Here is a 57,671-nt window from a genome sequence, read left to right on the forward strand (position 1 = left end):
GGCCGTAGCGGCGGCGGAAGCGCAGCTCGCGGGGTCGGAAGCTGCGATCAGCGCCGCCGAAGCACAGGTGGTCGATGCAGAAGCCGCCGTCGAGGCAGCGAAGGCCGCGATCGAGAGCATCAAGGCCGACATCAACGACTCGACGCTGCGTGCGCCGCGTGATGGACGCGTCCAGTTCCGCGTGGCCCAGCCGGGAGAAGTCCTGACCGCTGGCGGACGCGTGCTCAACCTCGTCGATCTCGGCGACGTCTACATGACCTTCTTCCTGCCGACGGCGCAGGCCGGCCGCGTCGCCATTGGTTCGGAAGTCCGCCTCGTACTCGATGCCGCTCCGCAATGGGTCATTCCCGCCAAGGCGACGTTCGTCGCCAATGTCGCGCAGTTCACACCCAAGACGGTCGAGACCGAAGAGGAGCGTCAAAAGCTGATGTTCCGCATCAGGGCACATATTTCACCAGAGCTGCTGCGGAGAAACATCGAACAGGTCAAGACCGGCCTACCCGGCCGCGCCTTCATCCGCCTTGATCCGAATGCTGAGTGGCCGGCTCAACTGACGGAACATCTGGTCAAATGAGCATCCCGTCGAACGGAGAGCGCCCCCTTCCTTCGGCGCCCGTGATAAGCCTTGCGGCGGTCGGGCTGTCCTACGGCACGACGCGCGCGCTCGACGGCATCACGCTCGATATTCCTTCAGGGCGCATGGTCGGCTTGATCGGACCCGACGGCGTGGGCAAGTCCAGTCTGCTTGCCCTGATCGCTGGCGCGCGCACGATCACGGAGGGACGGGTTCACGTGCTCGGCGGCGATATGGCCGACGCGGTACACCGACGGCGGACCTGTCCCCAGATCGCCTACATGCCGCAGGGCCTGGGCAAGAATCTCTATCCGACCCTGTCCGTGTTCGAGAATGTCGATTTCTTCGGCCGCCTGTTCGGCCACGACAGGCGCGAACGCGAGCAGAGAATCCGACAGCTCCTGAAGGACACGGGCCTTTCCCCCTTCACGGATCGGCCCGCCGGCAAGTTATCCGGCGGCATGAAGCAAAAACTCGGCCTCTGCTGTGCACTGATCCACGATCCCGACCTGTTGATCCTCGACGAGCCGACCACCGGTGTCGACCCGCTCTCGCGCCGGCAGTTCTGGGAGCTGATCGAGGGTATTCGCGAAGGCCGTCCCGGCATGAGCGTGATCGTCGCCACCGCCTATATGGAGGAGGCAGCGCGCTTCGATCTCCTGGTTGCCATGGACGACGGGCGCGTGCTGGCGACCGGCACGCCCGCCGAGCTGCTGCGGCAGACCGGGACGGGTAATCTCGATGCGGCCTTCATCGCCCTGCTCCCCGAGGAGCAACGGCGGGACCACAAGGAGGTGGTGATCCCGCCTCGCGTGGGCGATCAGCACGACGAGATCGCCATCGAGGCCGAGCAGTTGACGGTGAGGTTCGGCGATTTCACCGCCGTTGACCGTGTGAGCTTTCGCATTGCCCGTGGCGAGATCTTCGGCTTCCTCGGCTCGAACGGTTGCGGCAAGACCACGACCATGAAGGTTTTGACCGGTCTGCTGCCGGCCAGCGAAGGCGAAGCCAAGCTGTTGGGGCACGAGGTCGATCCCAATGACATGGAGATTCGCCGTCGTGTCGGTTACATGTCGCAGGCCTTCTCGCTCTATTCCGAGCTGACGATCCGGCAGAACCTGGAGCTGCATGCCCGCCTGTTCCGGCTTGCGCCCGACAGCATCGACGGCCGGATCCGCGACATGGTCGAGCGCTTCGACCTGACCAAGGTGATCGACGCCCTGCCCGACGCGCTGCCGCTCGGCGTCCGCCAGCGTCTGTCGCTTGCGGTCGCCATGATCCATGCGCCCGACATCCTGATCCTGGATGAGCCGACCTCCGGCGTCGACCCGGTGGCGCGCGACGGCTTCTGGCAGATCCTGTCCGATCTGTCGCGGCAGGACAACGTCACGATTTTCGTCTCGACCCACTTCATGAACGAAGCGGAGCGCTGCGACCGCATCTCGCTGATGCATGCCGGCAAGGTGATGATCAGCGATACGCCGGGACGGATTGCGGAGCGGCGCGGCGGCGGCAGCCTCGAAGAGGCCTTTGTTGCCTATCTCACGGATGCGATCGGCGCACCCGAAACCGCCGAGGCTGACACCGCACCGCATCCCGCGATAAAAGCTGCAGCCGCCCAGGCGCCCGGCACGACGCACGGCGCGTCGAGCTTCTTCGATCCGCGACGCATGTTTGCCTACACGCAACGCGAGGCGCTCGAACTCAAGCGCGATCCGATTCGCGCAACCCTTGCCATCGTCGGCAGCCTGATCCTGATGTTCGTGATGGGCTACGGCATCAACATGGACGTGGAGAATCTCTCCTTCGCCGCCATGGATCGCGACGACACTACGATCAGCCGCGACTACGTCCTGCAAATCGCGGGCTCGCGCTATTTCACCGAACTTCCGCCAATCACCGACTATGACGATCTCGATCGCCGCATGCGTAGCGGCGAACTCAGCCTCGCGCTCGAAATTCCGCCTGGCTTCGGACGCGACGTGGCGCGCGGCAGCGACGTCCAGATCGGCGCGTGGGTCGACGGCGCGATGCCCTCGCGCGCCGAGACCGTGCGAAGCTACGTGCAGGCGATGCACACAACCTGGCTGACGCAGCGTGCCCGCCAGTTCTACGGCAATGCCGCCACGAGCGGCGATTTCGGGATCGAGGTCCGCTTCCTCTACAACCCCGACATCAAGAGCATCGTAGCGATGGCGCCCGCCGTGATCCCGATCCTGCTTCTGATCATCCCGGCGATCCTGTCGACACTGAGCGTCGTGCGCGAGAAGGAGTTGGGATCGATCATCAACTTCTACGTCACGCCGGTCACCCGCCTGGAGTTTCTCGTCGGCAAGCAGATTCCGTACGTCGCGCTCGCCATGCTGAATTTCTTCCTGCTGACGGCGTTTGCCGTGTTCATCTTCCGTGTTCCCTTCACCGGCAGCTTCGCAGCCTTCGCCAGCGCAGCGCTTCTCTACACTATCGTCACCACCGCGATGGGCCTCGTGATCTCGGCGTTCATGACGAGCCAGATCGCAGCCATCTTTGCGACCGCGCTGCTCACCATGATCCCGGCGACGCAATATTCGGGGCTGGTCGACCCGGTGTCATCGCTCCAGGGCGCGGGCGCCGTCATCGGACGGATCTACCCGACCGCCCATTTCGTCACGATCACCAGGGGCACCTTCTCGAAGGGGCTCGAGTTCGGCGATCTGTCCGGACCGTTCATTGCGCTGCTGATCACCATCCCGGTGCTGCTCGGCCTCGGCGTCGCACTCTTGAGGAAACAGGCGAACTAGTCATGCGGACAGGCAATATCGTCGAGCTCGGCATCAAGGAGTTGCGGGGACTGTTCCGCGATCCGATGATGCTGGGGCTGATCGTCTATGCCTTCACGGTCTCGATCTACACCGCCTCCAGGGCACAGCCGGAGACGCTCAACCAGGCCGCGCTTGCCGTCGTCGACGAGGACAAGTCGCCGGCCGCCACGCGCGTCATCACGGCGTTCAACCCGCCTTTCTTTACGGTCCCGCGGCTCATTCCGCAGTCGGAGATGATGGCCCGCATGGACGCGGGCCTCGACACCTTCGCGCTCAACATCCCGCCGAACTTCCAGCGTGACCTGCTGGCGCGAAGGTCGCCTGCCATCCAGCTCAATGTGGATGCGACCCGCATGTCGCAGGCATTCACGGGAAGCGGATATATCCAGTCGATCCTCACCGCCGAGGTCGGGGAGTTCCTGTCCCGCTACCGTTCAGCCGCACCCCTCCCGATCGATCTGGCATTGCGGGCGCGCTTCAACCCCGAGCTCAACAAGGGCTGGTTCGGCGCCATTAACAACGTCATTTCCTCGGTCACCATGCTGTCGATCATTCTGACCGGGGCGGCGCTGATCCGCGAGCGCGAACACGGCACGATCGAGCATCTTCTGGTCATGCCGGTGACGCCATTCGAGGTCATGGCGAGCAAGATCTGGTCGATGGGCCTTGTCGTCCTCGTGGCCGCGAGCGTGTCGCTCATCTTCATCGTGCAGGGATTGCTCGCGGTCCGAATCAGCGGCTCGATTCCGCTATTCCTGTTCGGCACCGCGCTCTATCTTTTCGCCACCACCAGCATGGGCATCTTCCTGGCGACCGCCGCCGGCAGCATGCCGCAGTTCGGTCTGCTCCTGATGCTCGTCCTGATGCCGCTTCAAATGCTGTCGGGCGCGACAACGCCGCGGGAGAGCATGCCCGAGATCATCCAGAACATCATGCTCGCCGCCCCCAACACCCACTTCGTCATCCTCGCGCAGGCCGTGCTGTTCCGCGGCGCCGGGATAGCCGTGGTCTGGCCGCAGATTGCCGCCCTGCTGGCGATCGGAGCGATCCTGTTCTTCTTCTCTTTACAACGATTCAGAGAATTCTTGCGATAACGGACTCACGCGCCACATACGGTCACCCGACCATCTGTATCGATCAGGCGCGCCTGGACATTCGGACGGCTGGCGACGATGTCCAGAATGCGAGGAATGGCCATCAGGCTAAACGCGGTCGAGAGAGCGTCGGCTTCGGTTGCACTTGGCGCCACCACGCTGACCGTTCGATAGAGGGACGGACTGCATCCCGTTTTGGGGTCGAAGAGGTGCGTGAACAGGCCGGCGGCGTCGAAACGGAATCCAGCGCCGGCCGTTGTCGCGACGGCGCGGTCGACGAGATCGATCGTCTCGGTGAGCGCACCGGGTCGATCCGGATCCGCAAGACCGACACGCCACGGCCCACCCTCGGGCCTCGGTCCGATTGCGCGTATCTCTCCCATATTGACGAGGGTCGTCGACAAGCCCGCCTCTCGCAGTTTCTCGACGACCTTGTCGGTTGCGAACCCCTGCGCAATGCCGTTCAGAGTAATTGCAGCGCCGCGATGCGCCAGAGCAATGCGATCCCGCCTCACCAGCAGCCCGCGCCAGCCGACCCTCGTCAGCACTTCAACGACTTGCTCCCGCGGCGGCCCGTTCGGATCCGGACGCTCTGATGAGAAGTGGTCGGCATAGAGCCGCCACAACGGCTGAACGGTCGGATCGAATGCGCCGTCGGTCAGGTCGGCAAAGGCCAGCGAGGCCTCCAGCAGAGCCACCATGTCCGGATCCGGCGCAACGAGGACGCCCGTGCGGTTGAGCGTGCTTATCGCGGAGTCCTGACGATACAGGCTGAATTGCTGCTCCAGCCTCCGCACGTCGAGAAGACAGCTATCGACCAATCGCGCTGCCTCGGCACGCTCCGGGTGATAGATATCAATCGAGACCTGTGCCCCAAGCGCCGATCCGTGCCAGCGGACAGCTTCTCCCGCTCGAGCGATGCGGGCGCCGCCCACGAAAGCGGAACCTGCTGCCGCCGCCGTGATTGCAATCATCCGCCGCCGCGTGAGATTGGGATTCTGCATCATCGAGATCCTCAGTTGAGCCTGACATCCCCACGATCATGTTCGACAGACCCGCCTGCCGTATCACTCCCCAGCACGTAGGCGCCGGGAATTTCCGCAAGCGTCACCACGCGCCCGCCATTGTCAGCCGCGAACCCATCGGCTGCCGCCCGGTCGCCGAACGGCACCGCCTCCGCCGCGCCCATGCCGCCCTGCCTGCGGCTTTCGATCACGAAAAACGCTTTCCGCGCGTCGATCCAGTTCGTTGCGCCAGGCTCCTCCCAACTCGCCGCGCGGGACATGTCCGAGACGTAGATCGCCCGGATGTCACGCGGCTGATCCGGCATCAAGGTGAACGCCACGGTATCCCGGACCGAGGAGAACCAGAACGGATCGATGCGGCCCACCGTGATGATCTGCCCCTTGGGTCCGGGATGCTCGGTCAGGTTCATGCCGCAAAAGACGCCCATCGCATCGCGGGTCAGCGGAAATGGCGGCGGCATGTTGGTATTGCCCGTGTCCGCATTGCAGCCAACGAGAAGCAACGCCGCGAAGATGATCGCACCGATGGATCTTGGGGTCATAGTTCCCTCCGCGCGAAGAAGGTTGTCGCAAGCCCGAGCGGCGCCACGATCCAAACCAGCAGCCCCAGCAATAGCGCAGCAATGCCGGTGGTCGCGGTTCCCGACAGCCCGGCCATGCCGGAAAACTGGCTCACATTGAAACCGGTGAGATTCGCCAGGCGGTAAAGATCCGTGGGATTGAGAAACAGAAGCCATTCGAGGACCGTTGCCGAGACGATCTGTCCCTGGTCGACCACCAGGATACCAAGCAACGCCATATCGAACACCAACACCATCAAGAGCCAGATGCCGACCGACACGCCTGCCGCGGTGCCGCGGTCGCGAACCAGACTGCTGATCAAGTATCCTATCGCCACGAACACAGCCCCAAGCATGATCGACGTCCCAAGCATGGAAGCGAAGGCGTACCAGCTTGCCGCCAGTACGGAGGCGCCGGTGATCGCGAGCGCGGCGGCCGCCGCGCCGTAACCGAGGATCGTCGCGAAGGCGAGGATCAGGACGTGACCGCAGAATTTGCCGAGGATGACCTGGCCGCGACCTACCGGGTAGCTCAACAGCAGGATCATCGTCCCCCGCTCCATTTCACCGACCACAGCATCATGCGAAATCAGAAGCGCGATCAGCGGCAACAGAAAGATCGTCAGGCTGGACAGGCTGACGACCACCACGTCGAGGGCGCCGGCACCCACATTGCCTGTCGGCGCGCTGCCGAGGAACGTCAGCGACAAGGCAAGAGCGGCCAGCAGCAGCGTGGTGGCCAGCACCCACCGATTCCGCAGGCCTTCCTGGATCTCCTTGAAGGCGATAATTGCAACTGTCCTCACGCGGCCTTCTCCTGCGTGTTGAGGAAATGTGCGTAGAGATCGTCTAGGGTCGGCGCCGCAATTTCGATATTCTTGACCCGGGGATCGTTCGTCACCGCGCGCAACAGATCCATTTTTCCCTTTTCATCAGCTACCAGCACAGTTCTTCGCCCCGCGGCCGAAATAGTCTCGTCCACGATCGGGCCGGCAATTGCGTCATCGGCGCCGGCCTCCAGATCGAGCGAGACCCGGATCGGCAACTGCGAGATCGAACGCAGCTCCGCCAACGTGCCTTGCGCGACCAACCGGCCGCGGTTCATGATCAGCACGTGCTCCGCGCGATCTTCGAGTTCGTTGAGCGCGTGGGACGAAATCAGGACGGTGGCGCCATCGTCCCGCAATTCGTTCAGAATCTCGTAAAACGTTTGCCGCAGCGCCGGATCGAGTCCCGTGGTCGGCTCATCCAGCAACAGCACGCGCGGCTGGCCGAGCAGCGCCTGGGCCAGCCCCAATCGCTGCCGCATGCCCTTGGAATAGGTCCCGACGCGACGATCGGCGGCATCGCTCAATCCGACGCGGTCGAGCAGCGCCCATGCCGAGGCCGGTTTGATGTGCTTCAGACGCGCGTAGAACGCCAGTGTTTCGCGCCCCGTGAGGGCCGCGTTGAAGGCGACGTTTTCGGGAAGATAGCCAAGGAGCCGGCGTGCCGAAAACTCCCCCGCCGCCGGATCCTGCCCCATCACGCGAATTTCGCCGCGGTCGGAGCGGATCAACCCCAGCATCAATTTGATCAGCGTGGTCTTGCCGGCGCCATTATGGCCCACCAGCGCGCTCAGCCGCCCGGGGACGAGAGAGAACGAGACATCGCGCAGCGCACGCACCTTGCGATAGCTCTTGTCGACACCGGTCACGGACACGGTAGCGGTCATCTATGGCTCCACGCGAACGAGGGCTTCGGCGGCGGTGCCACCAGCGGATGGCTGTCAACGACGCCGCCGGGATAGAGAGCCGGAAACTGCGCCTGCGCCCAGCGCAAAACCTGCACCGCCGGACTGTTGATCAAGACCTTGGCGGACGGCGCCGTCCACAGCACGCGATCGACCAGATCGTTGGGCCGATAAGCGGTGTCGGCAATGCCGTCTCCGTTCAGGTCGAACGCCGGGTTGTCGCTCCAGTAATTGCCGCGTCCGCCCTTCGACCAGTCGAGATCGCGCGTGCCGACGTATTTCACCTGGTTTCGGTTGCCGATAAAGGCATTGCCGGAAATTTCGTTGCCTTCCGAGCCGGCCGTGAAGTGAACGCCGATGCCGCACCGTTCGAACCAGTTGTTTCGGAACTTGTTGTGGTTGGTGTTGTAGATGAACACGCATTTTTCCGGCCCGCTGCGCACATCCCGCGCCGGCCTTATATCGGGCACCATGTCCTTCTCGTCGCTCGGACCTTCGCGGTCGACCGCAACATTGGCCAACGGACCGCCAACGACCCGGTTGCCGTCAATCTCGGCGTAGTTGGCGTAGTTGAACAGTATCCCGTAGTCCCGGTCGCGGTCCGAGACGTTGTTGCGGATCACAAGTCGGTTCGAATACATGATGGCGTAGCCGACGGTATTGCGCACGGAAAAATTGCCGCTGACTTCGCTGTCGTTGGTGTACATGTAGTGAACCGCGAAGCGCACCTGTTCGAAACGGTTGTTGATGAAGCGGTCCTTGCGGCTGGTAATCGTGAAGATGCCGTCTCGGCCGTAGCGGAAGGTGTTTTCCGCGATGGTGACGTCGGGCGCGTTCCAGAGTGACACACCATTCCCGCTCTCGCTGCGGCGGCCCTCACGCAATCCTTCGATGACGTTGCGTTCGACGCGGGAGCCCGCCGCGCCGTGAACGTAGATGCCGAACAGGTTTCCTTCCAGGCGGTTGTTTTCGATCACCGCACGCTCTGCGGTCTTCTCGAGAAAGATCCCTGAATTCATGGCCTGGAGATCGCGGCCGGATTCCCTGATGGTGATACCCCGGATGGTGACCTCCGGCGCGACCACGGTGATGACATTGCCGGACCCGCCGCCACTGAGCACGGCACCGGGTGATCCGTTCAAAACGAGGCGACGGTCAATCCTGATCCCACCCTTGTAAACGCCGGGCGCCAGCTTGACGACATCGCCTTCCTGCGCGCGGTCCAGCACCGCTTGAAGCGGCTGGTCCGCGACGGCTTTCAGCTCCGCCGCGCTGGTGGGACCGACAACCCCGGCGACGAAGATCGCCGCCGGGATGAGACGTTGCAGGAGACGCACGATCTGTCCTCGTTTCAGGCCATCTTGGGCTCGACAAACATGCGGCCCTTCATCTCCATGTGCATGGCATGACAGAACCACGAGCAGTAGTACCAGTAGACGCCGGGCTTATCGGCCGCGAACGACACCGAGGCCGTCGCCATCGGCGCCACCTCCATCTGGATGCCATAGTTCACGATGCAGAAGCCGTGTGTCAGGTCCTCCACGGCGTCGATGTTGGTGACATAGACGGTCACCTGGTCGCCCTGCTTGACCTGGAAGGTCTCGAGGCCGAACGCCGGCGCCGTCGAGGTCATGTAGACACGGACCTTGTTGCCGTCGCGGATGACCTTGGAGTCGGCTTCGAGATTGATCCCGTCGGCCTTCGCCTGCTTCACCGCATCCGCGAACATCGGGTCGGCTCGATCCCAGATCGAGATCGGGTTGATTTTTGACCGATGGACGATCGTTGCATCGTGCGGCTCGGCGAAGCTCGGACCGTCATGGACCAGAGTCATCTTGTCGCCCGATATGTCGATCAACTGATCGTTCTCCGGCTTCAGCGGACCGACATTGAGGAAGCGGTCCTTGGAGAACTTGTTCAGGGAGATCAGCCACTTTCCATCGGCCTCCTTGGTCTGGCCCATGGAGGAGTGGTTGTGACCGGGTTGGTAGTGAACGTCGAGCTTCTGGATGATGGGATCGACCTTCTCGCCCTTGAACGCGCGTTTTGCGAGATCGATGCTCCACTTGCAGACCTGGCTGTCGAGGAACAGCGTCGTGTAGGCGTTGCCTTTGCCGTCATAGGCGGTATGCAGCGGCCCAAGTCCAAGTTCCGGTTCGGCCACGACGACGTCGCGCGGCTTGATCTTGTCATCGAACAACTGGTCGAACAGCCGAACGTCCATCACCGTGACGGTCGGCGACAGCTTTCCGGCCGCGACGATATGGATGCCGTCGGGCGCGGTGTTCATGCCGTGCGGGTTGTTCGAGACCGGGACGTAACGCGTGTAGGGGGAGCCCTTGCGGCCATCGAGCACCGGCACGCCGTTCAGTTCCTTGAAGTCGCCCTTCTTCACACCCTCTTCGATTCGCTTGAGGTTGAAGATCACGACCCAATCCTGCTCGTTGGCCGTCATCTCGGCCAGGGTGACGCCTCCTTCCGCATTGTAGCAAGTCGAGAACGCATATTTGCCTTGGTAGTCGGCATCGACGTTGTCGAGATTGCCGTCGACGATCACCTGCCACGCGACCTTCATGGTATCGGCATCCAGCGCCGTGAAGATCGCCTGGTATTCCTTCGGCTTGTCCAGCACCTTGCCGTCGTTCGGAAGCGGCACGCCATCCTCGCCATTGCAGAACACATATCCGGTGCGGGGATATTTTTGCAGCCGGAGACCGTGGACCGTATGCTGGTTGGGCAACTCGATGATCTTGTCGCACTTCATGACGTCGAGGCGCACGCGCGCGACCCGGGTATTGGCCTTGTCGTTCATGAACGCATAGCGGCCGTCATAGGTGCCGTCGGTGAACGTGATGTGCGGGTGATGCAGGTCGCCGTTCATGAACGTGCCGCCGCGGTTCTTGAGCAATTCGCGCGTGGCCGGCTGCATCCCTTCGGTCAGCACCTTCAGGCTCTCATTGGTCTGTCCCCATCCCGTGGCGCTGCAGCGGTTGAACACGGGAACGCGCATCAGTTCGCGCATTGAGGGCAGGCCGACAATGCGCATTTCGCCGGACTGGCCGCTGGAGAAGAACACGTAATATTCGTCGAGTTCGCCCGGTGCCACCTCGGTCTTCTGCACCGCCGGGCGCGCAGCTGGCGCCTTTGGTGCTGCCTTGGTCTGCGCGTCCGCAGTCGTAACGAGGCCGCGACCGTCGCTCGACAGGCCGACCCCGCCCGCAAGGCCTACACCGGCCGCCGCAGCCGTGGTCCCCAACAAGGTACGCCGGCTGACGGATTTTCCATTTTCGTTCTCACTCATGTTGGCCTCCTGGGCTTCAAGTTGACGGTGGGGTGATGGCTTCTGCGCGCGGTAGCGCAACTGGCTTGCCGGACGCCGTGATGATCGTGCCAGGTCCTTTGCCGCCGCTGCGCATCGACGACGACGACAGCGCTTCGCGCTTCTCGCGCTTCAGCCGGACCTGGATCATGTGCGGACAGCGATGGTCGTCGAAGTAGAGTTCCTGACAATGCATGCAGTAAATGCATTCATTGACATTGATGTGCCCTTCGGGATGGATCGCCTGCACGGGGCACTCGTTAGCACAGCGCTGACAGGGCGAGCCGCATTCAGGCCAGCGGCGCAGCCATTCGAACATGCGGATGCGACCCGGAATCGCCAGCGCCGCGCCAAGCGGGCACATGTAACGGCAGAAAAAGCGCTCGACGAACAATCCCGCGGATAGAAGCGTCAGCGCGTAGATGACGAACGGCCATTCGCGCGCGAACTTCAGGACGATCGTCGTCTTGAAGGGCTCGACTTCCGCGAGTTGCTCCGCAAACGCCGTCGAGTACAACGACATCCCGAAAAGGCCGAGGAAGATGATGTACTTGAGCGGCCACAGCCGCTCATGAAGACCCCATGGCAATCGATATTGCGGAATCTTCACCGCCTGCGCGACGTTGTTGAGCAGCTCCTGCAACGCGCCGAACGGACAGAGCCAGCCACAGAACGGGCCGCGTCCCCAGAACAACAGCCCGGCGGCGATCGAGCACCACAGCAGGAAGATCAGCGGCGCCGAGAGGAAGTATTCCCAACTGAAGCCGGTCAATAGTGAATTGGCGAACGTCAGGACGTTGACCACCGACAATTGTGCATTCGCATACCAGCCGAGCCATACCAGGATGAACGCGAGGTAAGCCCGGCGCACCCAGGTGTAGACCTGCGGGCGGCGCACGAGTTGATTCTGGAAAAAGAAGATCAGCGTGAGCGCGCCAAGCGCAAGCACCGTCGTGCCGATCTTGACGATGTTGCCTCGCCAGATCTTCGTCCACAGCGGCTCGTCCTCGGCTGCAGGGGTCGCCGCGGCACCGTGCTGCTCTGCCGTCGATACGGGCGCCCCGCCCGGCGTCTTGGCCGGCTGGGCGGCTGACTGTTGCGCCGCGGGCTTGACCGGCTCGCGCTTCACGTAGGCATCGGGCAGCGCATATCCCAGTTCGAAGGTCACCCATGCCTTGTCGCGCGCGCCCACGACGCGCTGCACGAGCAGTTGCAGCGTCCACGGTTCAGTCGGATCGAAGTTGAACTCAGCCGGCACGACAAAAAGTGCGATCTCGGGAAAGTCGGGCGCACCCTCGGCTTCGAGGCTCCCCAGCCGGGTGTGGTCGCGATCGCGGAAACGGATGCTGTTGGTCTCCTGGATCAGTTCGATCCGGTCGAAGATCCCGCCGCGAACGTAAGCCGCCCCCTTGAAGGAGTAGCGGCCCGCCCCCGCAACGACGAGAGCCTGCTGGCCCGGCTTGAGCCTCGCGGCCAGGCGATCGTACCCATCGTTGCCAAGCAGGCTGCGGCCGATCGTCGGCACCGCAACGTCGGCGACATACAGGTCGATGAAGGTGTCGCCGGGTTCTCCTTCCTCCGGACGGGCTGCCGCTGCCGCATTGCCGGATTTCTCGAAAGCCTGGTTGACATCGGCAAGGGAGAGGGTCAGGCGGCGAACGGAGCCGTCACCGACCAGGCTTTGCCAATCGCGGATCGCACTCTTGCCGGGATCAATAGCCTTGGCGGCTTGAGGCGCAACGCCGGCAGGCGCATTGCCCGGAGCACCGAGACGACCGCTCCTGATGAGCTTGGTCGCGGACCGGACGATGCTGTCCCCCATAACGAGAACGGTCACCGTCGCGCCGCTGACAATATCGACCTGCGGCGCCGGCACCGTTCCGCGCACGACGGGATCCATGTCGGTGCCGATCAGCTTGTTGACGGCTTCCAGGATCCGTTTTTCCGGAATACCCACGAGAACGATGGGTTCCTTATGCTCGACCAGCTTCAGGCCGGTCAGGACGCCCTTCGGGTTGATTCCGACCAGAAGCTGGATCGGCTTGCCCGAGTAGCCGGTTGCGTTGGCGAAGTCTGAATTCAGATAGACGAAGCCGAGAAGCTGGTCGTCTTTGTATGCCGGTACGATCGCCGGATCGCCTTGCGGTAATCCAAGCCGGTTTGCACCGGGAACGAGTTCGCCCGGTTCGGCTTTCGGCAGATAATCGGCCAGTCTGCCAGACGCATCGGCCGGACAGCCAAAGCCGATCCAGCCGAAAATGGCCAGGGCCACACCCAAGAACAGTTGGATGTTGAAGTACTTTCTCAAGGGCGCCGCTTCCAGTTAGCAGAACGCCGTTGTTCTGAATCGCGCCGCTTGTAACAGCTCAGCCGGAGCTTGATCTTGCGCTATCTCAAATACGCGCGGTGCGGATCAGGCCAAGCTCCGCGGCCCTGAATGGAACCCAAGATGCGCAGCGAACCCCTGTTGGCCACAGAACCGCCCGCTCCGGTCCGGAACATCGGCGAACTTTTTGCGATTGCAATCACCCAGACCAGGCGCGCCGCCCAGCATTATCGCAAGCTCGCGGTGGCTGGCGACAAGGCCTTCGAGCCCGTCCGCTGCGTATTCGAAGTGCTGAGCGAACGGGAACAAGAACGCGCTCAAGCGATCGAAGAGAGCTGCATCGCGGCCATCGGACGCGCGCCGACCCCGGCCGATCTCCGCTGGATGCCGATGGACCTGGTTCCCGCGGAAGAGCTCTCCGATCTCGAGAACTCGCTACTGTCGACCGCCTATGGCGCATGGGCCCTCGCCGTCAGGCACCGCGAACGTGCTTTCATCTTCTGGACTTATGTTGCGGCGCTCGCGGAAACCGGAAGCGTGCGCACGGCCGCCGAGGGTATGGCCCGCGAGGCGCTACGTGACGGCAATCTGCTTCGTCGCGAACGCCGCTTGGCATGGCGGGCCGAGCGAAGAGAGGCTGTTGCGGGAGACACGCCGGCAGCCAACGAGCTGTCCTCGGCAGCGTTGCTCGAAAGCCTGCTTCTCCGGGACATCTATCGGTGGTCGCAGGAGGCGCCCGCGCCACAGCGACGCCACCTCCTGTCCCTGATCGGAGACGGCTCACAAGGTCCGATGCCCGGGGCAAACGATGCGCTGCCGCACGCTGAGGCACTCGACGAGATCAAGCGTCGCGCGCTTCGTCACGCGGAGCAATTGTCTTCGATTTATCTGGATGAGGCCGACAGGGCCGTCGACCAGTCCCGGCTGGAACTGGCGCAGCAGCTCGCGGCGCGCTCTATCGCCCGGCTGGCAGACCTTCGGACCATCGCATCCCAGGCTGAATGATAGACATCTGATGTCTGCGAGGTTTGCGCAGCGACAAAGACATGATCCGCATTCTGGTTGATGCTGAGCCATGAAACAACAGCAGCTTGTCGATCACCCGCCCCAAGAAACGACTATTGATGTCCGCGCGATTCCGCGGCCGATGCGTCACCCCCTGATCTTCAACACGTTTGATCAGCTGGACGAAGGGCAGTTCTTCTCTGTCGTGAGTGACCACGACCCGCGTCCGCTGCGCTACCTGTTCGATATCAAGTACCCGGGCGCGTTCACCTGGGACTATGTCGAAAGCGGCCCGGATCTCTGGCGTGTCTGCGTCGGCCGTGCCGCCCACGATGAATGAGCCACCAGATCCAATCATTCTTCCGGCGCCACGCCGATCCCGGCCAGACGGCCCCGCTTCTTTAGCGGGGCACGACCGCGGTCGCCTCGATCTCGACGCGCGCGGTCGGCTCGACGAGACGGACGACCTGCACCAGCGCCATGCTGGGATAGTGGGTGCCGACGGCCTCGCGGTAGACCTTGCCGAGTGCCTTGAGGTTGGCAACGTACTCGTCCATGTCCACGACATACCAGGTCAGGCGTACCAGATGATCCGGCCGGGCGCCGCCTTCGGCCAGGATTGCGACGATGTTTTCGAGCGTCTGACGCACCTGCGCGACAAACCCGTCGGCGAACCGGCCAGAAGTGTCCCAGCCGACAACGCCGCCGGTGACGACGTAGCGTCCGTCGGCCATCATGCCGTTGGCATATCCCTTCGGCTGCGGCCATCCGCTCGGCTGGAGCACCTGCAAGCCGTTGCTTTTGGCGGCCGCGGTGGCAGCCGGCAGTCTCATCGCACTCATCGATCTCTCTCTATCATCTCAGCGCGGCTTCAGGAGCTCGCGGGCCACGATCAGTTTCTGGACTTCGGTTGCACCTTCGTAGATGCGCAGCGCGCGGATTTCGCGGTAGAGGCTTTCGACAACCTCGCCCTTGCGCACGCCGCGGCCGCCGAACATCTGCACGGCGCGGTCAATGACGCGCTGCGCCGTCTCGGTGGCCGTAAGTTTTGCCATCGCGGCTTCACGCGTGGTCGGCAGCTTCTGGACGTCGCGGCGCCACGCCGCGCGGTAGGTCAATAGCGCAGCCGCGTCGGTGTCGGTCGCCATGTCGCCGAGCGCGGCCTGCGTGAGCTGGAGATCGCCGAGCGTCGCACCAAACATGTGCCGGCTGCGCGCATGCGAAAGCGCCTCGTCGAGCGCGCGCCGTGCGAAGCCAAGGGCGGCCGCCGCGACCGACGCGCGAAAAATGTCCAGCGTCTGCATCGCGAGCTTGAACCCGCCACCGGGCGCACCGAGACGGCGGCTCGCCGGAATGCGACAGTTCGTAAAGCGCAGCGTGGCGAGCGGATGCGGTGCGATCACGTCGATCCGTTCGGCAATGCTGAACCCGGGATCATCAGGATACACAACGAAGGCCGAGATGCCGCGGGCGCCCGGCGCCTCGCCGGTTCGCGCAAACAGCGTGTAGACGTCGGCAATGCCGCCATTGGAGATCCAGGTCTTCTCCCCGTCGATCACATAATCGTTGCCGTCGGCGCGCGCCGTGCAAGCCATCGCCGCGACGTCAGAGCCCGCCTCCTTCTCCGACAAGGCAAAAGCCGAGAGCCATTCGCCCGAACGCACCTTTGGCAGCACCGCCTTGCGCAGCTCGGACGAGCCGCCGAGCGCGATCGCGCCGGAGCCGAGCCCCTGCATGGCGAAAGCAAAATCGGCAAGGCCGTCGGCATAGGCGAGCGACTCGCGCGACAGGCAGATCGAGCGTGAGTCGATCGTGGCCGCATCGCCATCGGGTGCTGCCACCGCACAATCGAGCAGACCCGCCTGCCCCATCGCCCGCACCAGCTTGCGGCAGGCACCGTCGACATCATCGTGGTCGATCTTGTCGAGCGCCCCCGACTGGACGAAGCGGTCAAGCGCCTCGCCTATCGTCCGGTGACGCGGCTCGAAGAACGGCCAGTCCAACCAGTCGCGCTTGATGACTTTTGCAGCGGAGCTCATCGATCACCTCCCCGGCCTACTGCGCAGCCGCCGCGGCAGCGCGCGCGAGATTGGTTTCGTACTGTCCCTTGGCGGAAAGATATTGCTTCGGCCACTCGACCGCGGTGATGCCGATACGCGCGGCCTCGTGCAGCGTCCAGGCGGGATCGGCCAAATGCGGCCGCGCGATGGCGCAGAGATCGGCGCGGCCTGCGGCGAGAATCGAGTTGGCGTGGTCGGCCTCCGAGATCGCGCCGACCGCGATGGTCTCGATGCCGACCTCGTTGCGGATCAAGTCGGCGAACGGCGTCTGAAACAGGCGTCCGTAGATCGGTCGCTCCTCCTTCCACACCTGTCCCGACGAGCAGTCGATCACGTCGGCGCCGGCGTCCTTGAACATCGCCGCAAAGATCGCCGCATCGGCCGGCATGTTGCCGCCCTCGGTCCAGTCGTGGCACGACAGACGCACCGACATCGGCCGATCGGACGGCCATGCGTCGCGCATGGCGCGGAACACTTCCAGCGGAAAGCGGGCACGATTTTCGTGACTGCCGCCGTAGTCGTCCGTGCGCCGGTTGGTCAGCGGCGACAGGAAGCTCGACAGCAGATAGCCGTGGGCGCAGTGCAGCTCGAGCCACTCGACGCCGGCCCCGGCCGCGCGCCGCGTCGCCGCGACGAAATCGTCGCGCACGCGGTCCATGTCGTTGCGATCCACCGCGCGCGGCAACTGGCTGTGTGGCAGATACGGCAAAGCCGACGCGGAGATCACAGGCCAGTCGCCGGACTCCAGCGGTTGATCGATCCCTTCCCAGGGCACCCTGGTCGCACCCTTGCGTCCGGCATGACCAAGCTGAATGCCCACCTTGGCGTGTCCGACGCCATGGACGAGATCGACCAGGCGCCGCCACTGCGCGGCCTGCGCGTCGTTCCACAGCCCGAGACAGCCCGGCGTGATCCGCGCATCCGGCGAGACGCAGGTCATCTCGGCAAAAATCAATCCGGCGCCGCCCATGGCGCGTGCGCCGAGATGGGCGATATGAAAGTCGTTGAGCAGCCCGTCCTGCGCCGAATACATCGCCATCGGCGAGACCATGATGCGGTTCGCGAGCGACAGGCCGCGCACGCGGTGCGGCGTCAGCATCGGCGGCGGCACCCGTTCGCCATCCCGCACATTGATCCCCGCGCGCGCGGCGAACCAGCGCTCAAAACCTTCGAGCCAGGTCCGGTCGCGCAGGCGCAAATTCTCGTGGCTGATGCGCTGCGAGCGCGTCAGCATGGAATAGAAGAATTGCGGCGGCTCCAGCGTGTCGGCATAGCGCCGGCCCACCACCTCGAACCATTCCATGGCGTTGCGCGCGGCGTTCTGGATCCGCGCGACGTCGACACGGCGCACCTCTTCATAGGCCTCCAGCACGGTCGGAATACTGGCCCGGTCGTGGCCGTGTCGGTCGAACTGGTTGGCAAGCTCGATGGCGTCGTCGAGCGCGAGCTTGGTGCCGGAGCCGATGGCGAAATGGGCGGTGTGCGCGGCGTCCCCCATCAGCACGACGTGAGAGCGGCCATTGAACACGCTCCATTTGCCACAGATCAGCCGGCTGAAATTGAGCCAGGCCGAGCCGCGGAGGTGACGCGCGTTGGTCAGGAGCCTTGCGCCGTCCAGCGTCTCGGCAAAGATCTTTTCGCAGAAGTCGATCGAGCCCTGCTGATCCATGTCGCCGAGCCCGTGGGCCTCATAGGCCTCTTCCGTGGTCTCGATGATGAAGGTCGAAGTCTCCGCATCGAACTTGTAGATATGCGCCTGGAACCAGCCATGCTCGGTCTTCTGGAAATCAAAGGTGAAGGCGTCGAACGCCTTCTTGGTGCCAAGCCAGATGTATCGGTTCGGCCGGATCACCATGTCGGGCTTGAACTGCTCGGCGTAGCGGGCGCGGATGCGCGAGTTGACGCCGTCGCAGGCGACGATCAGGTCGGCGTCCGGATATTCGAGATCGGACTCGACATCGCGCTCGAAGACGAGCTCGACGCCGAGCGCCTCGCAGCGCCGCTGCAGGATGTTGAGCAGATGCTTGCGCCCGATGCCGATGAAGCCGTGGCCGGTGGTGCGCTGGCGCGTCCCCTTGAAGACGAGCTCGATGTCGTCCCAATGGTTGAATGCGTCCTCGATCTCAGTGGCGCTTTCGGGGTCCGCGATCCGCATCGCGGCCATCATGGCGTCGGAAAACACCACGCCCCACCCGAACGTATCGTAGGGCTTGTTGCGCTCGACCACCGAGACGACGTGCTCGGGATGCCGCCGCTTCATGAGGAGACCTAGGTAGAGCCCGGCCGGGCCGCCGCCGATACAGACTATGCGCATGATCCCTCGCTTTCGCGCGTCGCGCCGTGTGCTGGCCGAAATTACTTTAAGCCTAAAATAATTCTCCGCCGAACCGATTGTCAAGGCGGTTGTCGGTGGGCCCCGCTGGTAGCCGGCCCGTTGCAACATCGGTCTGGTGACAAGCTTGGAATTGAGGATCCGCCCGCGCCGATTCGTGGCCCGGACGGGCGAGCCTTGAAATTACTTTTGGCACGAACTATCTTGCTGCCCACCCAGGAAAGCCCCGACAGGCTTTCCGACCCAGGAGATCGATTTGGCAGTCGCAAAGGAATCCCCGTCCGTTTCGCCCAGGAACGGGGCCGATCAGGAGGCCGAGTACAGGGCCCAGACCCGGCTGTGGCTGCGGCTCCTGGCCTGCACGACACTGATCGAGGGGGAATTGCGGCGAAGGTTCCGCGAGGAATTCGACTTCACGATGCCCCGCTTCGACGTGCTCGCCCAGCTCGACCGCGAGCCCAGCGGGCTGGTGCTGGGCGAACTGCCCAAGCGTCTGATGGTGTCGGCCGGCAACCTCACGCCGATCGTGGATCGCCTGGTCGAGGACGGCTACATCACAAGGACGCCGTCGAACCTGGACCGGCGCGTGCAGATCGTCTGCATGACGGTCGAGGGCCGAAAGGCGTTCCGGCGCATGGCCAAGAGCCATGGCTCGTGGCTCGCCGAACTGTTGGCCGAGTTTCCGACCGAGCGGCTCGACGGGTTGATCGGCGAGCTCGACGAGCTCAAGGGCGCCGTTAGGGACGCGCTGCAAAAGTCCTAAAGCGCGACGCGCTTTAGCTCTCTTTTTTGAGCATGATCTTATCGGAAAAACCGCTGCGCACTTTTCCGGATCATGCTCTAGCGCCGTACCTTGATGCCGGCGACCTCGCGGTCCCAGGTATCCGCCGTCACGCCCGCATCGCGGAGCGCACCCTTCTTGATCTTGCCGTTCTCCGTCAGCGGCATCGCGCTGACGATGCGCACATAGCGGGGAATCGCGAAATAAGCGATCTGCCCTTCGCAATGCCTGACGATGTCCACGGGTTCCAGCGACTGGCCGGGCTCCAGAAGAATTGCGGCTGCGACCTCGTCCTCACCCAGCTCCGACGGCAGCGGATAGATCGCGCAGGCCGCGACTGCCGGATGGGATGAAATGGTCTGCTCGACCTCCCATGACGACACGTTCTCGCCCCGCCTGCGGATCGAATCCTTCATGCGATCGATGAAGCGGTAATGTCCGTCCGAATCGCGCACGACGCGATCGCCGGAATGGAACCAGAGGTTTCGCCACGCCTCGACCGTCTTCTCCGGCATGCCAAAATATCCAGTTGCAAACGCAAAGGGCTCTTTCGCGCGAAGCACGAGCTCACCCGCCTGCCCGTCCGGGAGAGCCGAATCGTTCTCGTCCACGATCCCTGCCTCGATGCCGTCGGCGAGGTAGCCCATCGTCCCCGGACGGTCCGACGGGATGGTGCCTGCGAACACAAAGTTAGTCTCAGTCGAGCCGTAGCCGTCGACGAGCGGCACACCGAACCGTTCGAGGAAGGGATGGTGGATCTGCGGCGGCACACCGCCGCCAAGCGCAACGCGAAGCCGGTGCGCGGAGTCGTCGGCAGTTGCCGGCTGCGCCAGCAGCATCGAGGCCATGGCGCCGAGCAGATAGCCGACTGTCGCCTCGTGTCGACGCGCCGCGGCCCAGAAGCCGGATGCGGAAAACTTTGGCTCCAGCACATAGGTGCAGCCGTTCAGGACGGCCTGATAGAACGCGTTCAGCGCATTGGTATGAAACAGCGGCAGCGTCGTGAACAGCACGTCGCCTTCGCTGATGCCAAGCGCGCGCGCCGAATAGATCCCCCACCAGAACAGTTGCGCCTGTGGACAGCACACGCCCTTTGCTGGCCCGGTGGTGCCCGACGTGTAGAGGATGGCGACGGTGTCGCCCGGACGCACGGCACCGGCCGGTGCTCCTGCTCCGAGAGTCGGCAGCGGCATCGGCGAAAGCCGTGTGGCCGCCGCTTCGGCGGGAGACCCGATCACCCACGTCTGCGACGGCAGCTCGACCTCCGCATCGACGGTGTCGAAGGCGGCAAGGAACGGCGCTTCGACGACGAGCAGCGCGGGACGCGAATTGCGCAGGATGTGCGAAAGCTGGAAGCCGCGCAGCGCCGTATTGATCGGGACGACGATCGCGCCCAGCCACGCGCAGCCGAGATAGACCTGGAGAAACTCCGGCCGGTTCGAACACATCAACGCGACCCGCTCGCCGGGCTCGATCCCTGCGTCGACCAGTGTCTGCGCGGATGCGGCCGCGATCGCCGCAGTCTGTGCATAGGTCCAGCGCGTCTCGCCGGCGACCAGCAGGACGCCATCGCCGTAGCGCTCGGCCTGCCGTGCGAGGATCGTGGAGAGAATACGATCAGGCGGCGGAAATAGCTCGACCGCGCGCGACCAGGCCGGCGCTACGTTGCGCTCTCTGACTCCTGCCTGCAAATTGCTCTCCGTCACGGCCTTCGCTCAGGGCAGCAACTTGTATTTGCCGTCCTCGATCTGAACCAGGATACGCGAGCGGTCGTCGACGCCATGCCGGTCCGCCGGCGTATAGGTGTAGACGCCTTGCGTGCCCACCACGTCCTTGGTCGTGAACAGCGCCTGGCGCAGCGCGGTGCGGAATTCCGGCGAACCCGGCTTGGCGCCGGTCGCCATCGCACGCTTGGCCGCATCGGCAAACACCAACCAGCCGTCGAAGGAGTAGGACGAGAACGAGTCGGTCGGCGCCTCGCCGTTCGCCTTCTCGAACGCGGAGCGAAACGCCAGCGCTACCTTCTGGATCGGATTGCTCGCCGGCAATTGCTCGGCCGCGGTGACCGGCCCGGTCGGGCAGATGATGCCGTTGGCCGCCTTGCCGGCCAGCCGCAGGAAGTCGGCGCTGATCATCCCGTGATTGCCGTAGAGCGGCCCCTTGTAGCCGCGTTCGGAGAGCGCAATGACCGGGAGCGCGCCGGGCGTGCCGGTGCCACCGAGCATGATGGCATCGGGTTTGGCTGCGAGCGCGCGCAGCACCTGCGCCGTCACAGAGGAGTCGGATCGCGCGTAACGCTCGTTGGCGATGACCTTGATGTCGGCCGTCTTCGCAGCTTGCTCGAGCGAATTGTACATGAGGTCGCCGAACGCGTCGGAGAAGCCGATGAACGCGACGGTCTTGAGACCCCGCGCCTTCATATGGTCGACGATGCCCTGGACGAGCAAAGGCGTTGGCTGCGGCGTCTGCACCACCCACGGGCCACCATCGCCAGGCGGCACGGGTGCGATCGGCGACACCGCGATCATCGGCACCTTCATCTCGATCGCGGCGGTTGCCATCGCTAGCGTCTGCGGCGCGCCTGATGTGCCGATGAGAATATCAACCTTCTCCTGTTCGACGAGCTTGCGCGCGTTGCGGGTCGACGCGGTCGGATCGGACCCGTCGTCGAGCTGGATGATGCGCAGCTTCTCGCCATTGATCTCGCCGATAGAGGCCTGGCCCGCCGCGATCCCCTTGCCGTTGGGAATCCCGATCGACGACACTGGCCCGCTAAGGCCGGTGACGAAGCCGACGAGAATCTCCGCTTGCGCCACCTGCGGAATGGCGAGGAGCAGCGCGGTCGAGGCCAGCAGGTTTTTGATTGACTTCATGGCACCTGTCTTTCGTGAGTGTTTCTTGTTCTGATTGGCAAGCGCCACTCGTTCGTCAGTTCGACCCGACCAGAGCGATCACGCGGAGCGGACTGCCGGAGCCGTTCTGGATCTTGAGTGGCGATGCCACGATGACCGCGCCGGTGGCCGGAAGCTGGTCCAGATTGCAGAGGCACTGCAAACCGTAGCGACCCGCGCCGTGCAGAAAGTGATGCGCCGGATAAGGCGGGTCCATATGTCCGGCCTGCCCGGCATCGGTGCCGATGGTCTCGGTGCCGAAGCCGATGACGCCGCGCTCCTCGACCAGCCACTTCATCACGGCCGGGTTCGGACCCGGCGTATGCGCGCCGTCATCCCTGAGATTGGCGTAGTCGCGCCAACCCTTCTTGGACCAGTCGGTCCGCAGCAGAACCCAGTGACGCGCGGGAATCTTTCCGTGTTGGGCTTCCCAGGCCTCGACAATAGGCACGGTCAGCAAAAAGTCCGGGTCCTTTGCGGCTTGCGCGGAGCAGTCGATGACGCAGGCCGGCGCGATCATGTCCTTGGCCGGCATGGTGTCGACCGCGTTGTTCGGAAGATCCTTGCCGGTGAACCAGTGGATCGGTGCGTCGAAATGCGTGCCGGTGTGCTCGCCGAAGGTGACGTTATTCCAGTACCAGGCGGGACCGCGACCGTCGTAACGCGAGATCTCCTGGATGCGCACGGGTGCGGCTTGGCCGAACTCCGGCGGCAGCACGATGACGGGGAAGTCCGGACTGAGCGTAAAAGTCAGGTCGACGACGCGCACTGCGCCGGAGGAAACCGCATTTGCCAGCTCCAGGAGACTCTTGGTTTGCATCGTCACGTCCTCCGGCTTGGTTGAAGTTTCGATTTTATCTGTCGAGCTCGCGCTCGAGTGCTTTCGGATTGGCCGCGAGACGCTGCCGGATCTCTTCGGCGACATCCCCGACATACATCTCTTCCAGTCCGCTCCTGAGCCCCGACACTATGGCCAGCGCGATCGCACGCGGCGCCACTTTTGGCGGCGGCACGGTCTGGAACCATTCGGTATCGACGGGACCGGTGAAGAGGTTCATGACCTTGACGCCGCCGGGCCTCAGCTCGCTGCGAAGGCAATGCGACAGCGACAGGCAGGCCGCTTGCGAGGCCGAATAGGCGCCGAAGGCGGGCCAGTTCGCGAGGGCATAGACCGAGAGGATGTTGACCCAGGCGACACTGTTGTTGATGCCGTCGGCCCCGCGCATCCGCATCGCCGGCCCAAAGGCCTGCGCAAGATTGATGAAGCCGAGATAGGCCTGGTCGACTTCGTCCCGCGCGATGCTCGTGCCCTTGCGGTCCAGCAGGCCGCCGGGCCGCACATATTCGGTTGTGTTGACGAGGATATCGACCTTGCCGCCGATATCGGCCGCGAGGTCGGTGGCGGACTTTTCATCGGCAGCGTCGAGCGCGACGATCTCGATCCCGTCCTGCCCGCGCAGCAGCTTTTCACCGGCAAACGGCCGCCACGGTTCTGCGACGCCGACGAACACGGTCTTTGCGCCGGCGGCCTTCAACGCGGCAACGGCTTCCTGACCGACGACGGTCCGGCCATTGGTCACGAGCACGCGCCTGAATTTTGGATCCGCGGTCATCTCACGCCACTGCTTGTCGTCTGCCATGTTGGGCGTCTCCCCCTCCGGTCGGGCAAAGGCCACCGCCTGGCCGGCCTTGTCGAGCTGAAGCGACATGCTGATAGCCGCGCCCTCCGCGCAGTCGGCATGGAGATGCGCAACGATGGTCGGGCCGCAGTCCATCTTGACGAGGCCGATCCGCCACGGCGCCCGCTCGCGAAAATATACGTCGCTCGGCACGCGCGCAGTGGTCTCGGCGAGCAGCACGCCGCGGCGCGGCGCATCGACGAATCCAAGATCGGCCGACAGGCAGGACGGGCACGCTTCACGCGCGGGATAGGCAAAAGCGCCGCAAGCCTCGCAGCGCTGCAGCATGAAGCGTCCTTCGGCTGCGGCGCGCGTAAAACCGTGCGATCGCCTGCTGCGCGGGCGCGGCGGCGACGTCGGCAGCCGCGTCCGCAGCAATGGATTCTTGCGCTTGGGCGGCTCAATCGGATCGATCATCGCGAAGGCCCTGCAAAGATCGCAGCGCCGGAGGCAAGTCCGCGATCGTAGTTGATCATACCGAAACCCGAGGCCAAACCGAGGCTCGCATTCTTCACCTGTGTGGGCCCTGCGGTTCCCAAGACCTGCCGCAGCCCTTCGACCAGCCCGAGATAGGCACCGGCGGCGCCCGCCTGCCCGGCCGATAGCTGGCCGCCCGAGGTGTTGTGCGGGAAATCGCCGTCAATGGTGAGGTCGTGCGCGCGCACGAAGGCGGCGCCCTCGCCCTTGCCGCAGAAGCCGAGGTCCTCGAACTGCATCATCGTGATGACGGGGTAGTCGTCATAGGTCTGCACGAACGAGAGATCGTCAGCCTTCACGCCGGCCATCGCATAGAGCTCGCCGATGTCCATCGCCCAGCCGCCGCGCACCTGCATCGGATCGTCGGCGAACGCGTTGTGCCGCTCGATCGTCGACAGAAGTCTTGCAGCAGGCAGCCCCAGCGATTTGGCGGTCTCGTCCCGCATTACCAAAAAGGCCTCGGCGCCGGCGCAGGGCATGACGCAGTCGAAGAGGTGGATGGGATCGGAAATCGGACGGGCTGCCAGATATTGCTCGATCGTCAGCGGCGTCTTCATCAGCGCGTGCGGATTGCGTAACGCATTGGCGCGTTGGGCCACCGCGATCTGGCCTATATCCTCGCGCGTGATGCCAAAGGTCCGCATGTAGTTGCGGGCAATGAGCGCAAAACTCGAATTGGCGCCACCCGCGCCGTAGGGGTAGACGGCGTCCTGGTTGAAGCGCGAGAAATTCTCCAGCGTCAGGCGAAAGGAATCGACGTGGTTGGTGTCGCCGGCGATGCACGCCACGATGTCGGCATCCCGCGCCTGCACCGCGCGCGCCGCCTTGCGCAACGCCGCAATCGCGCTGGCACCGCCGAGCGGAATCGTATCCAGCCATCGCACGCAGAGCCCAAAGTGCTGCGTCAGGCCGACGCCGCTGTCCGTGCCCATGGTGAAGCTGGAGACGCAGAGACCGTCGATATCGGATGCCTTGATGCCGGCCTGCGCGACGAGCCCGGCGAGCGCGCGGCCGATCCACCACTGCGCGCTTTCGATGGAATAGCGCACATAGGGCACGGTGACGGGCGCGGCCATCACGACGCCGTCATAGGGGGTGCGCAGCGAAGTCGTCACAGCTCGCCTGCCTCGGTCATGCGCCTCAGATCACCGTCAGCTTGACGGCAATATTGCCGCGCGTTGCGTTCGAATAGGGGCAACGCTCGTGCGCGCCCGCGACGACCGATTCCGCGGTCGATTTGTCGACTCCCGGAAGATTGACCTTGAGCTCGACGGCGAGCGCATAGCCGACCGGAACCGGACCCATCGCGACCTTCGCGGTCACTGACGGTTCTGCCGACGGTACGACCTTCCTTGTGCGCGCCACGAGCTTGACCGCGCCGAGGAAGCACGCGGCATAGCCGGCCGCAAAGAGCTGCTCGGGATTGGTGCCTTCGCCGCCCGGACCGCCCATCGACTTCGGCAGGGACAGCGACACCGACAACAGGCCGTCGGTGCTGGCGGCCTTGCCGTCACGGCCACCGGTTGCCGTCACTTCGGTTTCATAGAGAATCTTTTCAGGCGTCATCATATCCGGTCTCCAGACTCTAGCTGCCCTTACGCGCGAGCAGCGCGCGGAAATCACTCCGCGCCTGGGCACTGGCGCGCTTGAAGCTCGGTCCGCGGCTCGGCTCGGTACCGTTGAGTTGGCGGAGCTGCACCCACATCTCGGCGCTCTTCAGCGCCACCGCCGCGCAGTTGACGACGGGCGCATGCCCGATCTTGAGGCCGTGCTCCCGTCCGATCAGAAGGCCCGGCAGCACGCCGGCAGGAATCACGACGTCGGCGCCGCGTTCGATCAGCGGCTGCGCGCAGGCGACGAAATCCTCGATCATGCGGGCGTGCGCGGCCTGATCGCCTGCGAACGCTCTGGCAAAATCCTCCGGCTTGCAGCCGAGACCGGTGACGTGAACGATGCGGTCACCGATGCCGTAACGCTCGGCCTGCTCGTAGTGCCAGATCTCGAACACGGGATCGAGCGTCACCAGGCCAAGGCGCCGGCCAAGTTGCGAGGCCGCAAGCAGCGTCGCTTCGCCAGTTCCGATCACGGGAATGTCGAGCGCCGAGCGCAGCTCGTAGAGGCCGGGATCCTGGAAGTGTCCCATCACGAAGGCGTCGAACCCGCTCTCCTCGGCCGCGATGCCGTTGTCGATGGCCTGCACGGCGCAACGCAGTTCGGCAAGCCGGCCGAACTCGCGGTCCGGCGGCGAAATCCCCTCGACGTGAATCGTCGTGCCTGCGGCTGCAATGTTGTTGAGGTACTCCGACAGCAGCGCCATGTAGGGTGCGTTCACGCTCGCATCAACGAAGCTTTGCCAGAAGATGCGCATCGTCCTTCTCCTCAAACACTCATGGGAGGATCGGTTCGTCGGCCGCCGATGAATATATTTCAACCATAAACTAATCGGCGCGTCAAATACGCACGCCGGCGCCCGCGAGGCGCATCGCGCTGCAACAGCGCGCACGGCCGTTTTTCAGGGGTCTGTGATGAAGGATTTGGCGGATGCGGGCGAAATTGTATGCAGCAACATTTTTTTCTGACAGCCCCGTGACACCTGTTGACGGAGCCACGGATATTACTTTAGGCTTTAAGTAATCCTCCACCGGTCGGGAGCCGGTGGCCATGACAATGATGTTGCAGGGCACCGATTTTGAGAAACTCAATCGTGTGGGTAGTCGCCGGGCCGGGACAGGCGGCAGCAGCGTCGCCAGTCGCACATCGCGATTTTGGCAACGACCTTTCATCGCTTCGCAAATCGTCCGGTCTACGCCGATGCGTCAGCCATTCGAGCGGCCAGCGTCGCCATGGCTGCTGACATCAAGCGAAACGAACTCCTTTTGGCCTCGCCTGTTGTTCGGCGCTGCAGCAACGCTTTCATACCCTTTTATCAACGGAGGAGAACGCATATGCGCAAGACTCTGAGCTTCCTCGCACTTGCCGCCGGCGTGCTGGCGGCGCCGGCCGCGCAGGCCGACATCACGATCGGCTTCGTGACCTCGCTGAGCGGCAACGGCTCATCGATCGGCATTCCCTACGGGCGCGGCATCAATGCCGCCTATGAATACAAGAAGACGATCGGCGGCGAGACCGTCCGCCTGATCCAGCTCGATGACGGCTCGGATCCGTCGGCCGCCACTCGCAATGCGCGCAAGCTCGTCGAGGAAGAGAAGGTCGACCTCCTCATCGGTACGGCCACTGCCCCCTCCACCATCGCCATGGCCGCCGTTGCGAGCGAGCTGAAGGTGCCGATGATTGCGGTCTCCCCGATCGGCAAGCTGCCGGAATCGCCGGAGCAGTGGGTCGTCTCGGTGCCGCAGCCGGCCTCGCTGCTGGTCAAGATCGTCGCCGATCGCATGAAGCGCGATAAGATGAAGAACATCGGCTACATCGGCTTCTCCGATGCCTGGGGCGATCTCGTCTACAACGGCGCCAAGGCGGCCGAAACCGTCGACGACATCAAGATCCAGACCAACGAACGCTACGCCCGCACCGACACCTCGGTGACCGCGCAGATCCTCAAGGTGATGGCGCCGCGGCCCGACGCCGTGCTGATCGGCGGCTCCGGCACGCAAGGCGCGCTGCCGCTCCTGACGCTTGCCGAGCGCGGCTTCAAGGGCAACACCTACGGCACGGTGGCGCTGGTCAATCCAGACTTCGTCAATGTCGGCGGCAAGGCGGCCGACGGCATCCAGGTGTCCGCCGGTCCCGTGATCGTCGCTGAACAGCTTCCAGACGATCATTTTGCCAAGAAGATCGCGCTGGATTTCCGCGCCGTCTACCAGAAGACCCACAACATCCCGACCACCGACGGCTTCTCCGCCTACTCCTTTGACGCCTGGCTGATTTTTGCCAATGCCGCCGAGCGTGCGCTCAAGACCGCAAAACCCGGCACGGCCGAATTCCGCGCCGCGCTGCGCGACGCGATCCTCAGCACCAAGGAGCTGCCGGGCGTGCATGCCGTCTACAACTTCAAGCCCGGTGCGGTGACCGGCGTCGACGAGCGTGCGCTCGTCGTCGTGCGCCTGACCGGCGGCGCCTGGAAGTACGCGCCGTAGTCCGAAGGCAACGGGCAGCCAGAACGAGGAAACCACGTCTCCATGACGAGCGACATCGCAGCCATCCTTGGGATCGACGGGATCGCCACCGGCGCAGTCTATGCGCTGGTGGCGATCGGGACCGTCCTCATCTTCACGGTGACGCGGGTCATCTTCATTCCCTTCGGCGACATCGCGGCGTTCACCGCACTGACGCTGGCGGCGCTCGATGCCAAGCGCTTTCCGGGAACCGGCGCGCTGGTCGTGATCCTCGCTTGCCTGGCGACTTTGATCGAGATCCTCTCGCTGCTGCGCGCCGGCGAGCTTCGGCTGCTGCCGCGCGCGCTGCTGTTCTATCTGGCGCTTCCCCTCGCCGTGGTCGGCGCGGCCTGGCTCACGATGCGGCTGGATCCGCCCCTGGCGGTCAGGCTGATCCTCGCGCTGATGCTGATCATGCCGATCTCGCCGCTGCTCGACCGCATCGTGTTCCGTCCGATCGCCGACGGCACGGTTCTTCTGCTGCTGACGGTCTCGGTGGCGCTGCACTTTGCGCTTGTCGGCCTTGGCCTGCTGTTCTTCGGCCCTGAGGGCGTGCGGACCGAACCGCTAACCTCGCTCTCGACGGAGTTCGCGGGCGTCCTGATCTCGGGCCAGACCATGCTGATCGTGATCGCGGCGCTGGTCTTCAGCGGCCTGCTCTATCTCTTCTTCGACTTCACGCTGGTCGGCAAATCGCTGCGCGCCACCGCCGTGAACCGGACCGGCTCTCGCCTGATGGGCATCAGACCCGCGCGCGCCGGCACCATCGCTTATCTGCTGGGCTCGCTGATGGCCGGCGTCTCCGGTATTTTGATCGCGCCCGTCAACACCGTGTTCTACGACTCCGGCTTCCTGATCGGCCTCAAGGCCTTCGTCGGCGCGATCGTCGGCGGCATGACCAGCTATCCCGGCGCTGCGATCGGCGCCGTCGGCGTCGGCATCCTCGAAAGCTTCGCCTCGTTCGAGAGCAGTGCGCTGAAGGACGTCATCGTGTTCTCGCTGCTGATCCCGATCCTGATCTGGCGGTCCCTCGCCTCGCTGCATTCCGAGGAGGAGATCGAGGAATGACGCGCTCCCAGATTCAGCTCGCCGCGCTTGCGGCCGTAGTGTGCCTCGCAGCTGCCCCCTTCGTGCTGAGCCCGTTCAGCATCACGCTGATGAACTATATCGGCATCTATTCGCTGGTCGCGATCGGGCTGGCGCTGCTGACCGGCGTCGGTGGCATCGTGTCGTTCGGACAGGCGGCCTTCGTCGGCGTCGCCGCTTACGCAACCGCGTGGGTGTCCGCGCTGAACGGGCAATCGCCCTGGCTCGGCCTGTTGTTCGGCGTTGTGTTGACCTGCGGTGTCGCGACCGTTCTGGGCGTCGTCACCTTGCGGCTTCAGGGCCATTTCCTGTCGCTTTCCACCGTCGCCTGGGGCCTCGCCATCGGCTTCCTCTTTGGCAATGTCGAGGGGCTCGGCCGCTTCAACGGCATCTCGTCGATCCCGCCGATCAGCTTGGGATCGTACGCCCTCGTCACGAGCTCCCAGATCTATTTCCTGATCTGGGGCATCGTCGCCGCCGTCCTCGTTCTCGGCTACAACCTCCTGGACTCCCGGCTCGGCCGTGCCATGCGCGCGCTGCGCGGCGGCAACACGCTGGTCGAGAGCCTCGGCATCAACGCCTTCCGGATCAAGCTTGCGACCTTCGTGATCGCGGCCTTTCTCGCCTCGCTCTCCGGCTGGCTCTACGCCCACCTCAGCCGTTTCATCAGCCCCGGGCCGTTCGACGCCGGCATGGGCATCGAATATCTCATGATGTCGATGGTCGGCGGCGCGGGCAGCCTGCTCGGCGGTGTCGTCGGCGCGGCCATCGTGACGCTTTTGAAGAACAGCGTGCAGGACTATCTGCCGCTGATTGCCAAGGGCGCGTCGGGCCAACTCGAGATCGTCGCTTTCTCGGCGCTGTTCATCCTGTTCCTGCAATGGGCGCGGCAGGGCATCGTGCCGTTCGTGGCGCGCTATCTGCCAAAGGCAAAGCGCGAGCGGCCACAGCCGGCCCCGCCATTGCCGCGCCGGTCACAGCCGAAACCGGGCGAGCTGCTTCTGAAGGTCGACGGCGCCGAGCGCCGGTTCGGCGGCCTCATCGCGGTCAACAATGTCAGCTTCGAAGTGCGCTCCGGCGAAATCCTTGCGGTCATCGGTCCGAACGGCGCCGGCAAGAGCACGATGTTCAACTGCCTGACCGGCGCGCTCCGGGTCAACAAGGGCGAGATCGTTTTTGCGGGCCGCCCGATCACGCGCGATGCGCAATCGCGGATCGCCAAGGCCGGCATCGCACGCACGTTCCAGCACGTCAAACTCAGGCCCCGCATGAGCCTGTTGGAAAACGTCATGCTCGGCACCTATGCCCGCACCCGCACCGGTCTCTTTGCGGGCGCCTTCCGCCTCAACCAGCGCGAGGAAGCCAGCGCCCGGCACGAGGCGCTGACACAACTCGAACGCGTCGGGCTCGGCGACAAGCCATTCGAGCTCGCCGGCAATCTCCCCCTCGGCAATCAACGCATCCTGGAGATCGCGCGCGCGCTCGCAGCCGACCCCGCCCTGCTGGTGCTCGACGAGCCCGCTGCCGGCCTGCGCCGCCAGGAGAAGCTGCGGCTTGCCGAGCTTTTGCGCTCGCTGCGCGCCGACCACCTCACCATTTTGATCGTCGAGCACGACATGGAGTTCGTGATGTCGCTGGTCGACCGCATCGTCGTGCTCGACTTTGGCTCAAAGCTCTGCGAGGGCCCGCCGAGCGCGATCCGCAGCGACGAGCGTGTGCAAGAGGCCTATCTCGGAGGCGTCGCATGACCGCGATGTTTTCCATGACCGACGTGACCGTCTGCTACGACAATGTCGAGGCTGTCCGGAACGTCTCGCTGGCCGTCGAGGAAGGCCAGATCGTCACCGTGATCGGCCCGAACGGCGCCGGCAAGACCACGCTGCTGATGGCCGCGATCGGCCTGCTGGCTTCGCGCGGCCGCATGGAGTTTCAAGGCAACGACATCGGAAAACTGGCCGTCGAGGACCGCGTCGAGCGCAGGCTGTGCCTGGTGCCGGAGAAGCGCGAGCTGTTTGCGGACATGTCGGTCGCCGACAACCTCCTGCTCGGCTCCTACAGCCTGCGCGACCGCTCCGGCGTCCAGAAGACGCTGGACGAGGTCTATGACCGCTTCCCCCGCCTGAAAGAACGCCAGCGCCAGGCCGCCGGCACGCTCTCGGGCGGCGAGCGCCAGATGCTCGCGCTCGGGCGCGCGCTGATGGCAAAGCCCAAGCTGTTGATGCTGGACGAGCCGAGCTTGGGCCTCGCGCCGCTGATCGTGCGCGAGATCTTTCGCACCATCGCGTCGCTGCGCGACCTCGGCGTCTCGATCCTGCTGGTCGAGCAGAACGCCCGCGCCGCGCTGGAGACGGCCGATTACGGCTATGTGCTCGAGACCGGCGAGGTCGTGCAATCCGGCCCCGCCAAGGACCTTATCCACGATCCCCGGCTGATCACCGCCTATCTCGGCGGGCACTGAAAACCGGGTTCGGCCGGAGGGCTTTGTGGCCGCACCACTAAAGCATCGAAACAACCCCATGCACAGTAGCCGGCGGGTGGCGGCGCGAGAGCTTCGTATTTTACGAAATTATCTTGACACGTCGGGCAAATCGGGGGTATATCGCCATCATCGCAGCACTTCCCAAGTCCGCTATCCGACCAGCCGAGGGCGGCGGCGGTTTGCGAGCGGGTTCTCTGCCAGCAAGGCCCGCAGCCATTCGCGGAAGCTGACGATTTCGGGACAATCCGCGGTGCCTTCAGGGGCAATCAGCCAATCACCCAGACCGGATCCCGCATTGACCCGGTCGCAGCGATAGCCCGGATGGTGGCCAAGACCGCGGGCGATCAGCAGATCGACCTTACCCTCGACCAGCTCGTGCAAACCGGCGGGCTGTAGCACCCGCAAACCGATGTCCGTATGCGCGCTGCGAAACGCCGCCAGATCGAGGCGGCGCAGGTCGAAGCTGGCATGAACGCCCAATTGCAGCAGCACGCTACCCGTCGGCTTCAATTGCGAGGTCGCGTCCGCGATGTGGCGAAATCCTTCGGAGACCCCGGGCAGATAGGCCTGACCGGCCGCGGTCAGAATGAGCTGCTTATGCAGCCGCTCGAACAGCTGCACGCCGAGGCGCGCCTCCAGCGCTTTCACCTGCTGCCCCACGGCGGCGGGCGTCACGTGCAGCTCGTGAGCGGCCAGTTTGAAGCTGAGATGCCGCGCGGCGGCCTCGAAGGCGCGCAGCGCGTTCAGGGGTGGAAGTGTGTACGTCATCGCGCGGGAGTTTGACACCGATGGGCCGTAGCCTTGCAATAGATTTTCTTGCGCTGAACCGCAGCAAAGATGCTTTGCGCCGCGACGATGTCGGCGGCTACGGTCGGTTCTCATCTCAGGGAGTTCTCATGCCGCGCCGACTGGACCATTTCGTCATCTGCGTTCACGACCTCGCGCAGGCAGCCTTGGACTGGCAAAGGCTCGGCTTTGCCCTGACGCCGACCGGGGTGCACCCCTTCGGAACCAGCAACCGGCTGGCGATGTTCGAAAACAATTTCTTCGAGCTATTGGCCGTCACCGACGCAGCGGCGGTGCCGCCGGCCACATCAGGCCATTTCAGCTTCGCCGCGCACAATCGCGAATTCCTCGGGAGTGCCGAGGGAATGTCGATGCTGGTCCTGCACACCACCGACGCCCACGCCGACGCGGCGCGTTTCCGCAGCCGCGGCATCGGCGCCTATGCGCCGTTCGATTTTGGCCGCGACGCGGTGCTGCCGGGCGGGACCACGGCGCGCGTCGCGTTCTCGCTGGCCTTTGCCACCGATCCCGCGATGCCCGGCCTCGCCTTCTTCACCTGCCAGCAACGCCATGCGCCAAAACTGTTCTGGAAGCCGGAGTATCAGCGTCACCCCAACGGCGCCCTGCGCGTGACCGAGGTGGTGATGTCGGCGCCGGAGCCGATGAAACACCGAGCCTTCCTCGAGCACTTCGCGGAAGATACCGCCGAGCCCGTACCCGAAGGACTGACAATCGGCCAGCGCGGCGACCGGATTACGGTGCTGGGGCCGGCCGAGATAGCGCGCCGGCTGCCGGGCGTTGATGGCGGCGGAGCGCCCCGGTTTTGTGCGGCGCGCATCGCGGTCGGCGATCTCGATGCCACCGCACGAACCTTGAAAGGTAACGGCGTCGCGTTCGAGGTCAGGGGCGCCGTGCTGCTGGTTCCGTCCGTCGCTTCGCATGGGCTGGCACTGGAATTCGCCGAACAGGAGACGAACTGAGATGGTTCATATCGTCAGCCACAATCCCGCAACGGTCCACCCTCCCGTGGGCGGTTACTGCATGGGACTTGAATTGACGCAGCATCGCCGCCTGCTGTTCATCAGCGGCCAGGTGCCCGAGAGATCCGACGGCGCCGTGCCCGACGGTTTCGAGGCGCAATGCGAGCAGGCCTGGCGCAACGTCATGGCAGTGCTCGCCGACGCCGGCCTTGGCGTCGAGCATCTGGTCAAGGTCACCACGTTCCTGACCGACAGGAGTCAGGTCGTGACCAACCGCGCCATTCGTCGCAAAATGCTCGGGGACCATCAGCCTGCATTGACGGTCATGGTCGCCGAGACCGTTGACAGCAAATGGTTGTTGGAGATCGAAGCGATTGCCGCGGATTGACCTGCTTCGCCGACTTGCAATGAACCAATTGTGTCAGGTGTCCAATGGCTGAGACCAATCATCCCTTTTACGAACAGCATCGCGGTGCAATGGAGGCCGCCATGCGCCAGCGCCTCGACCTTGCCGAAGCGACGTTGTGCGAGCGCGCGCATCTCACCGATATGGATGGGATCAGGCAGGAGGTGATGAACGAATTCGAGATCGTGCTCACCCAAATGCCCTATGTCGGAGGCGCGGTAAGTCGCATGAGCGACTTCTTCATGCGTCTCATTGGCTTCATGGCGATCAGCCGGGTGCTCCGGCGACACGGCGTTCCGCTGCCCGTGATCGGCGACATCGAGCGAGAGACCTACAAGGCGCAATTGCTGACGGTGCCCGAAGCAGAACGTCTGGCCTCGGGGCGTCAATTCCTGTCGTCAGAGAACCAGATTTTGCTGCGCGAGCAGGCGGCCAAGAGCGCTACAGAGAGCCACCAGAACGAATTTCCGGAAGATTTCGTCTACGATTTCGTCGAGCCGGGCCCGGGTGACACCTTTGAATTCGGCATCGACTACAGGGCATGCGGCTTCTGCAAATTTGCAGGCCGCCATGGAGACAAGGAAATCCTGCCGAACATTTGCGGGCTTGATTTCGACGCCTATGCCACGCGCGGCATCCACCTGGAAAGGACGCAGACGCTGGCTGGCGGCGCGAGCCACTGCAATTTCCGATTCTCGCGGCTTGCGTCTGATTAGACCGTAGGATGGGTTGAGCCCTTGCGAAACCCATCGCTTGCCGCCGCGATTACATCAAACGGCATTGCCGTCCGTGCGTACATCATTGATGGGTTTCGCTACGCTCTACCCATCCTTGTATTAGCCCGATCGCTTATATTGAGCCGTTCCGTGAGGAATGGCCCAGCCCGGGTGGCCGCCCGAGCTGGGCCGCCGTTCGATCGGATCGGTACCCATCGAAGCCTTGAGGGCTGTCTGACGTAGCGAGATCGCGACCGGCACTTCATCGGGACCCGAATGGTTGAACGAACTTTAGGTTCGCATAACAAGGGAGGGATCGACGAAGATGGTCAAGCATATCACGATCTGTGCCGGTATCGATACCGGCAAACGGAAGCTTGATGTGGCGATCGAAGGCCGCCGCGAGCCGCTGCAGGTGGAGAACACGTCGGAAGGTCACGAGGCTTTGTCGGCGTGGCTGCGACAGAATCGCGTCAAACGCATTGGCATCGAGGCGAGCGGCGGTTACGAACAGCCGGTCGTCGCCGAACTGCGGCGCAAGCGGTTTGTGGTTGTGGTGTTCCAGCCGGCCCAGGTCCGGGCTTATGCCAAATTCCACTTGCAGCGGGCCAAGAACGATAAGATCGATGCCGCTCTTATCGCAGCCTGCACCGCAGCGGTGCGGAAGATCCATGCCGCTCCCGATCCTCGGTTGCTGCCGTTCGCCGAGCAACTGACCATGATCGATCAGATCGGCGAGGATATCGCGCGCCTCAAGAACAGGATCGAGAGCTGCCGCAATGTGAGGATTAACCAGCTCTGGCACGAGGATATCGCTCGCCTGGAGCAACGTGAGAAGGCCGCACTCAAGGCTCTGGTCGCCTCGATCTGCAAGCATCCCGACCTTGCCAGGAGGCTCGCGCTGATCAACAGCGTCGCCGGCATCGGGCTGCCGACCGCCGTTGCCATCCTGGTGCGTCTGCCTGAGATCGGCCGGATCACGCGGGAGCAAGCTGTCGCTCTCGCCGGCCTTGCGCCCTATGACGACGACAGCGGCGACCAGGTCGGTGTTCGGCATATCGAGGGCGGACGAAAGCGGCTGCGTCGCGCTCTTTATACCGCTTCACTGGCTGCATCGTTTCGATGGAATCCGCAGCTCATCCAGCTCTACCGGAGGCTGACCGCAGCCGGAAAGGAACACAAGCGCGCGCTCGTTGCCTGCGCCAGGAAGATGCTCATCTTCGCCAACACGGTGGTAGCTCGCGGCACGCCATGGTGCGGCGAACCGCCGGCGGGATCATTCTCTGTTTCTTAGTTCGACCGGGACGCGTTTCTTCGTCCCGACCTACGGCCCCTCACGACGTCGCGCGCAGCGTCCGTCAAGGATGGCCGTCGTTTGCCCCAACTTCACGCGATCTGCCGCCAGGCCACGCCTTGACGGACGCGAGCACGGCGTCATCATGAAGACGCCGACGACTAAACGGCGTAAAGCACAGCCGCCATTTAATGGTTGCTACGAGCTACGAGCTGCTGTTTGATGATGGGACGCCCGAGGCTTGCCGTTCCTTCGCTTCGTAGTATTCGGCTGAGAACTTGATTGACCATCGCGCGAAGAATGAACGCAATTCCTGAGTGGGCTTTTCGACGCCGAAATGTTCGGCGACATGCGCCTCGCGCAGCCACCTCACCGCCGAGGTGAGGCCGGCCGTGCGCTCGAGCCGCTCAACCGCCGCGATTCCGGCAATCTCTGCCTGCCGATAGCGAAAGCCGAATTTTCTGATGACATACACGCACTTGATGGTTTCGTAGCCCCTGAAAACGAATTGAACGAATGGATGTTTTTTGGCCTGCGGCCAGGCAGCCGGGTAGACCGGTAGCACCAAAAGCTTGCTCTTCGCGATGACCGTTGCGAGCGGATGCAAGAGTTGCATCCAAGCTGGCCAGGATGTGACCTTGGCAAACAATACCGCGTGCATCGCCGTTGCAGCCCCGAAAGAGATCGGCAGCCAAAGTACTGCGCACAGGATCACGAGCAATGCGGTGCTCGGCGTAAGATGCCGGCACTTTCTGAACACCCATGCCATGCCGCCTTCAAAGGTATCATGTACAGCTTGTTCGAACGCCCGATAGCTGATCTTGCGCCGGAACCACAACCAGTTCCGGCGAATCGATCTACTCCATCGTCGACGTTTCGCCTCGGATAGGGGAAGGATGCGCAACGCGCCGTTTATGACGGTAACGATCACATCGCCGAGAACCTTGGCCGCGAAGAGCGGAAGCCAGACAATCTGCATTGCCAGCGGGAAGGCGTAGTCGAGCATCCGGATCAAGATCGAAAGAACGAAGCGGAGGGTCTTGCTTGTGGCGAGCGTGACAACAACAAGTGGGATGATAATCACATCGTCGATGGCACCGCGGAAGCGGCTTTCCTCCGTCCATGCCGGGTGACGACCATCGGTCACTGTGCAACGTCCAGGCTGAGAACGCGGGATCGTGCCGGCTCAAATTAGCATATTACAAGCCCGTAGGATGGATTGAGTTCTTGCGAAACCCATCGCTTGGGCGGCGCGTCACGTCAAACGGAGCTGCTGTGCCGTGTGTGCCATCATTAATGGGTTTCGCTGCGCTCTACCCATCCTTGTATTAGCCCGATCGCTTATATTGAGCCGTTCCGTGAGGAATGGCCCAGCCCGGGTGGCCGCCCGAGCTGGGCCGCCGTTCGATCGGATCGGTACCCATCGAAGCCTTGAGGGCTGTCTGACGTAGCGAGATCGCGACCGGCACTTCATCGGGACCCGAATGGTTGAACGAACTTTAGGTTCGCATAACAAGGGAGGGATCGACGAAGATGGTCAAGCATATCACGATCTGTGCCGGTATCGATACCGGCAAACGGAAGCTTGATGTGGCGATCGAAGGCCGCCGCGAGCCGCTGCAGGTGGAGAACACGTCGGAAGGTCACGAGGCTTTGTCGGCGTGGCTGCGACAGAATCGCGTCAAACGCATTGGCATCGAGGCGAGCGGCGGTTACGAACAGCCGGTCGTCGCCGAACTGCGGCGCAAGCGGTTTGTGGTTGTGGTGTTCCAGCCGGCCCAGGTCCGGGCTTATGCCAAATTCCACTTGCAGCGGGCCAAGAACGATAAGATCGATGCCGCTCTTATCGCAGCCTGCACCGCAGCGGTGCGGAAGATCCATGCCGCTCCCGATCCTCGGTTGCTGCCGTTCGCCGAGCAACTGACCATGATCGATCAGATCGGCGAGGATATCGCGCGCCTCAAGAACAGGATCGAGAGCTGCCGCAATGTGAGGATTAACCAGCTCTGGCACGAGGATATCGCTCGCCTGGAGCAACGTGAGAAGGCCGCACTCAAGGCTCTGGTCGCCTCGATCTGCAAGCATCCCGACCTTGCCAGGAGGCTCGCGCTGATCAACAGCGTCGCCGGCATCGGGCTGCCGACCGCCGTTGCCATCCTGGTGCGTCTGCCTGAGATCGGCCGGATCACGCGGGAGCAAGCTGTCGCTCTCGCCGGCCTTGCGCCCTATGACGACGACAGCGGCGACCAGGTCGGTGTTCGGCATATCGAGGGCGGACGAAAGCGGCTGCGTCGCGCTCTTTATACCGCTTCACTGGCTGCATCGTTTCGATGGAATCCGCAGCTCATCCAGCTCTACCGGAGGCTGACCGCAGCCGGAAAGGAACACAAGCGCGCGCTCGTTGCCTGCGCCAGGAAGATGCTCATCTTCGCCAACACGGTGGTAGCTCGCGGCACGCCATGGTGCGGCGAACCGCCGGCGGGATCATTCTCTGTTTCTTAGTTCGACCGGGACGCGTTTCTTCGTCCCGACCTACGGCCCCTCACGACGTCGCGCGCAGCGTCCGTCAAGGATGGCCGTCGTTTGCCCCAACTTCACGCGATCTGCCGCCAGGCCACGCCTTGACGGACGCGAGCACGGCGTCATCATGAAGACGCCGACGACTAAACGGCGTAAAGCACAGCCGCCATTTAATGGTTGCTACGAGCTATCGTCGTTCACCATAGTCACTACCGTCATCCGCTTGAATCTCAAACCGTCACCCTGAGGCGGCCGCTTCTTCAGCGGCCCTCGAAGGGCGACGGCCCCGCTGTTGCATCCCGGCCGTTCATCCTTCGAGGCTCGCCCCGCGGTAAACCGCGCGGCGAGCACCTCAGGATGACGGGACCAGACTAGACGATCGAAGCGGCTACGGCCGCACCGTCCGCGTCAGCATCGGAAAATGCTTGTTGCCGCCCTTGAACGGCGGGAACTGGACGAAGTCTGCGCGCATGCGCTTGATCACATCAGAGGTCAACGCATACGACAGTGCTTCGGGGCTGTCGAACACCAGCTTGTTGCGCTGCATGTGGGCCTCCCGGCGCGACGGCAGGCGATCGACCCAGTCGATGCCGGAGTAGATCTCGACCTGACGGACATTCGGGAAGGTCCGCATGATCCTTGGATGGTGCTCGAGGTAATGCAGGTGCCAAGCGTTCAGATCCTCGGCCGGGCCGGGATAGTGGACGAGATAGCTGCAGGGGCTCGTCGTCCCCTCGGGATGCTCGGCTACATCGACGGTAAACGAGCGCGTCACCATCGCCTGGTGCGTGACGTCCAGTCCCTTGAGGCCCGGCACGCCTCCGCCGGCCGCAAGGTCAGCGATGACGCCGCCGCGGTCGAGCGCGGCTTCGCAGGCGAAGAGATCGGGAAAGCGCAGCTGGAGGGCGAAGGTCGGCCCCGCACCATCGGCCTTGTAGGGATGCTCGATCGGATGCTGCAGCGGCGTGAACAGCAAGCCTTCAGACATGCGCGGGACCGTTAAGATCATGGCCGCAGCGGCAGCAAGATCGTCGGAGCTGATCCGGCGTTCACCGGAGGGATCAGAGAACGTCATGAAGAACGAGATCATGAAGGTACTGCCTCCGCTCCCTCCTCCGCGTGCAGATGCCTCACGAGCGCGGCTCTGATGTCGTCGGGCCAGGGGATGGCATGATGATCGACCAGCGATGTCGCGGCCAGGATCTGGCGGGCCTTCCAGCGCATCCCGTCCGCGCCCGAGACGACGTGTGCCAGATGCAGCGAGGCACGGCCGACCTTGCCGATGCGCAAGGAGAACGTCAGGCGATCGCCGAACAGCGATGGCCTTGAGAAATCGCAGGAGAGATGCACCGTGGGCGTGCCGATCTTGCGGACCGTGATCAGTTCAGGCCAGGGAAAGCCAATATCCGCCCAAAACTCCTCGACGACACCGTTGAGGATGTTGAGATAGGACGGGAAATAGGCGATGCCCGAGGGATCGCAGTCCCCGAACCTCAGCTCGCGCGCGAAGGAGAACGTCGTCATCAGATCGCAACGACGGGATGTCTGATCACGCCGACGCCGTCGATGCCGGCTTCGACCACGTCGCCGGGCCACAGCCATTCCTGCGGGCTCATGCCGGCGCCGACGCCCTCGGGCGTTCCGGTCGCGATGATGTCGCCGGGCTCCAGCGTCATGCCGGACGAGATGTCAGCGATCAGCACCGGGATGTCGAAGATCATGTACTTGGTGTTGGAGTCCTGCTTCATGACGCCGTTCTTGGTCAGCCACAGCCGCAGATCGTGCGGATTGGGGATCTCGTCCACGGTCACGATGCAGGGGCCGAACGGCGCATAGGTGTCCATGCCCTTGGAAAAGATCCACTGACCGGCGCGGCGGTTGTCGCGCGCGGAAATGTCGATCATGACCGAATAGCCGAACACGTGATCCATCGCCTTGTCGGTCGTAATGCGCGTTGCGGTCTTGCCGATGATGACGGCGAGCTCGACCTCCCAGTCGAGCTGCTGCGTCATTCTTGCATTGTGCTGGATGGCGGCGCCGGGGCCGATCACCGAGGTCGGCGGTTTTGAGAAAACCACCGGCTGCTTCGGCAGATCCTTGCTGGTGTCGAGTCTCTCAGCGGATTCCGCCACATGGGCGCGATAGTTCAGCCCGATGCCAAAGATGTTTTTCCGCGGGCGCGGGATCGGGGCTTGCAGCTTGACGTCCTCGACCGCAACAGCGGAGCCGGCCGGGAAGCGGCCATTGGCGTCCTCCAGTGCATCCCTCAGCGCCGGCAGCAGCGTCACGCTGTTGTCGATGAACGACAGCATGTCGCTCGGCCATGTCACGCCGCTGGACGCACCGAGATGCTCGACATCGACGACCAATCCGTTGACGAGCGCGCCGAGGCGCGCACCGCTGGAGCCCAAAGTGTAGGTGACGAGGCGCATGGAAGCTTGATCCGACTCTTTCGGTTGAGGTCTGTTGGTGGGTGCGTCAGTTGGCGACCGGCTGGTGGCCGGCATTGTCGCCATAGGCCTCTTCCCGGTAGAGGCCGAGGCTTTCGATGACGGGGAGATCGTTGAAGCAGAACAGGCAGGCGTCCTCGCCGTCAGAGAGATTGCCGTGCTCGTGCCAGGCCCAGGACGGCACGCAAAAAATGTCGCACTCCTGCCACTCGAAACGCTTGCCGCCGATCACGGAATAGCCGCGGCCCTTGGCGACCTGGTAGATGAAGCTGCCGGTGTGGCGGTGCGATTTGGTGCGCTCACCCGGCCGCAGCAGCTGCATGCTGGCGCCGATCGTCTGCATCACGTGCCCGCCGCTGATCGGGTTGACGTAGTTCATGAGGATGCCGTCATAGGGCGATCCGTCGGTCGCGGCGCCGTATTTGCGAAGCGAGTCGTAGGTCGGCTCCCACTCATATTTGAACATGGGCGAATAGCCTTTTGACCAGCGCGAGTCTGCGGGCCGCAGACCCGGATTGCCCCAGGTCTTGGTCATGTCGTCGACGGGATAGCCGGATGCTTCCTGCTGAAGCTTTGGATGCACCACGAAGAAATTGGCTTCGAGCGCATTGACGAGGGGAATGTCGAGCCCGTCCTGCCAGATGCAGACCGAGCCGTTGGCCTCGACGCCATGCTCATGCCAGGTGCCGTTCGGCGTCAGCACGAAGTCGCGCGCCCCTAACGTCATCTTGTGCCCGTCAACGATTGTATAGGCGCCAGAGCCTTCCATGATGAAGCGCAGGGCGGAGGCCGAGTGCGCATGCGCGGTGGCGACTTCGCCGGGGTGCATCACCTGCAGGCCCGAATAGAGCCAGCCGACGGCGGCCGAAACGTCGCGGCGGCCGGGATTGTTGAGATAGATCACCCGGCGGCCCGCCTTCTCCGGCGAGACCAGCTCGACCGAGCGCAACACGTGCTCGCGCAGATCGTTGTAGCGCCAGAGCACGGGAACCGAGGCCGATTGCGGCGCCCACGGCTCGATCTTGTTGGCGACCGTCCAGAGCGCGCCAGCTTCGTACTTTTCGAGATCCTTGTAGTAGGCCTTGAGCTCAGGCGTATCCTCGACATTGGCCCGGCCGATCACGTTCTCGCGCATCCTGTCCTCCAAAGTCCTATTGCAAGTCCTATTCCGATCTCAGTGGTATCGACATGAAGCCGCCCTGCTCCGCGGTCTCGCCCGTCGTGCTGTCACCGTCCGCCAGGCCCAGCGGCGCCAGCGGACGCCGATTGACCCGCAGGTCAAAAATGTCGAACCGGTTGTAGTGCGCGACGATGTCGTGCATCTGCTTTGGCTGGATGCAGCGATCGAGGTCGATATCGGCGTAGACGATGCCCTCGTCGTCGATCAGCGGTTCCCCGACGACGCGGCCGTCCGGCCCGATGATGCCCGAGAATGCGCTGGATTTCCGCTGCAGGCGCGCACGGGCGTCGGGCACGACAGCCTCCATCGCCTTGATGATCTCCTCCGACACGGTCGAACAGGAGACCACCGTAAAGATCTTGCCTTCGAAGGAGTGGGCAATCGCGCGCAACTTGATCGCCTCCGCCATGTCGTAGTCCGGCGGCGCGACGGGAAGCGAGATGTAGCTCGCGACGTGCACCAGCTCGCCCTGCCCCAGCAGCGCAAAGCGCGCCAGCGTGTTGGTGTTCTCGCCGCAGGCCAGGCCTCCGAGGCGCCCGATCTCGGTATCATAGACGCGCAGGCTCGACCCGTCACCGCCGGTCCAGGTCAGCTTCTCGGCCCAGGTCGGCACCAGCTTGCGGTGCTTGCCGAGCAGCGAACCGTCCGGCCCGATGAAGACCAGGGTGTTGTAGATCGCGCCCAGCGACACCGGGCTGCGCTCGTTGACGCCGAGCACGACGTAGCATCCGCAATCGCGCGCGGCCTTGCGGACGACATCGACCTCCGGCCCCGGCACCAGCACCGAGGCTTTTGCGAGCTTCTCAAACCAGGCACTGCCCGTGACGGGATCGGTGATCCAGTTCCAATAGGGATAGCCGGGAACGAAGACCTCGGGGAACGCGACGAGCCTTGCGCCGTTGCCGGCGGCTTCACGCACCAGTGAAGCCGCCTTGTCGGCGGTGGCGCTGGCATCGAGATAGACTGGCGAGGCCTGGACGGCGGCGGCTCTAAAGCGCGGCAGCTTCAGCATTCGGCCCCCCCCCTGTCGCTTCCGTCATGACCTTCAGCAGGATCAGATATCCGCTAGAGTGCCCATGGTCCGGCGTTGACTTACTTCACATGTAAACGTATGCTAACGCATATTTCTGGAGGGTGCAATGGCCGAACGTTCCTTCGCTCGCGAAGTCGAGGATCTCCGGCTCGGCGACGGCGACACCTTTCGCGGTGAAGGCATCCTCGCCATCACCAAGGCGCTGCTGCAATCCGGCGTCGCCTATGTCGGCGGCTACCAGGGTTCGCCGATCTCCCATCTGATGGACGTGCTCGCCGACGCCAAGGACGTGCTCGACGACCTCGGCGTTGTGTTCCAGAGCTCTGCCAATGAAGCGGCCGCAGCAGCCATGCTGTCGGCCTCGGTGATGTATCCGCTGCGCGGCGCGGTCGCCTGGAAATCCACGGTCGGCACCAATGTCGCCTCCGACGCACTCGCCAACCTCGCCTCGGGCGGCGTCACCGGCGGCACCATGATCATCGTCGGCGAGGATTATGGCGAAGGCTCCTCCATCATGCAGGAGCGCACCCACGCATTTGCGATGAAATCGCAGATGTGGCTGCTGGATCCCCGCCCCGACCACGAATGCATCGTCAACCTGATCGAGAAGGGTTTTGAGCTCTCCGAGTTCTCGAATACCCCGGTGATGCTGGAGGTGCGCGTGCGCGCCTGCCACATGCACGGCAGCTTTGCCTGCAAGGACAACGTCAAGCCGGCGCACACCATCAAGGACGCGCTCAATAATCCCAAGCGCGACGTCAACCGCATCGTGCTGCCGCCGGCGGCCTATGAGCACGAGCAGGAGAAGATCAAGACGCGGATGCCCGCGGCTGTTGGATTCATCCGCGACAACAAGCTCAACGAATGGATGGGACCGAAGCAAGGCAAGGTCGGCATCATCATGCAGGGCGGGATGTACAACAACGTCATCCGCGCGCTGCAGTATCTCGGCTTGTCGGATGCCTATGGCAACACGCAGGTGCCGCTCTACGTCATGAACGTCACCTACCCCGTGATCGATGCCGAGGTCGCAGAATTCTGTGTCGGCAAGGACGCCGTCCTCATCGTCGAGGAAGGTCAGCCGGAATATCTGGAGCAGGCGATCAACACGGTGCTGCGGCGCAAGGACCTCAACGCGCGCGTCCATGGCAAGGACGTGCTGCCGATGGGCGGCGACTACACCGCGCAGGTGCTGCTCGGGGGCGTGCGCGAATTTTTGGAAAAGACCGAGCCGCGACTGCTCGGCAACCGGCCGCCGGCGCCGGACGCTGCGCCCGTGCTCAATCACCCCGCGATCGAAAAGCTGAGGCAGGTCGTGCCGGCGCGCCCGCCCGGACTCTGCACCGGCTGCCCGGAGCGGCCGATTTTTGCCGCCATGAAGCTCGTCGAGGAGGAGCTCGGCCAGCACCACGTTTCGGCAGACATTGGCTGCCATCTGTTCTCGATCCTGCCGCCGTTCAACATCGGCGCGACGACCATGGGCTTTGGCCTTGGCCCAGCGTCGACTTCGGCCTTCAACGTCAAGGCGGACAAGCGCTCGATCGCCGTGATGGGTGACGGCGGCTTCTGGCACAATGGGCTGACCAGCGGCATCGGCAACGCCGTCTTCAACAAGCATGACGGCGTGTTCGTCATCGTCGACAATTACTACACGTCGGCGACCGGCGGTCAGGACATCCTGTCCTCGCGCGCCCTCAACAAGCGGCGCAACACCAACAACTCGATCGTGCAGGCCGTGAAGGGCATCGGCGGCCAATGGGTGCGGCAGCTCGACCGCACCTACGACGTCGGCAAGATGCGCGATACGCTGAAGGAAGCGCTGACGACCAAGGAGGCAGGCCCCAAAGTCATCGTCGCCTCCTCCGAATGCATGCTCAACAAGCAGCGCCGCGTGAAGCCGCAGATCTCAAAGGCGATCAAGGACGGCGCGCGCATCGTCAAGGAGCGCTTTGGCGTCGACGAGGACGTCTGCACCGGCGACCATGCCTGCATCCGGCTCTCCGGTTGTCCGTCGCTCTCCGTCAAGCAGCTCGACGATCCCCTGCGCGATGATCCCGTGGCCGCCATCGACAATTCCTGCGTCGGCTGCGGCAATTGCGGCGAGGTCGCCGAAGCCGCCGTACTGTGCCCGTCGTTCTATCGCGCCGACGTCATTCATAATCCGACCGGCTGGGATAAGTTCAGGTCGAAGGTCGCCATGGCCGTGATCGGCTGGCTGCAGCGGCGGCGCGACCGCAGGCGTCCCGCGCTCGAGGCGCTGGCATGAGAGACGAAACGGTCAGACTGGCGCTGCCCGCCGCGGGCGATGCAACCGAGCGGCCGATCTCGATCGCGATCGTCGCGATGGGCGGCCAGGGCGGCGGCGTCTTGACCGACTGGATCGTGCAGCTCGCGGAGAACCACGGCTGGGTCGCGCAGTCCACCTCGGTGCCCGGCGTCGCGCAGCGCACGGGTGCGACGATCTACTACATCGAGGCGATGCCGCCGCTCGACGGCCGCAAGCCGATCCTGTCGCTGATGCCGACGCCCGGCGACGTCGACGTCGTGATGGCGGCGGAGTTCATGGAGGCCGGCCGCTCCATCCTGCGCGGGCTGGTGACGCCCGACCGCACCACGCTGATCGCCTCCAACCACCGCTCTTTTGCGATCGGCGAGAAGATTGCGCCCGGCAATGGGATCGCCGACAGGGGCGCCGTGTCAGGCGCGATCGGCGTTGCCGCCAAGACCGAGATCATCTTCGATCTGAACGCGCTCGCGATCCAACACGGCAGCGTCATCTCCGCGGCGATGTTCGGCGCGCTGGCAGGTGCCGGCGTGCTTCCGTTCAGCCGCGAGAGCTATCTCGACGTCATCAGAGCCGGCGAAAAAGGCGCGAAGGCGAGCGTCGGGACGTTCGAGGCGGCGTTCGACCGGGTGCAAACGAAATCGTTCAACGACGTGGCGCCTGCGGCAGCGAAGCCCGCGAAGATTGCGCCCTCCCCCGTGATGCCCGATGCAGACCTCAACGGCCTCGTCGCGCGGTTAAAGGACTTGCCTGAGCCGGCGACGGCCATGGCGCGCGCTGGCTTGAAGAAGGTGGTTGATTTCCAGGACGTCGCCTATGGTGGCGAATATCTCGGTCTCCTCGGCTCGCTGCTCGCTGCCGATCGCAGCGCCGGCGGTGCCGGGAAGAGCTTTGCCTTCACGCAGGCCGCCGCCAAGTATCTGGCCAACGCGATGACCTATGACGACGTCATCCGCGTCGCCGATCTGAAGACACGCGCCAGCCGCCGCAGCCGGATCGAGGGCGAGCTGGAGCTGTCGCAGGGCCAGGTGCTCCAGACCACCGAGTTCATGCATCCGCGCATGGAGGAGGTCATGGGCATGCTGCCGGCCGGTTTTGGCCGCTGGCTTGGCGCAAGGCCCCGCCTGCTCGGCTGGCTCGATCGCCGGGTCAACAGAGGGCGCCGGGTGAAAACCTATTCGCTGCCCTGGTTTCTCGCGCTTTACGTCGTCGGCGGCATGCGCGGGATGCGCCGCCGCTCGCTGCGTCATGCCGTCGAGACCGCGCACCGGGATGCGTGGCTGAAGGCTGCGACCGCGGCCGTCGGCACCAACTACCAGCTCGGCGTCGAGATCCTGCAATGCCACAGGCTGGTCAAAGGCTATTCCGACACCCATAGCCGGGGGCTTTCAAAATTCGACAAGACGCTCGCCGCGATCAAGCTGATCGAGCGGCGCGACGATGCCGCGGACTGGGCCCGCCGCCTGCGCGAGGCCGCGCTGAAGGACGGCCCCGGCAAGGAGCTCGATGGTGTCATCCTGACCATCAAGACATTTGCGTGATAGCCTCCCCACCCTCTTGACGAGACGCCTTGTCCGCTATTGGTCATGCAATGCCTGCAGCACTCAAAGACAACGTCGTTCCCGTCCAAGGCCAAATCGAGACCCGGCTTTGGCTGCAATTGCTGTCGCTGCATGGCGAGCTGTTTGCGTCGCTGAATTCGGTGCTGAGCTCGGAATTCGGGCTGTCGCTGGCAAAATTCGACGTGCTGGCTCAGCTCGATCGCTATCCTGACGGGCTCGCGCTCGGGCAGTTGTCGCAGAACCTGAAAGTATCAGGCGGCAATGTCTCGGGCCTGGTGCAGCGGCTTCTCGCCGACGACCTCATCAGCAAGGCGATGTCGAGCGAGGATCGCCGCTCCTTCATCGTCCGCCTGACGCCGAAGGGCGCAGCGCTATTCCGCAAGGCGGCCGACGTTCACAAGAGGCATCTCAGCACGCGGCTGGAAAACATCCCGGCACAGGAGCTGGACACCGCGCTTGGCGTGCTGCGATCGCTCTCCTCAAAGATCCGTACCGAAAGCAAGAAGCAGAGTCGCAGGAAATAATGGCCAGAGAAACCAAGGGCAAATGGAAGTCCGGTCCGCCCCGGACCAAGGACCAGTTGCAGACCTACATCCCCTATCTGTTCAACCGCCTCGCCAATCGCTGGAATCTCGACCAGAACCGCGACCTCGCCGAGCACAACATCAACAACGTCGTATTCCGGACGCTGTCGGTCCTGTTCATCTACAAGACGCTGACGGTCAACGAGGTCGCTGTGCTCGCCGTCACGGAGCAATCGACCGCGAGCCGCATGGTCGAATCCATGGTGTCGGCGGGCCTCGTCAAGCGCGAGATCGCCGAAGAAGACCAGCGCCGCCGCGTCGTGGCGCTGACGCCCGATGGCGAAGCGTTGTTGCGCAAGATATGGCCGATCATGGAAAATAATTACGATCGGCTGACCGAGGGTATCGATCCCGACGAAATCGAGGTGTGCGCGCGGGTGCTGGCAAAAATGGTTCAGAACATCAAGCAGAACCTGATTTAGGGACCAAGCCCCACAAGACTCGTGCCGCCGCAGACATAGAGCACCTGGCCCGTCACGAAGTCAGAGCGCGCGTCGAGGAAGAATTCGATCGCGTGCGCGACGTCTTCGCGCGAGCCGAGCCGCCCCACGGGCACGTGGCGCGCCATCTGCTCCTGGCGCTCCGAGCCCTTTGGGATGATGCCTCAGAAATTGTCGGTCAGGATCGGCCCCGGTGCAACGACGTTGACCGTGATGCCGCCGGAGGCCAGCTCGAGCGCCCAGGTTCGCGCCAGACCGTGCACGCCGGCCTTGGTGGCCGAATAGGCCGAGCGCGTCGCCGCCCCCATCGCCGCGCGCGAAGAGACGAACACGATGCGGCCGAAGCGGCGCGACTTCATTCCCGCAAGCGCGGCCTGGGTCAAAAGCATCGGTGCCCCCAGATGCAATTGCGCGAGCGTCAAAATGTCTTCCGGCTTTGCATCGGGCAGCAGGTTCGGCAGGATCACGCCCGCATTGTGCACGATGCGATCGATTGCATGGTCGCGGCAGATTTCTTGCGCAATCGCGCGCGTCTCGTCGATACCGGTGAGATCCGCGCGATAGGAAGCGACCAGATCGTGCGTCCAGTCCGGCTTCTCCAGCCCAACCGAGACGACACGCTCGCCCTTTTCGACCAGCCTCTTGGCGAGCGCTTCGCCGATGCCGGAATTGCCGCCGGTGATGAGCGTGGTGTGGATCTCGCTCATGGTCAAACCTGCCGCTTCTTGAGGTCGCGCAAATCGTGGAAGGCACCCTCGCGCATCAGTTTTGCGACAAAATCCTTCAGGCCGCCGCGCTGGATCTTTTCCGTGGCGGTGAGCGGGAGAGCGTCGACGAAGGCGATCCAGCCGGGCGCCTTGTAATAGGCCATCTGCTCCAGGCTCCAGTGCACGATGTCTTCGGCGAGCTTTTGATCCGCGCCCCCCTGCTCCGCGATGATGACGGCCGCGACCTCGTCGCCGCGGACCTGATCGGGCGTCGCGGCGACCGCGGCCTGCCGGATCGCGGGATGGCGGTTGAGGACGGACTCGACCTCGACGGCAGCAATGTTTTCGCCGGAGCGGCGGATGACGTTCTTCTTGCGGTCGACGAAATGCAGGTCGCCATCCGCATCGCGCGACACGATATCGCCGGTGTGCAGCCAGCCGCCGGCCCACGCCTCGTCGGTGGCCTCGGCGTTCTTCAGGTATTCCCGGAAGAAGCCGTAGCGGGGGTTGCTGCCGGCCCGCCGCACCAGGAGTTCGCCCGGCGTTCCCACCGGCGCGTCGTTGCCACCGTCGTCGACGATGCGCACCTCGACCTCCGCGGCCGGACGGCCGAAGCAGGAGGTGCCGACCTTGCGCGGCTCGACGTTGGCGGCGATCACGCCGCCGCTGCCGGTCTCGGTCATCGCCCAGGCCTCCAGCAGCGGAAAGCCAAAGCGCTCCTCGAACGGGGCGTGCAGCAGCTTGTCCACGCCGGCGCCAAAGCCGAAGCGGACGGTGTGCGCCTTGTCCTGCTCCGAGGCCGGCGTACTCATCAGCATCGACGGCATGACGCCGAGGTAATGGAGGCAGGTGGCGCGGCTGTCGCGCACCGATTGCCACCAGGTGCGTGGATGGAAGCGGTCGAGCATGGTCAGGCTGCCGCCGACCGACAGCATCGCCATCAGCGACACCGCCATCGCATTCATGTGGAACAGCGGCAGCGGCGTGATCATGCGCTCGCTGTCGGGTTTCAGATCGATCAGCCCTCCGGCGTCGCGATACCAGTTGCCGGAATGCAAGAAGTACTCGTTGGTGAGCACGCAGCCTTTGGGCTGCCCGGTCGTTCCCGACGTGTAGAGCAGCGCGCATTCGGTCGCGCTATCGCCTGTCGTTGCCGGCCGAGCGCCGCCGAAGGGCGCTGGGATGTCGTCACTGTCGGTCACGACCGGAATTCGACGGCCAGCCTGGCGCGCCGCCGTCTCGACCTCGCCGCGCCGCTCGGTCAGCACGAAGGCTGCGCTCATCTCGGAATGCGCGACGATGTATTCGAGCTCGCTCATCCGCAAATCCGGATTGATCGGCACGACGGAGACGCCGAGCGCGTTGAGCGCGAACCAGAGCTCGATGAACACCGGCCGGTTCTGGAGCAAGAGCCCGACCCGGTGGCCCTCGCCATAACCACGGCTCGCCAATGCGGCCCGCCGGCGCTCGACGCGGTCGAGCATGGCGCCATATGAGATCTCGCCCGCCGCGATGCCGTAGATGGCGGCCGTCTCCGGCAGCACGTTGAGGAAGCCGGCCCCGCCCCGGCGCAGGGCGGTCTCGCGAAAGCGGCCGAAAACTGTCGTCGCAGCGGTCACGGTCTGCTCACATGAAAAGCTGGATGTTGCCGAACGGCGCGTCGAAATTGACGAGATCGACGCGCTTGAGCTTGATCTTCAGGACGTCGCCGTCCCCTACGAATTCGTGCGAGGCCCATCCCGAGAAGCGTTCCAGCAGATCGCCGCGCGTCTCGGTGTAGATGTAGGACGTCTTCGCCTTGAACACGCCGGCCGCATTGTCGCAAACGACGATCTGCGGCGCCTGCAGCAGATGATGGCAGCGGCTCTTCGGCTTCTGGCTGAAGGTGCGTTCGCCGGCGAGACGTTCGACCCGCACCTTGAGCAGCAAGAGGTCCTCGTACATCAGCGACGGCTGGAGCACCGGATCCTGCTGCTGCCACTCCATCGGCATCCAGTAGCGCCCCTCGGGATGGAACAGATCGAGCCAGGCCTGCCATTGCATCGTATCGAGAAGCTCGGCCTCCCGGTAGATGAAGTCGGTGATCGTCTTCTCAGTGATCATTCCGCGGCCTCGACCTGCTTGTTCATGTCCATGGTCATGAACTTCGCCCAGGCATGAAACTGGTTCCGCATCTGGCGCTCGGAGGTGCCGTTGATGACGGCGGTCGCATCGGCCTCCTCGCCGGCCTCATAGAGGCGCTGCAGATTGACCCATTGATTGCCGTTTGATTTCAACCCTTCCTGTGCGCGTTCGTACATTTCGAGATCGTCGTGACCGACGATCGAGGTCGGCGCATTGATGAAGCGGTTGTACATCAGCGCGCGTTCGTAGAGCTTGTCGGGCGCGCCGACCAGGCGATAGACCCAGCTCTCGACCAGCGTCTTGTCGACCGCGATCGGGATGAAATTGCGCAAGATCTGCACGGCGCCCTTCACCATGATGTTGGGGAAGTAGACGGTGTTGTGCCTGACTTCGCCGAGAATTTCATGCGCCCGCTTCTCGCCATAGGCCGCGACCATCTGGCCGAGATAGCCGTCGATGTCGGAATAGTTCGAATGGATCGAGTTGGCGACGCCGGTATGGCCGTGGCCGTTCGGCCAGATCCTGATGCCGCTCTGCTCATAGAATTCGTACGGGCTCATGAAGGGGCCGTAGAGCTGCACCGCCATCGGCGTTTCCGTGGCATCGCCCTGCTCGCGCTTCCACACTTTCACTGCGGTGCCGGCCGAGCTCTCATGCGCGACCATGGGATGGCAGGTGTCGGTCTGGTTCTCGACCAGCATCTTCCAATTGCAGGTGTGCATGTAGCGGATCGGCGCCGCAATGACGGCGAGCTTCCCCTCGGGCGAACGGTCGACCATGTTGTCGATGGTCGACAGGCTCTCGCCAAAATAATCCTCGAAGGAGACGCCGGTGTCGTTCAGCCGCGCGAAAATGAAGTCGCGATAGATCACGACGTTCTTGATCCTCGACAGGCCTTCATTGGCCTTTGCGTCCCCAAAGCCGGTGTTCTCATAACCTTTCTTCAGGGGGATCGCGAGCAGCGAGCCGTCGGTCTTGAACGACCAGGCGTGATAGGGGCAGCGGAAGAATTTTCCGGTGTTGCCGCAGGGCTCGGATGCGATCTTCACGCCCTTGTGCGGGCAGCGGTTGTAGAAGACGTGGATCGAGCCGTCGGTGTGGCGGCTGGCCATCACCGGCTGCCGGCCGATGTTGGCGGTGATGAAATCGCCGGGTTTTGAAAGCTGGCTCGCGTGCCCGACATAGATCCAGCTATTCGGGAACAGGTGCTCCATCTCGAGGTCGAAGACCTCCGGGTCGACATAGACGTCGCGGTGAACCTCGGCCTCGCGCACCAGCGCCGCGATCGCGCGGGCATTCTGTCCGTATTTTGCCATGGCGTCCTTGCCTCCCCCTTAGAGATCCAGAACCAGCCGTTGCGACTTCGCGCGCGACACGCAGATCTGCATGACCTTGTTCGACGCCTTCTCGTCGTCGCTGAGGATGACGTCGCGATGGTCGGGCACCCCTGCGATGACGCCGCACTGGCAGATGCCGCAGTCGCCGCGCTGGCAGTCGTAGAGAACGTCAAGACCGGCCGCTTCCAGCGCTTGGATGATGCTTTGGCCGGCCGCAACGGTAACGACCTGCCCCGTCGATCTGAGCTCGACCTCGAACGGCTTGTCCGGAGAGGACGGTTGCTCCGCCTTGAAGAGCTCGTAGTGGATATGATCCGCCACAATCCCGGCAGCGAGCGCGCCAGCCTTGACCGCCTCGATCATGCCGGCCGGACCGCAGACATAGACGTGGGAGGCCGCGGGAGCACCCTTGAGCGCCGCGGCGATGTCCAGACGGGACGCGTCGCTGTCATAGTGGATGCGCAGCACATCCGCGCAGATCGCGCGTAATTGCGGCAGGAACGCCAAGAGTCCTTCCGTCCGGCCGGCATAGTGGACACGGTAGGAAATGCCCTGTTCCTTCAGCTCCGCCGCCATCGACAGGATCGGCGTGATGCCGATGCCGCCGGCGAACAGCAGCGCTGGTGTGCGCCCCTCGTGCAGGCAAAAATTGTTGATCGGGCTGGTCGCCGTGACGACGTCGCCGACCTTCAGCGCATGCATGAACTGTGAGCCGCCGGTACTCTGCTGCTCGCGCAGCACGCCGAGCGCCAAGGTACCCGCGGGCAAATCCGGCAAGGCCATCAATGAGTAAGGCCTATCGCCCCCGTTCGGCAGCGACACGCGGATGTGCGCGCCGGCCTGCCATTGCGGAGCGCTTCCGCCCTCCACGCCGAACACAAGGCTCCGAATGTACGGCGTCTCCGCAGCAACCGACTGCACCTTGAGTTTCAGCGGATGCGCGTCCATTCAGGCATCTCGAGTTATATGAATTTGCATATTTTTAGACATGTAATAATTTTTTGTCAATCGGCACTGGGGGTGGGCGGAGGCGGGCCGCGGCGTGGGAAGATGGGCTCGGAATGAGCGAAGTTCAGTTGTTTGGGAGGACCGCGCCCCAACTGCCGCTGTCATGCCCCGGCTTGACCGGGGCATCCAGTACGCCGCGACCTCTCGGTTCAATCACTGCTGTCTCTGGAATACTGGATCGCCCGCCTTCGCGGGCGATGACGGCTGCGTGCGTGGAGAAGCCGTCCGACTCTCGAACAGCAGGCCCTGCGCGCCTTACGACTTCCGCTTGCCGGGATCGCTGTCGGGGTTGTCCAGCTTCTGGAACATCAACAGCGGGCGGAAGATGAATCGCGCATAGGCCTCGTAGTGGCGCTGGGTCGAGAGAGCGTACTTCAACGGCGTCGCGTAGCTCGCCTCGAAGGTCATCGACGGCGCGTAGTTAAAGGAGAAGCCGGTCCCCACCGAGGCCAGTTCGACGATGCCCGGGAATGTCGAATAGACTGCGCCCCAATCGGCGAAAACGTAGGTATCAAAACCCCTGAGCCAGTTCGACCAGTTGTAGTGCAGCTCGGCGTTGACATAGTAGCCGCTGTCGCCCGCGACCGCGTTGGTCGGATAGCCGCGCACGGTAGTGGGACCGCCGATCGAAAAGATCTGGTCGCCCGGCAACAGTTTTTCCTGCGTGTACTGCCAGCTCGCCAGGAAATTGACGCTGAAGTTGGGCGGCCCGCCGGCCGCCGAGGCGATCATCGAGCCGGTGTAGGTGTTGAAGGTGCGGTTGTTGCCCAGCACGTGGTCGTGCCATTCGATGTAGTTCACCGCGGGCGAAACGGTCACCGAGTAGGTGTTGCCGAAGTTGGTCAGCGAGAAGCCGCCGGTGGCCTTGTCGTAATGGTCGTTGGTGACGGCAACGTCGACGAAGCGACTGATCGTCTTGCCTTCGGTCTCGGCGGCGTTGAGCAGCAGCATCCAGTTCTGGGTCACCCAGACCGGCTGGCTGAAATTGACCGAAGCCTGGCTCGAGCGTCCGGTCACGTCGAGTGCGACGAACGGCCCCTGGATGATCTTGATCTGGCCCTGCGTGTAGCTGACGCCGACGCGCCCGCCCCACGGGTTCACCGGGACGCTGTAGGCGACGTTGCCGTTGAGGTTGCCGTCCGACCGTACGCCATAGAAGGTCAGACGGTCGTCGACGCCGAACAGGCCGTGGCGCTTGTAGAACATGCCGCCTTCCCACCGGCCGGTATTCTGGACGCCCTGATTGTCCACGAAGAGCTGCCAGGTATCGACCGGCGGCTCGATGACCGCGAATTGCAGGTCGGTCAGGCCAAAATTCGTTCCCGGCTGTAACAGCGCCTTGATCTGCACGTCATTGGTCCGGTTGAACCAGATCACGTCCCGATTGAGCTTGGGAACGTCGAGCACCTCGCCGACGGGCTCCTTCACCCGCTGGAGGATGTAGTCGGTTCGGGTCTGCTGATTGCCCGTGACGGCCATCTTCTCGAGACGCCCTTCGGTGAGCTTGACGCGAACGACGCCGTCCTTGGCATCCTGCTCCGGCAAGGTCGCGATCGCCGTGACGATGCCGCGCTCGGTATAGATGGCGTTGATGTCGGCGACGAGCTGGAGCAGCGTCGCAATGTCGGCGTCCTTGCCGACATATTTCTTCGCGATCTCGTCGAGCTCCGCCGGCGTGATGAATTTTGACGTGTCGAACTCGACCTTGCGCAGCTTGAACTTGGGTCCGCCGGGCTTGAGCAGCGGGGCCTTTTCCCGCTCGCCGCCGATCACAGCGGGACCCTGGATCTTTGGCGGCGCGCTGCGCTGCTCGAGCTGCTGGCGCTGCCGGTCGATGTCGTTCTGGATCACGCCCGGATTGATTTGCTGGATCTGCGCGCGCGCAGCGACGTTGCAGGAAACTGCAAGTCCGATCCCCAGCGCTGCCCCCAGCCCCCGCATCGTCAATCCCGCCACTCGATTCCGTTACTCGATCCCGTTACTCGATTCCGTTACCTGGCTTCGGCGAAATGGCCGAGGTCCGGCTTCGCGATTCCAGTCACGGCCGCGTCCTTCCAGCCCGCGCGACCAGCGCGCTGGCCCTGCTGGTGACGGCGCAGCTTGCGCATGTCGCTCAACCCTTCAACGTTGACGGCAGGGCCCGATCCGATCGCCTCGACCGGCCGCGGCGTCAGCAGCGCGTCCAGCCGCGCATGGCCGGAGAGGCCGAGCAGGTAGAACGACCCTGCCCCGCTCTTCTGCGCGAGCCAGGTGTCGATCGTCTCGTAACCCTCGCCGTCGACCGACACGTTGCGCAGCATGCTGGCGCCGGTGAAGGCATTGCAGCAGGTGTGCGACGACCCGTAGTTGGTGACGGTCGCCGAGACGTCGCCCGAGTAGAACACCACGTAGCTGTTGCTGATGTTGGCGTTGCCGATCTGGCTCATCGTGAACACGCCGTCGGGCTGGTAGAGTTGCAAGGTCGGCCAGGCCGACGGCGCCGGGGAGCGGTTGTTCAGCAGCACCTGCTGGGTTGCCGTGGTCAGCATCAACTGGCCGGGCACGTAGCCGTTCACGATCGTGACGGCCGGCGCGTCCGTGATGAAGGTCGCGTCCACAACCCTGAACTGGTTGATGATGATCGCGTCCGGATCGATGAAGACGTTGGCCGTCGTCGCCGTCCCGCCATTGTAGCCGGTGATGTTCATGATCAGCGGGATCGACGGGTTGGATTTGATCTGCTCGCCCTTGACGTTGATCGTGTTGGCGGCGAGGTCGAGCTCCTTGACCACGCTGACGAAGTTGATGGTCAGGTCGTTCGGCGAGGACAGCTTGACCGTGTTGCCGCGGATGCGATCGAGCGCGATCGATCCGGCCGATTCGAAATGCGTGTCGCCATTGGCCGAGAGCGATCCGCCGCGGATCGAGCCGGCATCGGAGCGCAGATTGATGTCGCCGGCATCACCCGGAATGCCATTGGTTGTGAGCTGGCTGAACACGATGTCGCCGTGGGCGTGGAGCGACTGCGTGCCGCCGCTCACGGCCGTGCCGAGCGTGATGCCGCCGGTCGTCGCGGTGAGGCCGAGCGTGCCCGCAACCTCAAGATTATCCCAGCGCACGATCTGGCCCTGGAGCAGTGCATTGCCGGTGGCCGCCGTCAAATTATGGCCGGTGTTGGAGGTCGCCGCGATCAGGCTCACGGAGCCGTGGGCGTCGACCGAGCCCTGCGTGATCACGCCGCCCGAGGTCACCGTCTGCGCGAGCAGGAAGCCGGTGTCGGCGTTGACGTTGATGCTGCCGGCATCGCCGGTCACGCCGGTTGCGGTCAGCGCGTTGAACGTCACGTTCTGATGGGCGTGGATCGTCTGCGTGCCGCCGCTTTGCGCCGTCTTGAGGGTGATGCTGTCCTGGCTGGAGGTGATGGCGAGCGTCTTGGCGACATCAAGCGTGTTCCAGTTGACCGCACCATTCGCGGTGAGCGAGCCGGATCCGGTCGCCGCCGACAGCGTGTTGCCGGTGATGGCCGTGGCTGCCGCCAGTGTCGCCGAGCCGTGGGCGTTGACCGAGCCCTGCGTGGTGACGCCGCCCGAGGTCACCGTCTGCGCCAGGATGAAGCCGGTGTCGGCGTTGACGTTGATGCTGCCGTCATCGCCGGTCACGCCGGTTGCGGTGAGCGCGTTGAACGTCACGTTCTGATGGGCATGGATCGTCTGCGTGCCGCCGCTCTGCGCCGTCTTGAAGACGATGCTGTCCTGGCCCGAGGTAATGCCGAGCACCTTCGCGACATCAAGCGTGTTCCAGTTGACCGCACCGGTCGCGGTGAGCGAACCGGAGCCAGTCGCCGCCGACAGCGTGTTGCCGGTGATGGTCGTACCGGCCGCCAGCGTCGCCGAGCCGTGCGCCGCGACCGCGCCCTGCGTGGTGACGCCGCCCGAGGAGACCGTCTGC

49 protein-coding genes and 1 pseudogene (2 of these 50 cut by a window edge) are annotated in these 57,671 nt (G+C 63.9%); 19 read left to right on the top strand and 31 right to left on the bottom strand.

What is annotated here, in order from left to right; all coding sequences use genetic code 11:
• The 3 genes in view from KUF59_RS27705 to KUF59_RS27715 are tightly spaced (at most 2 nt apart) and all read left to right on the top strand, a layout consistent with a single transcriptional unit that may run on beyond the window.
• A protein-coding gene (locus KUF59_RS27705) for an HlyD family secretion protein (protein ID WP_212459265.1) crosses the window boundary here: on the top strand, nt 1–574 show its 3' portion. 497 nt of this gene lie to the left of the window's left edge; the window shows 574 of its 1,071 coding nt (coding positions 498–1,071); its start codon lies off the left edge, out of view; the stop codon is at nt 572–574.
• Nucleotides 571–3,354, top strand: coding sequence for a ribosome-associated ATPase/putative transporter RbbA (gene rbbA, locus KUF59_RS27710; RefSeq protein ID WP_212459266.1), 2,784 nt, complete (start codon nt 571–573; stop codon nt 3,352–3,354). The genes KUF59_RS27705 and rbbA overlap by 4 nt, the downstream gene beginning before the upstream one ends.
• A gap of 2 nt (nt 3,355–3,356) precedes the next feature.
• A complete protein-coding gene (locus tag KUF59_RS27715) occupies nt 3,357–4,469 on the top strand; it encodes an ABC transporter permease (RefSeq protein WP_212459267.1) in 1,113 nt (370 codons plus the stop codon).
• A gap of 5 nt (nt 4,470–4,474) precedes the next feature.
• On the opposite strand, the gene KUF59_RS27720 is transcribed toward KUF59_RS27715, so the two are convergent.
• From KUF59_RS27720 to KUF59_RS27750, 7 genes are read right to left on the bottom strand one after another with little or no spacing between them, the layout of a single operon-like run.
• Nucleotides 4,475–5,473, bottom strand: coding sequence for an FAD:protein FMN transferase (locus KUF59_RS27720; RefSeq protein ID WP_212459309.1), 999 nt, complete (start codon nt 5,471–5,473; stop codon nt 4,475–4,477).
• Nucleotides 5,474–5,484: 11 nt separating this feature from the next.
• On the bottom strand, nt 5,485–6,036 hold the full coding sequence (locus KUF59_RS27725) for a nitrous oxide reductase accessory protein NosL (protein ID WP_212459268.1): 552 nt from the start codon (nt 6,034–6,036) through the stop codon (nt 5,485–5,487).
• Nucleotides 6,033–6,860 carry an ABC transporter permease subunit gene (locus KUF59_RS27730; RefSeq protein WP_212459269.1) on the bottom strand — a complete coding sequence of 276 codons (828 nt, stop codon included), beginning with the start codon at nt 6,858–6,860 and terminating at the stop codon, nt 6,033–6,035. The genes KUF59_RS27725 and KUF59_RS27730 overlap by 4 nt, the downstream gene beginning before the upstream one ends.
• Nucleotides 6,857–7,768 carry an ABC transporter ATP-binding protein gene (locus KUF59_RS27735; RefSeq protein WP_212459270.1) on the bottom strand — a complete coding sequence of 304 codons (912 nt, stop codon included), beginning with the start codon at nt 7,766–7,768 and terminating at the stop codon, nt 6,857–6,859. The genes KUF59_RS27730 and KUF59_RS27735 overlap by 4 nt, the downstream gene beginning before the upstream one ends.
• Nucleotides 7,765–9,123: a nitrous oxide reductase family maturation protein NosD gene (locus KUF59_RS27740; protein ID WP_212459271.1), complete on the bottom strand. Its 1,359-nt coding sequence runs from the start codon at nt 9,121–9,123 to the stop codon at nt 7,765–7,767. Before KUF59_RS27740 ends, KUF59_RS27735 begins: the two co-directional genes overlap by 4 nt.
• A gap of 14 nt (nt 9,124–9,137) precedes the next feature.
• Nucleotides 9,138–11,087: a TAT-dependent nitrous-oxide reductase gene (nosZ, locus tag KUF59_RS27745; RefSeq protein ID WP_212459272.1), complete on the bottom strand. Its 1,950-nt coding sequence runs from the start codon at nt 11,085–11,087 to the stop codon at nt 9,138–9,140.
• A 16-nt stretch (nt 11,088–11,103) separates the two neighbouring features.
• Nucleotides 11,104–13,377 (bottom strand): NosR/NirI family protein, encoded by a 2,274-nt coding sequence (locus KUF59_RS27750; protein ID WP_258770036.1) that lies wholly within the window; start codon nt 13,375–13,377, stop codon nt 11,104–11,106.
• Between the two features lie 177 nt (nt 13,378–13,554).
• On the opposite strand from KUF59_RS27750, the gene KUF59_RS27755 reads away from it, so the two are divergent.
• Together KUF59_RS27755 and KUF59_RS27760 are read left to right on the top strand one after the other, a co-directional pair.
• Nucleotides 13,555–14,436 carry a ferritin family protein gene (locus KUF59_RS27755; RefSeq protein WP_212459273.1) on the top strand — a complete coding sequence of 294 codons (882 nt, stop codon included), beginning with the start codon at nt 13,555–13,557 and terminating at the stop codon, nt 14,434–14,436.
• Between the two features lie 70 nt (nt 14,437–14,506).
• Nucleotides 14,507–14,776 carry a DUF2249 domain-containing protein gene (locus tag KUF59_RS27760; protein ID WP_212459274.1) on the top strand — a complete coding sequence of 90 codons (270 nt, stop codon included), beginning with the start codon at nt 14,507–14,509 and terminating at the stop codon, nt 14,774–14,776.
• Nucleotides 14,777–14,837: 61 nt separating this feature from the next.
• Here KUF59_RS27760 and KUF59_RS27765 read toward each other — a convergent pair whose 3' ends face one another.
• The 3 genes from KUF59_RS27765 to KUF59_RS27775 are packed head-to-tail and all read right to left on the bottom strand — an operon-like array spanning nt 14,838 to nt 18,810.
• Nucleotides 14,838–15,278, bottom strand: coding sequence for a RidA family protein (locus tag KUF59_RS27765; RefSeq protein WP_212459275.1), 441 nt, complete (start codon nt 15,276–15,278; stop codon nt 14,838–14,840).
• 18 nt (nt 15,279–15,296) lie between these two features.
• Entirely contained in the window at nt 15,297–16,475 is a 1,179-nt protein-coding gene (locus KUF59_RS27770; protein WP_212459276.1) for an acyl-CoA dehydrogenase family protein, read from the bottom strand.
• 16 nt (nt 16,476–16,491) lie between these two features.
• A complete protein-coding gene (locus KUF59_RS27775) occupies nt 16,492–18,810 on the bottom strand; it encodes a bifunctional salicylyl-CoA 5-hydroxylase/oxidoreductase (protein WP_212459277.1) in 2,319 nt (772 codons plus the stop codon).
• A 274-nt stretch (nt 18,811–19,084) separates the two neighbouring features.
• Here KUF59_RS27775 and KUF59_RS27780 point away from each other — a divergent pair, with 274 nt between their 5' ends.
• On the top strand, nt 19,085–19,591 hold the full coding sequence (locus KUF59_RS27780; protein WP_212459278.1) for a MarR family winged helix-turn-helix transcriptional regulator: 507 nt from the start codon (nt 19,085–19,087) through the stop codon (nt 19,589–19,591).
• Nucleotides 19,592–19,668: 77 nt separating this feature from the next.
• On the opposite strand, the gene KUF59_RS27785 is transcribed toward KUF59_RS27780, so the two are convergent.
• Genes KUF59_RS27785 through KUF59_RS27815 form a run of 7 tightly spaced genes read right to left on the bottom strand, consistent with a single transcriptional unit; the run spans nt 19,669 to nt 27,024 of the window.
• Nucleotides 19,669–21,300, bottom strand: coding sequence for an ATP-dependent acyl-CoA ligase (locus KUF59_RS27785; RefSeq protein WP_249140407.1), 1,632 nt, complete (start codon nt 21,298–21,300; stop codon nt 19,669–19,671).
• A 24-nt stretch (nt 21,301–21,324) separates the two neighbouring features.
• On the bottom strand, nt 21,325–22,482 hold the full coding sequence (locus KUF59_RS27790; RefSeq protein WP_212459280.1) for an ABC transporter substrate-binding protein: 1,158 nt from the start codon (nt 22,480–22,482) through the stop codon (nt 21,325–21,327).
• Nucleotides 22,483–22,537: 55 nt separating this feature from the next.
• Nucleotides 22,538–23,320 carry a cyclase family protein gene (locus KUF59_RS27795; protein WP_212459281.1) on the bottom strand — a complete coding sequence of 261 codons (783 nt, stop codon included), beginning with the start codon at nt 23,318–23,320 and terminating at the stop codon, nt 22,538–22,540.
• Between the two features lie 34 nt (nt 23,321–23,354).
• Entirely contained in the window at nt 23,355–24,596 is a 1,242-nt protein-coding gene (locus KUF59_RS27800; RefSeq protein WP_212459282.1) for an SDR family NAD(P)-dependent oxidoreductase, read from the bottom strand.
• Nucleotides 24,593–25,771, bottom strand: coding sequence for a thiolase family protein (locus tag KUF59_RS27805; RefSeq protein WP_212459283.1), 1,179 nt, complete (start codon nt 25,769–25,771; stop codon nt 24,593–24,595). Before KUF59_RS27805 ends, KUF59_RS27800 begins: the two co-directional genes overlap by 4 nt.
• A gap of 25 nt (nt 25,772–25,796) precedes the next feature.
• Complete coding sequence (locus KUF59_RS27810) at nt 25,797–26,225, bottom strand: organic hydroperoxide resistance protein (RefSeq protein WP_309500868.1); 429 nt, start codon at nt 26,223–26,225, stop codon at nt 25,797–25,799.
• Between the two features lie 16 nt (nt 26,226–26,241).
• Complete coding sequence (locus KUF59_RS27815; RefSeq protein ID WP_212459284.1) at nt 26,242–27,024, bottom strand: aspartate/glutamate racemase family protein; 783 nt, start codon at nt 27,022–27,024, stop codon at nt 26,242–26,244.
• A gap of 577 nt (nt 27,025–27,601) precedes the next feature.
• Here KUF59_RS27815 and KUF59_RS27820 point away from each other — a divergent pair.
• The 4 genes from KUF59_RS27820 to KUF59_RS27835 are packed head-to-tail and all read left to right on the top strand — an operon-like array spanning nt 27,602 to nt 32,312.
• Nucleotides 27,602–28,750, top strand: a complete 1,149-nt coding sequence (locus tag KUF59_RS27820; RefSeq protein WP_212459285.1) for an ABC transporter substrate-binding protein — start codon at nt 27,602–27,604, stop codon at nt 28,748–28,750.
• 42 nt (nt 28,751–28,792) lie between these two features.
• Nucleotides 28,793–29,836, top strand: a complete 1,044-nt coding sequence (locus tag KUF59_RS27825; RefSeq protein ID WP_212459286.1) for a branched-chain amino acid ABC transporter permease — start codon at nt 28,793–28,795, stop codon at nt 29,834–29,836.
• Nucleotides 29,833–31,602, top strand: coding sequence for a branched-chain amino acid ABC transporter ATP-binding protein/permease (locus tag KUF59_RS27830; protein WP_212459287.1), 1,770 nt, complete (start codon nt 29,833–29,835; stop codon nt 31,600–31,602). The genes KUF59_RS27825 and KUF59_RS27830 overlap by 4 nt, the downstream gene beginning before the upstream one ends.
• Nucleotides 31,599–32,312, top strand: coding sequence for an ABC transporter ATP-binding protein (locus KUF59_RS27835; protein WP_212459288.1), 714 nt, complete (start codon nt 31,599–31,601; stop codon nt 32,310–32,312). Before KUF59_RS27830 ends, KUF59_RS27835 begins: the two co-directional genes overlap by 4 nt.
• Before the next feature lie 171 nt (nt 32,313–32,483).
• Here KUF59_RS27835 and KUF59_RS27840 read toward each other — a convergent pair whose 3' ends face one another.
• Nucleotides 32,484–33,101 carry a LysR family transcriptional regulator gene (locus KUF59_RS27840; RefSeq protein WP_212459289.1) on the bottom strand — a complete coding sequence of 206 codons (618 nt, stop codon included), beginning with the start codon at nt 33,099–33,101 and terminating at the stop codon, nt 32,484–32,486.
• Nucleotides 33,102–33,229: 128 nt separating this feature from the next.
• On the opposite strand from KUF59_RS27840, the gene KUF59_RS27845 reads away from it, so the two are divergent.
• The 4 genes from KUF59_RS27845 (at nt 33,230) to KUF59_RS27860 (ending at nt 36,515) form a co-directional block, all read left to right on the top strand.
• Nucleotides 33,230–34,099 (top strand): VOC family protein, encoded by an 870-nt coding sequence (locus KUF59_RS27845; RefSeq protein ID WP_212459290.1) that lies wholly within the window; start codon nt 33,230–33,232, stop codon nt 34,097–34,099.
• Nucleotide 34,100: 1 nt separating this feature from the next.
• Complete coding sequence (locus KUF59_RS27850; protein ID WP_212459291.1) at nt 34,101–34,487, top strand: RidA family protein; 387 nt, start codon at nt 34,101–34,103, stop codon at nt 34,485–34,487.
• Nucleotides 34,488–34,531: 44 nt separating this feature from the next.
• Nucleotides 34,532–35,221 carry an L-2-amino-thiazoline-4-carboxylic acid hydrolase gene (locus KUF59_RS27855; RefSeq protein WP_212459292.1) on the top strand — a complete coding sequence of 230 codons (690 nt, stop codon included), beginning with the start codon at nt 34,532–34,534 and terminating at the stop codon, nt 35,219–35,221.
• A gap of 325 nt (nt 35,222–35,546) precedes the next feature.
• Nucleotides 35,547–36,515, top strand: coding sequence for an IS110 family RNA-guided transposase (locus KUF59_RS27860; protein WP_258767225.1), 969 nt, complete (start codon nt 35,547–35,549; stop codon nt 36,513–36,515).
• Nucleotides 36,516–36,720: 205 nt separating this feature from the next.
• On the opposite strand, the gene KUF59_RS27865 is transcribed toward KUF59_RS27860, so the two are convergent.
• Entirely contained in the window at nt 36,721–37,662 is a 942-nt protein-coding gene (locus KUF59_RS27865; protein ID WP_212462925.1) for a hypothetical protein, read from the bottom strand.
• 386 nt (nt 37,663–38,048) lie between these two features.
• On the opposite strand from KUF59_RS27865, the gene KUF59_RS27870 reads away from it, so the two are divergent.
• On the top strand, nt 38,049–39,017 hold the full coding sequence (locus tag KUF59_RS27870; protein WP_258767225.1) for an IS110 family RNA-guided transposase: 969 nt from the start codon (nt 38,049–38,051) through the stop codon (nt 39,015–39,017).
• A 406-nt stretch (nt 39,018–39,423) separates the two neighbouring features.
• Here the strand turns inward: KUF59_RS27870 and KUF59_RS27875 are convergent, their stop codons facing one another.
• The 5 genes from KUF59_RS27875 to KUF59_RS27895 are packed head-to-tail and all read right to left on the bottom strand — an operon-like array spanning nt 39,424 to nt 43,677.
• The gene (locus KUF59_RS27875; protein WP_212455403.1) at nt 39,424–40,125 is read right to left on the bottom strand and encodes a hypothetical protein; all 702 of its coding nucleotides are present in this window, start codon (nt 40,123–40,125) and stop codon (nt 39,424–39,426) included.
• On the bottom strand, nt 40,122–40,559 hold the full coding sequence (locus tag KUF59_RS27880) for an acyl-CoA thioesterase (protein WP_212455404.1): 438 nt from the start codon (nt 40,557–40,559) through the stop codon (nt 40,122–40,124). The genes KUF59_RS27875 and KUF59_RS27880 overlap by 4 nt, the downstream gene beginning before the upstream one ends.
• On the bottom strand, nt 40,559–41,467 hold the full coding sequence (locus KUF59_RS27885; protein WP_212455405.1) for a fumarylacetoacetate hydrolase family protein: 909 nt from the start codon (nt 41,465–41,467) through the stop codon (nt 40,559–40,561). The genes KUF59_RS27880 and KUF59_RS27885 overlap by 1 nt, the downstream gene beginning before the upstream one ends.
• A 46-nt stretch (nt 41,468–41,513) precedes the next feature.
• The gene (locus tag KUF59_RS27890) at nt 41,514–42,620 is read right to left on the bottom strand and encodes a cupin domain-containing protein (protein WP_212455406.1); all 1,107 of its coding nucleotides are present in this window, start codon (nt 42,618–42,620) and stop codon (nt 41,514–41,516) included.
• A 28-nt stretch (nt 42,621–42,648) separates the two neighbouring features.
• Nucleotides 42,649–43,677 carry a carbon-nitrogen hydrolase family protein gene (locus KUF59_RS27895; RefSeq protein ID WP_212455407.1) on the bottom strand — a complete coding sequence of 343 codons (1,029 nt, stop codon included), beginning with the start codon at nt 43,675–43,677 and terminating at the stop codon, nt 42,649–42,651.
• Nucleotides 43,678–43,804: 127 nt separating this feature from the next.
• Here KUF59_RS27895 and KUF59_RS27900 point away from each other — a divergent pair, with 127 nt between their 5' ends.
• From KUF59_RS27900 to KUF59_RS27915, 4 genes are read left to right on the top strand one after another with little or no spacing between them, the layout of a single operon-like run.
• A complete protein-coding gene (locus tag KUF59_RS27900) occupies nt 43,805–45,964 on the top strand; it encodes a thiamine pyrophosphate-dependent enzyme (protein ID WP_212455408.1) in 2,160 nt (719 codons plus the stop codon).
• Nucleotides 45,961–47,523: an indolepyruvate oxidoreductase subunit beta family protein gene (locus tag KUF59_RS27905; RefSeq protein ID WP_212455409.1), complete on the top strand. Its 1,563-nt coding sequence runs from the start codon at nt 45,961–45,963 to the stop codon at nt 47,521–47,523. The genes KUF59_RS27900 and KUF59_RS27905 overlap by 4 nt, the downstream gene beginning before the upstream one ends.
• Nucleotides 47,524–47,573: 50 nt before the next feature.
• The gene (locus KUF59_RS27910; protein ID WP_212455410.1) at nt 47,574–48,068 is read left to right on the top strand and encodes a MarR family winged helix-turn-helix transcriptional regulator; all 495 of its coding nucleotides are present in this window, start codon (nt 47,574–47,576) and stop codon (nt 48,066–48,068) included.
• Nucleotides 48,068–48,550, top strand: coding sequence for a MarR family winged helix-turn-helix transcriptional regulator (locus KUF59_RS27915; RefSeq protein ID WP_212455411.1), 483 nt, complete (start codon nt 48,068–48,070; stop codon nt 48,548–48,550). The genes KUF59_RS27910 and KUF59_RS27915 overlap by 1 nt, the downstream gene beginning before the upstream one ends.
• Here KUF59_RS27915 and KUF59_RS27920 read toward each other — a convergent pair.
• From KUF59_RS27920 to KUF59_RS27950, 7 genes and pseudogenes are all read right to left on the bottom strand, one after another.
• Nucleotides 48,547–49,275: pseudogene (locus KUF59_RS27920) on the bottom strand (SDR family NAD(P)-dependent oxidoreductase). The gene KUF59_RS27915 and the pseudogene KUF59_RS27920 overlap by 4 nt on opposite strands.
• A gap of 2 nt (nt 49,276–49,277) precedes the next feature.
• Entirely contained in the window at nt 49,278–50,894 is a 1,617-nt protein-coding gene (locus KUF59_RS27925) for an ATP-dependent acyl-CoA ligase (RefSeq protein ID WP_258767248.1), read from the bottom strand.
• A 7-nt stretch (nt 50,895–50,901) separates the two neighbouring features.
• Entirely contained in the window at nt 50,902–51,378 is a 477-nt protein-coding gene (locus KUF59_RS27930) for an aromatic-ring-hydroxylating dioxygenase subunit beta (RefSeq protein WP_212455414.1), read from the bottom strand.
• Entirely contained in the window at nt 51,375–52,715 is a 1,341-nt protein-coding gene (locus KUF59_RS27935) for an aromatic ring-hydroxylating dioxygenase subunit alpha (RefSeq protein ID WP_212455415.1), read from the bottom strand. The genes KUF59_RS27930 and KUF59_RS27935 overlap by 4 nt, the downstream gene beginning before the upstream one ends.
• A gap of 18 nt (nt 52,716–52,733) precedes the next feature.
• Nucleotides 52,734–53,684 (bottom strand): PDR/VanB family oxidoreductase, encoded by a 951-nt coding sequence (locus KUF59_RS27940; protein WP_212455416.1) that lies wholly within the window; start codon nt 53,682–53,684, stop codon nt 52,734–52,736.
• 315 nt (nt 53,685–53,999) lie between these two features.
• A complete protein-coding gene (locus tag KUF59_RS27945; protein WP_258767249.1) occupies nt 54,000–55,685 on the bottom strand; it encodes a ShlB/FhaC/HecB family hemolysin secretion/activation protein in 1,686 nt (561 codons plus the stop codon).
• A 50-nt stretch (nt 55,686–55,735) separates the two neighbouring features.
• A protein-coding gene (locus KUF59_RS27950; RefSeq protein ID WP_258767250.1) for a leukotoxin LktA family filamentous adhesin crosses the window boundary here: on the bottom strand, nt 55,736–57,671 show its end. 14,924 nt of this gene lie beyond the right edge of the window; only the last 1,936 of its 16,860 coding nucleotides appear in the window; its start codon lies off the right edge, out of view; its stop codon occupies nt 55,736–55,738.

Source organism: Bradyrhizobium arachidis (assembly GCF_024758505.1).
In the GTDB taxonomy this organism is placed as follows: domain Bacteria; phylum Pseudomonadota; class Alphaproteobacteria; order Rhizobiales; family Xanthobacteraceae; genus Bradyrhizobium; species Bradyrhizobium manausense_C.

Coding starts and splice junctions, on each gene's coding strand:
- KUF59_RS27845 (WP_212459290.1), top strand. CDS start 33,230: ATGCCGCGCCGACTGGACCATTTCGTCATCTGCGTTCACGACCTCGCG.
- KUF59_RS27885 (WP_212455405.1), bottom strand. CDS start 41,467: ATGCGCCTCGTCACCTACACTTTGGGCTCCAGCGGTGCGCGCCTCGGC.
- KUF59_RS27840 (WP_212459289.1), bottom strand. CDS start 33,101: ATGACGTACACACTTCCACCCCTGAACGCGCTGCGCGCCTTCGAGGCC.
- KUF59_RS27940 (WP_212455416.1), bottom strand. CDS start 53,684: ATGGACGCGCATCCGCTGAAACTCAAGGTGCAGTCGGTTGCTGCGGAG.
- KUF59_RS27915 (WP_212455411.1), top strand. CDS start 48,068: ATGGCCAGAGAAACCAAGGGCAAATGGAAGTCCGGTCCGCCCCGGACC.
- KUF59_RS27760 (WP_212459274.1), top strand. CDS start 14,507: ATGAAACAACAGCAGCTTGTCGATCACCCGCCCCAAGAAACGACTATT.
- KUF59_RS27945 (WP_258767249.1), bottom strand. CDS start 55,685: ATGCGGGGGCTGGGGGCAGCGCTGGGGATCGGACTTGCAGTTTCCTGC.
- KUF59_RS27820 (WP_212459285.1), top strand. CDS start 27,602: ATGCGCAAGACTCTGAGCTTCCTCGCACTTGCCGCCGGCGTGCTGGCG.
- KUF59_RS27890 (WP_212455406.1), bottom strand. CDS start 42,620: ATGCGCGAGAACGTGATCGGCCGGGCCAATGTCGAGGATACGCCTGAG.
- KUF59_RS27715 (WP_212459267.1), top strand. CDS start 3,357: ATGCGGACAGGCAATATCGTCGAGCTCGGCATCAAGGAGTTGCGGGGA.
- KUF59_RS27860 (WP_258767225.1), top strand. CDS start 35,547: ATGGTCAAGCATATCACGATCTGTGCCGGTATCGATACCGGCAAACGG.
- KUF59_RS27850 (WP_212459291.1), top strand. CDS start 34,101: ATGGTTCATATCGTCAGCCACAATCCCGCAACGGTCCACCCTCCCGTG.
- KUF59_RS27790 (WP_212459280.1), bottom strand. CDS start 22,482: ATGAAGTCAATCAAAAACCTGCTGGCCTCGACCGCGCTGCTCCTCGCC.
- KUF59_RS27870 (WP_258767225.1), top strand. CDS start 38,049: ATGGTCAAGCATATCACGATCTGTGCCGGTATCGATACCGGCAAACGG.
- KUF59_RS27775 (WP_212459277.1), bottom strand. CDS start 18,810: ATGCGCATAGTCTGTATCGGCGGCGGCCCGGCCGGGCTCTACCTAGGT.
- KUF59_RS27800 (WP_212459282.1), bottom strand. CDS start 24,596: ATGATCGATCCGATTGAGCCGCCCAAGCGCAAGAATCCATTGCTGCGG.
- KUF59_RS27725 (WP_212459268.1), bottom strand. CDS start 6,036: ATGACCCCAAGATCCATCGGTGCGATCATCTTCGCGGCGTTGCTTCTC.
- KUF59_RS27895 (WP_212455407.1), bottom strand. CDS start 43,677: ATGCTGAAGCTGCCGCGCTTTAGAGCCGCCGCCGTCCAGGCCTCGCCA.
- KUF59_RS27855 (WP_212459292.1), top strand. CDS start 34,532: ATGGCTGAGACCAATCATCCCTTTTACGAACAGCATCGCGGTGCAATG.
- nosZ (WP_212459272.1), bottom strand. CDS start 11,087: ATGAGTGAGAACGAAAATGGAAAATCCGTCAGCCGGCGTACCTTGTTG.
- KUF59_RS27930 (WP_212455414.1), bottom strand. CDS start 51,378: ATGATCACTGAGAAGACGATCACCGACTTCATCTACCGGGAGGCCGAG.
- KUF59_RS27720 (WP_212459309.1), bottom strand. CDS start 5,473: ATGCAGAATCCCAATCTCACGCGGCGGCGGATGATTGCAATCACGGCG.
- KUF59_RS27900 (WP_212455408.1), top strand. CDS start 43,805: ATGGCCGAACGTTCCTTCGCTCGCGAAGTCGAGGATCTCCGGCTCGGC.
- KUF59_RS27880 (WP_212455404.1), bottom strand. CDS start 40,559: ATGACGACGTTCTCCTTCGCGCGCGAGCTGAGGTTCGGGGACTGCGAT.
- KUF59_RS27835 (WP_212459288.1), top strand. CDS start 31,599: ATGACCGCGATGTTTTCCATGACCGACGTGACCGTCTGCTACGACAAT.
- KUF59_RS27905 (WP_212455409.1), top strand. CDS start 45,961: ATGAGAGACGAAACGGTCAGACTGGCGCTGCCCGCCGCGGGCGATGCA.
- KUF59_RS27810 (WP_309500868.1), bottom strand. CDS start 26,225: ATGATGACGCCTGAAAAGATTCTCTATGAAACCGAAGTGACGGCAACC.
- KUF59_RS27830 (WP_212459287.1), top strand. CDS start 29,833: ATGACGCGCTCCCAGATTCAGCTCGCCGCGCTTGCGGCCGTAGTGTGC.
- KUF59_RS27755 (WP_212459273.1), top strand. CDS start 13,555: ATGCGCAGCGAACCCCTGTTGGCCACAGAACCGCCCGCTCCGGTCCGG.
- KUF59_RS27815 (WP_212459284.1), bottom strand. CDS start 27,024: ATGCGCATCTTCTGGCAAAGCTTCGTTGATGCGAGCGTGAACGCACCC.
- KUF59_RS27875 (WP_212455403.1), bottom strand. CDS start 40,125: ATGATCTCGTTCTTCATGACGTTCTCTGATCCCTCCGGTGAACGCCGG.
- KUF59_RS27935 (WP_212455415.1), bottom strand. CDS start 52,715: ATGGCAAAATACGGACAGAATGCCCGCGCGATCGCGGCGCTGGTGCGC.
- KUF59_RS27735 (WP_212459270.1), bottom strand. CDS start 7,768: ATGACCGCTACCGTGTCCGTGACCGGTGTCGACAAGAGCTATCGCAAG.
- KUF59_RS27825 (WP_212459286.1), top strand. CDS start 28,793: ATGACGAGCGACATCGCAGCCATCCTTGGGATCGACGGGATCGCCACC.
- KUF59_RS27765 (WP_212459275.1), bottom strand. CDS start 15,278: ATGAGTGCGATGAGACTGCCGGCTGCCACCGCGGCCGCCAAAAGCAAC.
- rbbA (WP_212459266.1), top strand. CDS start 571: ATGAGCATCCCGTCGAACGGAGAGCGCCCCCTTCCTTCGGCGCCCGTG.
- KUF59_RS27795 (WP_212459281.1), bottom strand. CDS start 23,320: ATGCAAACCAAGAGTCTCCTGGAGCTGGCAAATGCGGTTTCCTCCGGC.
- KUF59_RS27770 (WP_212459276.1), bottom strand. CDS start 16,475: ATGAGCTCCGCTGCAAAAGTCATCAAGCGCGACTGGTTGGACTGGCCG.
- KUF59_RS27910 (WP_212455410.1), top strand. CDS start 47,574: ATGCCTGCAGCACTCAAAGACAACGTCGTTCCCGTCCAAGGCCAAATC.